Origin of the sequence: Streptomyces sp. NPDC001922, from assembly GCF_042891165.1 — a bacterium.
Lineage (GTDB): Bacteria > Actinomycetota > Actinomycetes > Streptomycetales > Streptomycetaceae > Streptomyces.
This window is the reverse complement of the sequence record NZ_JBIASV010000003.1, coordinates 373,503-429,581: the sequence shown is the minus strand read 5'-3', so window position 1 is coordinate 429,581 and position 56,079 is coordinate 373,503. Positions and strand designations below refer to the sequence as shown.

Here is a 56,079-nt window from a genome sequence, read left to right as displayed (position 1 = left end):
GTCTCCACGTCTCCCGGCCGCGCGAGCCCGAGCGGCACGCCGTCCGGTGACGTTCGTCCGCCGTCCCGTCGGTGACTCCGGCGGGCTCCAGTCAACCGACGGCACCACTCCGTCCCGAGACCGAGGCAACCAGTGACCAATCGAGGAACCCAGTGAACAGCAGTCAGGAATCGGCCACCCCGGCCACCCGTACCTTCGCGAACGACGACGCCCTGCCGCGCGTGCCCCTGCCCACGCTGGAGGAGACCTGCGAACGGTTCCTCGCCTGGTGCGAGCCGCTGCTCACCGAGGAGGAGCGGGAGCGGACCCGCGCGGAGGTGGAGGCGTTCCTCCGGCCGGACGGCCCCGGGCGGACCCTCCACGCGGCTCTGGAGCGGTACGACGCCGAGGCCAGCGTGCACAGCTGGCTCGACACCTTCTGGCCCTACCGCTACCTGGGCCGGCGCGACCGCATCGCGCTCAACGCGAACTTCTTCTTCCTGTTCGAGGACACCGGACAGAGCCAGGTGGAACGGGCCGCCGGGCTGATCACCGCCGCCGTCGCCTACAAGCGGCAGCTGGACGCGGAGCGCGTACCGCCGATCGTCCAGCGGGGCCGTGCGCTGTCGATGGACCAGAACAAGTACCTGTTCTCCACGACCCGGATCCCGGGCCGGGAGCTGGACACGGTGCGCGCCCCGTACTCCGATCAGTGGCCCGGCCCGTCGTCCGCCCGCCACATCGTGGTGTTCCACCGCGGCAACCTGTTCCGCATGGAGGTGCTCGGCGAGGACGGGCTGCCGCACACCCCCGACGACCTCGCGGCAGGGCTCGCCGCCGTGATGAAGGCCGGGGCGGAGCCGGCCCCGCAGGACGCCTCCGTCGGCCATCTCACCACCATGGCGCGGGCCGAGTGGGCCGACCGCCGGGACGCCCTCGTCGCCTGCGACCCCGGGAACGCGGACGCGCTCGACGTGATCGAGACGGCGCTGTTCTGCGTGTGTCTGGAGGACTTCGCCCCCGGGGACACGCAGGAGACCTGCGACCAGCTGCTGTACGGGAACAGCGGCAACCGGTGGTTCGACAAGGCGGTGTCCCTCATCGTCTTCGAGGACGGCCGGGCGGGCATCAACGTGGAGCACTGCGAACTCGACGGGACGACGATCCTCAGCTTCGTCGACGCCCTGCTCGGCACCCCGGTCGAGGAGCACGCCCGGCAGTCGGGAGCGCGGTCCCAGGGCCTGCCCGCCGTCGAGCCCGTCACCTTCGTGCTCGACGCGGCCCTCCGCGCGGACGTACGGTCCGCCGCCGAGGCGTTCGCGGAGTACGGCGCCGCCACGGCGACCACCACGGTCTCCTTCGACGACTTCGGCGGCAACCGGGCCAAGCAACTGCGCATCTCGCCCGACGCGTTCGTGCAGATGGCCTACCAACTCGCCCACCAGCGGGCCAAGGGCACCGTCGGGCCGACCTACGAGTCGATCGCCACCCGGCAGTTCCGGCGCGGGCGGACCGAGGCGATGCGGGTCGTCACGCCCGAGGTGCTGCGGTTCGTGGCCGCGATGGAGGACCCCGGCGCGGACCGGGCGGCCCGCCGGGCGGCGTTCCGGGCCGCCGCCGACCGGCATGTGGAACGGGCGAAGCAGTGCCAGCAGGGCCAGGCACCCGAGCAGCATCTGTGGGAGCTCCAGCTGATCCGGAAGCGGCGCGGCGCGTCGCTGGGCGTGCCGGAGGACCCGGGGCTGTACGGCACGCCGGGCTGGCTCGTCATGCGGGACGACTGCCTGAGCACCAGCTCCGCACCCTCCACCCACATCCGGTACTTCGGCTTCGGGTCGACCAGCAGCCGGTGCATCGGCGTGGCCTACGTCCTGCTGCCCGACCGGTTCAACGTCTACCTGAGCACCCCGCGCCCGGTGGCCGAGGGGATGCACGCCTTCGCCGGCCGGCTCCGCGCGGCGGTGCGAGAACTGCAGGACCTGCTGGCGACGGAGGACGACGAGGACGCGCGGGGGTCGGGAGGCCGCTGACCTCCGGGGCCGTCCCGTTCCGCCCGGCGCTCCGGGCCGGGCGGGCGGGACGGCCCCGGGCCGCACAGCACACCCGAGTACCGAGCCGGGCTGCCTGAACCGCCCTCACCCCTCGGGCACTTCCACAATCACCAGGGTCCCCCGGCTCCCTGCACGAACGGCATGCCGGGCGCCCGCCGGCACGGCGTACATCTCGCCCGGCCCCACGGACACCTCGGCATCTTCCACACTCAATTCCAGCCGGCCATCGAGCACCAGCAGCACCTCGGCGGTGCCATGCGTCTCCTCCTCGACCGGCAGCCCGTCCATGCGCAGCACCTTGACGCAGGCCGTCCCCACCTCGCCCAGCAGACGGGATTTCCATGCGCCCGACAGCGCGGCCGCGGTCCGGAACAGGTCGACCACACTCATGACATGCCTCCCAGCGGGCCCCTCCTGGCATGCCGGGAGAGGTCCGCATCGCGATCAGTGGATGCCTGGAAGCTACGTGACCAGGGGCAACAGGTGATCGACCGTTCGGCAAAACCTCTCACCGCGGGCACAGGAAAACAGAACCTGCCGACAGGCGGTGGCATACCGGTCAGTGGCCGAGGGAGTGCGTCCGGGCGATCAGCAGGGCCACGTCGTCCTCCCGGTTCTCCGGGCGGCGCAGCGTGCGCAGCAGATGGTCGCAGGTCTTCTCCAGCGGGCGGTCCGCGTTGTCGAGGCTGTCCAGCAGGGTGGCCAGCCGGACGTCGATGGCCTCGTCCCGCGTCTCGACCAGCCCGTCGGTGTACAGCACGAGCTGATCGCCCGGCCGCAGACCGAGAACGGTGGTGCGGAAGACGACGCCGCCCACCCCCAGCGGCGCCCCGGTCGGCAGGTCGAGCAGTTCACGGCGGCCGTCGGCGTGCAGCAGGACCGGTGGCAGATGCCCCGCGAGGGCGATGCGGCACTGCCCGTCGTGCGGGTCGTGCACGGCGTAGACGCAGGTGGCGATGGTGTGGTCCAGCCCGTCGGTCAGCCGGTCCAGGTGGTGCAGCACCTGCGCGGGATCCAGGCCGAGGTCGGCGAGGGTGCGGGTGGCGGTGCGGAGCTGCCCCATCATGGCCGCGGCGCTGATGCCGCTGCCCATGACGTCACCGACCACCAGGGCGGTCCGGTCGTCGCTCAGCGGGATGACGTCGAACCAGTCGCCGCCGATCTCGTCCACCGCGCGGGCCGGCTCGTAGCGGGAGGCCAGCGTCAGCCCCGGCCGCCGCGGCGGCGGATGCTGCGGGAGCAGACTCCGCTGGAGGGTGAGGGCGGCTCGCCGCTGCTCCTGGACGGCGAGATGGCGCTCGGTGACGTCGACCACCGACGCCGCCACCCCCAGCACCTCCCCGTTGGACGATTCGAGCCGGTAGAACGACACCGACCAGGCGTGGTCCGTCTCCGGATCCGCCGGGGTGCGGCCGACGACGTACTGGTCGAGGACGGGGATGCCGGTGGTGAGGACCCGGCGCATGGCGCGCTCCAAGGGCGCCGTCTCCAGGTCCGGCAGGACCTCGTCGAGGGTCCGGCCGATGTGCTCGGCGGCCGGCACGCCGTTCAGGCGCTCCAGCGCCGGGTTGGTGGTGACGTACCGCAGGTCGGTGTCCAGCACGGCCAGGCCGATCGGTGACTGCGTCACGAGGCGGGTGGACAGCGCGAGGTCGCGTTCGACCCGCCGGAGCGTGGCCTGGTCCGTGGCCAGTCCCAGGGCGTAGTAGTCGCCCTGCCTGTCCTGGAGCCGCATGTTGCGGAACTCCACCAGCAGCGTGCTGCCGTCCTTGTGCCGCACCGGGAAGACCCCGGCCCAGCCGTCGTCGCCCGCCATGACCTCGGCGAACAGCCCCAGCACCAGTTCCAGGTGCTCTTCGCGCACCAGCAGCCGGCCGGCGTACTCGCCCAGGGCCTCCTCGGCGGTGTAGCCGAAGAGCTGCTCGGCCTGCGGGCTCCACAGCCGGATGCGTCCGTCGGCGTCGAGGACGGCGGCCGCGACGTTCAGCACGTCGAGCAGGCCGCCCGGTGCCGACGGGCCGGTGCCCGCCGCCCCGGGATGGGCTCCGAAGGACTCGGATGCACTCATCCCAGGCACTCCTTCCGCGGCCATCGGCGCGCTGCCTGGTGCCGGTCCGGGCCCCTCATGCCATCGCTGATACCCGGCTGCATCCATGGTCTCCGCTACGCCTCCGGCCTGCCATCGCGGAGCGCCCGTTCCGCGGCACCCGGCCGGGCGGGAAACGGCGAGGTGTGCCGGGGTGGTCGTGGGACGACCTCCCCCCAGGGTGCGGGGGCTCGGCAGGGGCTCCGGGAGCCGGGGTCCCGGGGCCGCGGGTGGGCAGCCGCTCCTGCGCTCCGCGCGGGGCGCTCGATCACCTGCGACCGACGGTGACGGAAGGTGACCCTCCGGGTGCGGCGCCTCAGGCCTCGGTGAGCGGAGCGGCGGCGGAGAGCCGGGACGGGGGAAGGGGCCCTCCGGACGCGGGGACCACCACCGGAGCCCCGTCGGCCGGGGCCCGGAGGATGTCCGCCTCGATCCCGTACAGCCGGCGGACCAGCCCCGCGTCGACGACCTCCCGGGGCGGGCCCTCGGCGACGACCCGGCCGTCCTGCAGGGCGGCGATCCGGTCGGCGTACCGGGCCGCGGCGGCGAGGTCGTGCAGCACCATGACGACCGCGCGCCCCGCGGACGCCACCTCCCGTACGAGCCCCAGGACTTCGACCGCGTGGCCGATGTCGAGGGCGCTGGTCGGTTCGTCCAGCAGGAGCACCGGGGTGTCCTGGGCGAGCGTCATCGCCAGCCAGCAGCGCTGCCGTTGGCCGCCGGAGAGCCGGTCGAGCCGGCGGTCGGCGAGCTCGGAGACGCCGGTGGCGTCCAGGGCGTCCGCCACGGCCCGCTCGCGCTGAATCCTTCGCGGAGCGTCCCGTGCGCCGGATGCCCTCTTGCGGTGCGCACCCCCACACAGCACGGTTTTGTTGAATGCTGCTCGGCACTCCGGTGCCACAAGGGGGAGAGGCGGTAGGCCGTGGGAGCAGTGACACGGTGGGCGCGGGAGACCTTCGGCGACGCGGCCGGCCCGTTGACGGAGCTGATCCCGGCCGGCTTGGTTCGAGCACACGCCAGGGCACGAAGCGGGCACGAGGGAGTGCACACCCAGACACTGGAGGCGTACGGGCACGGGCTCTACGCCGCCCAGTACGAGGAGCTGGCGGTCGGTCTGAGTTCCGTCGCGGACGCCACGCCGGTGCGCTTACAAGGACGGACGCTGATGATCGTTCGTGGCCGGGTGATCTACCCGTACTGCTACGCGAAGAGAAATGTGCCCGTCACGGCCGCGCGTCTCCGCAGCGCCAAGGGCCTCCGCGCGGACCTGATCCGACGGCACGGTCCGGAGCCCATGCAGCAGACCTTCGACCTGGGTCTGGGCGAGCACGACGAGGCGGAGACGCACCCCGACCTCAACCTCCTGCCGGAAGATGTGCGCCTCGTTCTCGTCGCCTACGCGTGCTCCATGGACCAGGGCGTCATGCGCATCGAGTGGGGCTCGGCCGAACTGCAGCGCGAGGACCGGTACCTCCTCTGGCATCGCCACGAGCCCCTGTGCCCTCCTGCCCAGCCGTGACCCGGGACGTTCGCCGGATGCGCAGAGGCGGAACTCCGTGCGGAGACCGCTGCCGATGGATAGCGTCGTGGGGACGGTGAAGGGGGATGCGTGATGATGACAGAGCGTGCGGTTCCGCTTCGCGTGGCGGCCGCGGAGCGTGTCGCCTCCGCAGCGGGCTTCCGGAAGAGTTGCCTTCCCGAGGTGGGCAGGTTGCTCAGGCTGGCCGCTGCCGCCAAACCCCACGGCGTCATCGCGGAGAGCGGCACCGGTTCGGGTGTGGGTACCGCCTGGCTGCACAGCGGACTCGCCGCCGGGGCCCGCCTGGTGACCGTGGAGCGTGACGAGTCGCTGGCCCGGCGAGCGGCCGGTGTCTTCGCGGACGACGACCGCGTCGATGTCCTCACCGGGGACTGGCGGTTGCTGGAGCGGCACGCCCCCTTCGATGTCTTCTTCTGCGACGGCGGAGGCAAACGCGACGACCCCGAGAGGGTCGTCGAACTGCTCGCTCCCGGTGGCCTTCTCATCCTGGACGACTTCACCCCCTCGCCGGACTGGCCGCCTCGTTTCGAGGGCGACGTGGACGAGCTCCGCCTGTTCCACCTCACCCATCCGGCCCTTGATGCCACGGAAATCCTCACCACACCCGCCAGTTCGGCGGTCGTTGCTGCACGCTGCGGCTGAGGGCTGTCCCGTTTGCGTCATTCATGCGGCAGATCGTTTCCGTCGCCGACATGTCTCCCGTAACTGATCCCCGGTATCGGGCAGACCAGGAGGACAGGAGAGGTCGGGATGGGTGCCGCGACGTCGAGGACCGCATGGCACGGTCACCTCTGCCGCGGGTTCACCCGGCAGTTGGTATGGAGGTACTGGGCCGTGCCGTCGGTGAAGTCGTAGAGCGCGACCGTCCGGGTGTCTTCCAGCGGATCCGCCGGTGGCATCAGGAAATGGGTCTCGCTCACCGGGAGCAGCGCGTATCCGATGCGGTCCGGCTTTCCGAGAAATGCCGCCTGCATCGGGTCGAGGACCAGGGTCAGATGCAGCTCCCCGCCTTCGGCTGACACCTCGTACCGTGCGCCGGGGCGCCCGTACACGCCTTCGTACCTGGACAGGTCGAGATCCAGCGTCGTGTCCGGTGCCGGCAGGTCCGGGATGGTGACCATGCCGAGGTCGGTCAGGATCTCGTTGAACACCGCGTGAGCGAAGCTCTCCCGCGGTCCGCCGTTGGTCAGCAGGGCAAGGGCGGTATTCGAGTCCGGCAGAAGCCGTAGCCGGGCGTTCTGGCCCACGGTGCTGCCGTCGGTCACGTAGACGGTTTCGCCGTGCCAGTCACCCACGATGAGGCCGAGTGCCCATGCCGGCCCGAACATGTACGGATCCGGTACGGGCACCCGGGAACACAGCATCTCTCGAATGCTCTCGGCCGAGACGATGCGCTCTCCGTTCGGCGCCGTGCCTTGGTTGAGGAGGACGTGCGCCATGGCAAGTACCTCCCGGGAGGTCGAGGTGATGTTTCCGCCGGGGCCGAATGCGCGCGGCAGGTAGCGCACCGGTGTGACGACGGGGCCTTCCTCCGGGGAGCGGATCAGGTGCCCGGTCGCGGCCCGGGCTTCATCCACCTGCTCGTGCCAACTGTTCGTGCTGGTCAGACCCATGGGGTCGAAGAGGCGGTGCCGCATGATGTCGTCCCAGCGCGCGCCGTCCTGCACCTCCAGGATCCGCGCGAGAAGTGCGTAACCCAGCACCGCGCTGTAACCGTGGGTGCGGCCCGGTGGGAAGACCTGGGGTGCGTCGGCGATGTTCTCGACCATGCGCGCATAGACGTCCTCGTCTTCGCCGGGGTCGCCATAGGCCTCCTCGATACCGTTGGTGTGGTGCAGCAGGTGACGAGGGGTGACCTTCGCGCTTGCCTCGGGATCGGCCACCGCGAAACCGGGCAGACAGGTCCGCAACGGCTCGTCGAGGTCGACTTTCCCCTCGTCGACGAGTTGCATGAAGGCCAGTGCGGTCCACGTCTTGGTCATGGAGCCGCATTGGTAGACGGTGTCCGTCGTTGCGGGTTCGCGCGTTTCCACGTTCTTGACGCCGACCGCGAGTTCGGTGAGCTCTCCGTCGTGGAGCACGCCGATCGCGGCGCTCGGGATGGCGTACTCCGCCAGGAGTTCGGCGACCCGGGCCCGGATCCGTGGTACGTCGATGGTCATCGCGGGAGACCGACCGCGTTCGCGGCGTCCGCTTCGAAGTACTCCGTCGTGGCATAGGCGCCGGCGAATGCCTCGAAGAATTCCCGGACACCATCGACGGAGTCGTGGGTGATGACGTTCACCGCTTTGCCTCCGCCCCGGCTCGCGACCGCCAGCTTCCACGTGGCGCCCTGGGGGAGTTGGGTGTGTGCTTTCTTCAGCCCGCTCCAGAAGTTGCCGTCGTCCGAGACCGTCGACACGACCATCACGTACATCGTGGATCCTCTCTTTTCGGGTGAGGAAAAGCTACGTTGCGTTTTAGGGCGCGTCAACGAAATGAGGTCCCAAATACCCACTGAATCATGGATCGTTGCAACAGAATTGTGAATGAATGCAACTCCCGAAAATGAGTCGTTGCACTGTACTGTTGCTGAATGCAAGGAGAGGAGTCGCGTCGGTGCCAGGAGGCAGGCTGACCTACGAGGACCGTCGGCGCATCGCGGCGTGGCTGGCCGAAGGGCTCGGGTACGCCGAGATCGGCCGACGGCTCGGCCGACCGACGTCGACGATCAGTCGCGAGGTCGCACACAACGGCGCACCCGGTCACTACGGGGCCGACCACGCACAGCAGGTCTCCAGCGACCGTGCCCGCCGGCGGAAGCCGGCCCGGCCCGCGGAGCCGGCGGCCGACGAGCAGCAGGCCGAGCTGGTGCGCGGCTTCGTGGACCGGTTCGCGACGCTACTGGCCGCGACCGGCCTGCCTCGCATGACCTCCCGGGTGTTCGTGTGCCTGCTCACCGCCGACGCCGACGGCCTGACGGCAGCCGACCTGGTGCGCCGGCTGCGCGTCAGCCCCGCGTCGGTGTCCAAGTCCATCGGCTCCCTCGAGGCCATGGAGCTGGTGGTGCGCCGACCGGATCCCGGCAGGCGCCGTGAGCGGTACGTCATCGACGACGACGCCTGGCTCCGGGCATGGCAAGCCGACACCGGCGCACACGCCGACATTGCGACTGCCGCACAGCGGGGTGTCGAGATTTTCGGCGCCGAGACGACTGCCGGCGCCCGACTCGGCACGATGGGCCGGTTCTTCGGCCGTCTCAGCGAGCAGATGAGCGGCCGCACCCTCACGGAGACCGCCGTGTGCGACGCGCTGACCGTGCTCGCCGCCCTCGTGCACGCCGACCGGCCGCTCACCCTGGGCACGCTGGCCACCGCGCTCGACTGGCCCCGGGGCCGCACCACCGCCGCCCTGGATGTGATCCAACGGCAACCGGCCATCGCCGATCCCCTCGCCCTCAAGGCCATCGGGCCCCGGACGTACGGCCTCACCACGAGACCGGACCGCCTCAGCCCGGCGCAACGCGGAGCGCTCGACCGGTAGGCCGCGTCAACGCCTGGAAGCCGGTGAGCGGTAGAGCGGGCAGCCGGTGAGCCACATCTGCCACGGCACCGTCACCGGCACCGTCGTCTCGGTCCGGCTCCGGGCCTGGCCATGCTTTCCGCCGGATCCCATGCGGTCGAAGCGCTAGTCGCCGGTCGTGCCGTCGAGCATCTCGCGCAGGATGTCCGGGTGGCCGTTGTGGCGGGCTGTCTCCTCGATGAGGTGGGGGTCGACGTCGGGACCTGCGATCTGTCCGGCTACCAGGGCACCGATCCGCCCCGGCCTCTGACGCCCCAGCACCCCGCCTGCGTCGACCGTGTCGCCGGGCCCGACGGACACCCGCGCGACGTGCTCGTCCCGCACGCCGTCGTCGACCGGCGGGTGCGCCGGATGCAGGCGGCGTACGAACTCACCGCCGACGACCGGGTGCTGTTCACCGCTCCGACGGCCCTCTCCGCGGTGACGGGGGAGCTGTTCTGGCCGCTGCGCGTCGGCGAGGCCCTCGTCGTCCCCGGGAGCGAGGCCGGAACGGGAACCGCGCGTCTCCTCCGTGCGATTCGCCACCACCGCGTCACACGCCTGCACCTCGGCTCCGCCGACCGGCCCCACCCGGAACTCCGGGCGGCTCTCGACGACCTCGACGGAACCCGGTTCCCCACCCTCCGCCGCGTGACCGCTGCCGGGCCACACGGCCGGGGCGCAGAGCTGGCCGGGAGGACGGCCTTCTCCGACCCGCCTCCCCCCCCGTGCCGTGATGGCCGGGTGCGCAGCGGGTCCGGCCGGCCATCGACCGGTGCGGCACGGCATCAGGAGGGACGCCGAGCTGTGAGCGAGCCACTGTGGTGACGAGGACCGGTGCGGCCGGGCGGCGGGAGGCCGCGCTGCCCGGGTACGGCTCTCCGGCCGGCCCGCCACGCCCAGGGGAAGACCGGCTCCGCGCCGGCGTGCCCAGGGAGAAACCGGCTCCGCGCCGGCCCTCCCCGGGGGGAAAATCCGGCTTCGCGCCGACCTCCCAGGGCGAATCGCTGACGTCTGAACGCTCCCGCCCCGCCCCGGCCTTGGCGGCGTACGAAGCACCGGCCATGGGCTGTCCCTAAGGCTTGTCCCGCAATTCTTTGCGGGCCTTCGCGGGTGCTGACGGTGGGCGGTCAGCGCCTCTCCATCAGTGTCGAGTAGGCCCTCTCAAGGCCCTGGGCGTAGCCGGCCCCCAACTCGACATAGACGTGCCCGCTGGCCGCACAGGCTTCACGCAGGGCAGTGCTTTGTTCCCTGACCCACGCGGCGATCTCCCGATAGGTGGTGTCGTCGGCTCCGTCGAGCCAGTCCGGGGCGGCCCTCAAGTGTTCGGTGGTCAGCTCCGAGTTCCCAAGGAAGACGCAGCTCAGCGGCATCCCGAGACCAGCGGCGGCGGTGGCCGCCGCCGGCGTGACGATGTCGCCCTCGACCACATAGCCGTCCAGGGGATCGGAGTCGTCGAGGCTCTCTGCGGTGGCACGGATGAACTCAACGAGGAAGGGCTGCGCCGGTACGGCCTTGTCCGGGTGCGTGCCGTGGCGCACGCCGTGCTGGGGCGCGGCGCGCTGCAACATCGAAACCAGAACATCGGTCGGGCATCCCGGGATGCCGTCCCGTTCCAGCGCCATCCACGCGAGGGTGCTCTTGCCCACTCGTGGCGGGCCGCCTATCAAGTAGATCACGTGCAGACCGTACCCCGGGCGGCAGTTCGGGTGATCTCGCGGCAGCAGAGTCGTGACCACACCTCCAGATCGGGCAGGTGAAAGTGCTCCGCGCCGGCCCTCCCCGGGGGAATCCGGCTCCGCGCCGGCCTCCCAGAGCGAAACGCTGACGTCTGAACGATCCCGCCCCGCCCCGGCCTTGGCGGCGTACGAAGCACCGGCCATGGGCTGCCCCGCTGCCCCTGGACGACGCATGCCCGGCTGAGGGAGCGGGGCCGAAGCGGGGGCGATGGATGTCCGTCGGCCCCACCGCCGTTCACCGCTGCGCGTTCTGCCGGGGCTATTCGCCGGCGATCGCCGTCAGCACGTCGGTGTCGGCCGCGCGGCGGGCCGGGAACATCGCTGCCAGCACCGCGGCGACGGCGATCCCGGCCACCGCGAGGCCGATCACGGTGAACGGCATCGTGAAGTCCCCCAGCCGTTGTCCGAACATGGCATGCTGCATCACGGCGCCCGCCGGAATCCCCACGACCACCCCCAGGAGCGCGCCGAACAGGGATATCGCGACGGACTCCGCCCTGATCGCCCGGCGCACCAGCAGCCGCTTGGCGCCCACTGCACGCATCACACCGATCTCACGGGTGCGTTCCATGACCGACAGCACCAGTGTGTTGACGACGCCGAACACCGCGATGACGATGGCCACGCCGAACATGGCGTACATCAGGGTGAACGCGAACCGCTGCTGGTCGACGCCTTGCCGGACCAGGCCCTCACGGTCGGTGACGGTCACATCGGGGCGGTTGCGGAACGCCGCCTCGATGCTCTCGCGCGCCGCGTCCGGGTCGGCCCCCGAGGCGTACAGGAGGGTGATCTGCTTGCGCAGGGCCTCCGGTGCCTTCGCCACGTCCAGGAAGATGCTCGCCTGCAGTTCTGTGGCGTCGTAGACGCCCACGACGGACTGCGTGACGGATGTCCCGGCGTCCAGCTTCAGCGTGAGCTCGTCGCCCATGCCCACGTCCAGCATGTCGGCCTGGTTCTGTGAGATGACCAAACCCCGGGTCAGATCGGGGCTGCCCGCAGTGATGCGGGGTGTGAGGACGGTCTTCAGCGCCTCGGGCTCGATCGCGGAGATCCGCCGGGTGGTGGTGCCGCCCTCGTAGGACAGACCCACCAGCACGTCGCGGCTCGCGGCGACGTGGTCGACGCCCGGCAGTCCGCGGACCCGGTCCGCCTCCGTCGGCGTGAGGGTCGACTCGCCACCCGCGGCCGACTGCAGCACGGTGGTCGTGATCGGCACGTTGGCCCGGGTCGTGGAGGCGATCAGCCCGGCGAAGGACGCGCTGAGCGTGGCGAAGGCGCACACCAGCCCGAGGCCGACCGTGATGGCGGTCGCGGTACCCGCCGTACGTCGTGGATCGCCGGCGGCGCTGCGCAGCCCCAGCCGTACGGACGGCGCGGTCCGCACGCCGAGGAATCCGGTGACCGGCTGGAGCACCTTCTCGGCGAGGAACGGAGCGAGCAGAACCACACCGATGACACCGAGCAACGCGCCCACCAGCGCGATGATCCGCAGGGTGTTCGAGGCGCTCGGGTCCGCCGTGGCGACGATCATCACCGTGGAGGCGACCAGGAAGGCAGCCCCCAGCACGTTCCGGCGCCGCTTGGTCTCCCGGGGGACGACGGCGTCGGTGCGCAGCGCGGCCACCGGCGGTACGGCGGCGGCGCGCCGCGCCGAGCTGTACGCCGCCGACACCGTCACCAGGACGGCTACACCGAAGCCGAGCAGGATCGCGCCCGGTCGGACGGTGAACGCGACGTTGTCGTCCGGGCGCAGCACGCTGATCATCAACGGACCGATCGCAACACCGGCCAGCGAACCGATCGCGCCGCCGGCCAGACCCAGCACGGCCGCCTCCAGGACGATCCCGGTCCGTACCTGCCTCTTGCGCGCGCCGACGGCGCGCAGCAGCGCGAACTGCCGGGTGCGCTGACCGACCAGCATCGTGAAGGTGTTGGCGATGACGAACATCCCGACCATCAGTGCGACCGCGGCGAAGGGCAGCATCGTCAGCCTCAGGTCCTGTGCCTCGTCCTCGGACTGGGCGGCCGCGGCGTCGGCCAGAGCCCTGCCCGTCGCCACGGGGTAGGAGTCGGGCACGGCTCCGCGAACGGCGTCCGCGAGCGCGGCGGGGGCGACTCCCGGCGCGGCGGTCAGTTCGAGGCGGTGGAACCGGGGACCGAAGAGCTTCGCGGCGGTGGCGTTGTCGTAGGCAACGACCGGAACGGCGTCGGACGCCTCGTTCGAATCCGTCTCGGCCTGCCGTCCCAGACGGTGGTACGTGAACAGGGCGGTCACCTCGGCCCGGTCCGTACGGCCGCCGGACAGCAGGACACGTACGGTGTCACCCACGGCGACACCGGCCACGTCGGCGTCGGTCCGGTTGAGCGCAACCTGGCCGGGCCTCTCGGGGGCCTCGCCTGCGTCCACCGTGAAGCGCTTGTCGCTGCTCCAGTTGGTGCCGGCCCGGTCGAGTACCGTGCTCGCCCTGACCAGCTTGCCGTCGCGCCCGACGATGCCCGCCCGTCCGACGGTCACCCCTTCGGCCTCGGCGACGCCGGGCAGGCCGGCCAGCCGGTCGCGGTCCGCAGCGCCGAGTACCGGATCCTTGCCCGGGCTCTGCACCGCGACGCCGACGTCCTCCCGCGTCTTGCGCAGGGTGAGCGTCGCCGCGACGGAGTCGCTCACCACCCAGCTGCCGACCGTCGCGGTGACACCCAGGGCGATGGCCACGAGCGTCATCACCGCGCGGCCCTTGTGCGCGAGCAGGTCGCGCAGCATGGTCCTCAGCATCAGGCAACGGCCCTTTCGAAGGACTTCATGCGCTCCAGCACACGGTCCGCGGCCGGTGCGAGGATCTCGTCGACGAGAGCACCGTCCTTGAGGAAGAGCACCCGGTCGGCGAAGGCGGCGGCACCGGGGTCGTGGGTCACCATCACCACGGTCCTGCCGAGGTCGTCGACGCTCCGGCGCAGGAACCGGAGCAGCTCCGCGGAGGCGGCGGAGTCCAGCGAGCCGGTCGGCTCGTCGGCGAACACCACATCCGGCTGGGTGACCAGGGCCCGGGCACAGGCCACGCGCTGCTGCTGGCCGCCGGAGAGCCGGCTGGGCCGGTGGTGCAGCCGGTCCCGGAGGTTCACCGCGGTGATGACCTCGTCCAGTACGGCCCGGTCGGGCTTGCGCCCCGCGAGGTCGAACGGCAGCAGGATGTTCTCCAGGGCCGTGAGGGTGGGTAACAGATTGAATGCCTGGAAGACGAACCCCACGCGGTCCCGGCGCAGATCGGTGAGCGCGTCGTCGGTGAGCCCCGTCAGCTCGGTGTCCCCGATCCACACCGTGCCCTCGTCGGCCTGGTCCAGGCCCGCGACGCAGTGCATCAGCGTCGACTTTCCCGAGCCGGAAGGACCCATGATCGCGGTGAACTCCCGGTGCATGAACTCCACGTTCACGCCCGCGAGGGCGGTCACCCGGGCGTCGCCGGATCCGTAGTACCTGCCCAGTCCCGAGGCCCGGACAGCGGCTGTTGTCTGTGTCATGGCAGCTGTCTGTGTCATGGCAGCGAGTCTCCGCGAACGGGGCCCGGCCCACGTCTCCGGAAAGTCCACGAACGGACCGCACTTGGGTCAGGGAGACACCCCCGACTTTCGTCAGGGGCGGTACAGACCAACGACAGAAGCAGACGCACCGCTGACCCCATACGCTCGGCGTGTGACCCGACGTACACGGACGACCACCGAACCGGCACTGGGAGCACGCGCGTGGCGATGGCTGGACCGCTGGAGGCTGAGGCTGCTGGCGGCCGTGCTCGCCGCCGGTGCGTTCTTCCCCACCGACGCCCGCCTGGTCCGCCACATACAGGCGGAACTGGGCCTGGCCCCCTGGCCGGTCCTGTTCCTGGCCGTGGCCGTCGCAGCCGGCTCCGCGGCCGCCGTACTGGCCCTTCCGCGCAAGCGTCGGCCGGTCGTGCTGGTCGGATGCGTCGCATGGGTTCTGGCATCCGTCTGGACCACGCTGTGCGTAGCGTCGTACGTCGTCGGTTCCACCGCGCGCAGTCCGCTCCGGCAGATGTCCTACGTGGTGGGGGCCGGCGCGATCGCGGTGCTGCCGACGGCTGTGCATCTGGCCATCGGGCTGCCGGGTGTCGTCCGGGGGGACATCCTCGCGTCGTTGGGCGGCGCCGGGCTGTTCGTCTGGCTGCCCTTCGCACTCGGACTGTGGAACAGGGCCCGCCGGGACGTGGTCGAGAGCCTGCGCCTGCGGGCGGAGCAACTCGAGCGGGGACAGGCGGCCCGCGCGCAACAGGCGCGCCTGCAGGAACGCGCCCGCATCGCACGGGACATGCACGACGTCGTCGCCCACCGGGTCTCGCTCATGGTGCTGCACGCCGGTGCCCTGGAGATCAACGCGAAGGACGAGGGGACCGCGGTCGCGGCGGAGCTCATCCGCACCACGGGCCGTGAGGCCCTGGCACAGTTGAGGGGCGTCATCGGCGTGCTGAAGGCCGTGGACGGGGAAGGAATGGCGCTCGGACCGCAGCCCACCCTGGTGGACCTCGAAGGTCTCCTCAATCAGTCGCGCGCTGCCGGCATGCCCGTCAGCAGACGCGACGACGGTACGCCGCAGCGGCTGCCCACCCTGCTCGAACAGGCCGCGTACCGTGTGGTGCAGGAAGCGCTCACCAACGTGCACAAGCACGCCGGAGCGGCGCGCACCGAAGTCCTCGTCCGCTACCACCCCTCCAGCCTGGAGGTGGCCGTACGGAACGACGCCCCCGGCGGCCCCGTCGAGTCGCTGCCGGGCGGCGGCATGGGCCTCGTCGGGCTGCGTGAACGCGTCGAGCTGCTGGACGGCGAATTCACCGCGGAGCAGCGAACGGGCGGAGGCTTCTCGGTCCGTGCACGGCTTCCCATTCCCACGCCCGCCATGGAGGAACACCAGTGATCCGGGTCCTGATCGTCGACGACGAAGCGCTGGTACGGGCCGGGTTACGCATGATCCTGGAGCCGGCCGAGGACATGGAGGTGGTCGCCGAGGCGAGCGACGGCAGTGAGGCCGTGACTGCCGCGGCCGAATACCGCCCGGATGTGGTGCTGATGGATGTACGCATGCCCGGCATGGACGGCCTGACCGCGCTCAAGGAACTCCGCCGCCGGCCCGGCGCCCCCAGCGTGATCATGCTGACCACGTTCGACCTCGACGACTATGTGCACACCGCACTGCGCAACGGAGCGGCCGGTTTCCTCCTGAAGGACACCTCGCCGCGCGACCTTGCCGCCGCCGTGCGTGCCATCGCCGCGGGAAGCGCGATGCTCACTCCCAGGATCACCAAACGGCTGATCGACACGTTCGCCGGACTGGGGTCGGGCGACTCCGCCAAGGCCCGCGAACGGCTGGCGGTGCTGACCGGCCGTGAACAGGATGTGGTCCGTGCCGTGGCCCGGGGTCTGTCGAACGCCGAGATCGGCCGTGAACTGTCCATGAGCGAGGGAACGGTGAAGGCCCATGTCAGCCGTGCCCTCTCCAAACTCGGGCTCTCGAACCGGGTCCAGGTGGCACTCCTCGCGCGCGACGCCGGCATGAGTTGAAACGTGTTCCGCGGCCCAACTGACAACGGGGGGCTGCCGGACGCGAGTCGGACAGGGCCCGTCCGCCCCGGCCGTGTCGGCTCGGGCCCGGTGTGCTGTGCGGGGTGTCCGGATCGTCGGGGTCATTCGGGACGCGTTCTTCGGTGGTGTCACCGCGGACCACCGTCGAATGCTGCGTGTGTGCCATGAAGCGTGAGCCGTAGCGGTCGAACTGTGCCGGGATCAGCCACCCATGGCGGCGCGCCATCAGGCATCCATACCGGCCCCGTAGGACGCCGCCCGCACCCGAACGACGCCCCCCGGGCCCCGGTGAGGGGTGCCCGGGGGGCGGGTGATGCTGCGGGCCGGGGGAATCAAGTCCCGTTCATGCGCGCCCGGTTATGCGAACTGGCCGGGCTGGTAGTCGCCGGCGGGCTGCTGAATGATGACGTTCGCCCGGTTGAAGGCATTGATGAGGGCGATCCCGCACACCAGGGCGGCCAGTTGCTCCTCGTCGTAGTGCTTGGCGGCGTTCGCCCACGCCTCGTCCGTGACGCCACCGGCCGCGTCCGCGATGCGGGTGCCCTGCTCGGCCAGCTCCAGTGCGGCCCGCTCGGCCTCGGTGAAGACCGTGGCCTCCCGCCACGCCGCGACCAGGTGGAGACGTACCGAGGTCTCACCCGCGGCGGCGGCGTCCTTGCTGTGCATGTCGGTGCAGAAACCGCATCCGTTGATCTGACTGGCGCGGAGCTTGACCAGCTCCTGTGTCGCGGCCGGCAGCGTCGAGTCCTCGAGCACCTTGCCTGCCGCGATGATGTGCTTGAAGATCTTGCCCACGGTCGGGCTGCCGAAGGCGTCCAAACGAGCACTCATGGTGATCTCCTCTGCCGTTGTGGGTGCTTGCACCGTTACGACGGCACGGCTCGGCAGGATGTGACATGAACGCCTGTGACCTGCGTCTCCCTGTCCCACGGCTCCCGGCACCTGCCCGGCACCTGCCCAACGGTGCGTACGCCGGTGCCCGGCAGCCGGTCCGCGTTCCGGTGCTCCCCGCCGGGAACTCCGTACGTCCTCCCGCCGACTACCTGCACCGGGTCCACGGACAGCGGGCCCGTACGAGGATTCGAGCGGCAGGGAGAACGCATGCGCCCTCGCATGATGTGCGGTGTCATGGCGGCGGTGGCGGTCCTCGCCACCGGCTGTGGTGGCGGGACCGAGGCCGGAGGCGGCGCGGACGGCGCCGGTGCCGCCGCCCGCGGGTTCCCGGTGAAGGTGGCCGACTGCGACGGGAAGGAGACCACGTTCTCCGCTCCGCCCGAGAAGATCGTCACCAGCAACGCCTCCGGCCTGGAGATGCTGCTGCGCCTCGGCGCCGGCGACCGGGTGGCCGGAACGGGCTTCCCGCCCGGCAAGGGCACCCTGCCCGGCGAGCTCGACCGGCAGGCGCGGAAGGTGCCGGTCCTCGGCAAGGCGGTGATCCCCAAGGAGAAGCTGCTCGGTTCGGGTGCCGACCTCTACCTGGACGCCTTCGCGTCGATGGGCGGCATGGGCGGGATGGGGGGCATGGGCGACGCCCCCACCGACAAGGAGTTCGAGGCCGCCGGGATCAAGCATGTGTTCCTCGCCTCCACCGCCTGCGCCCAGCAGCGGAAGGGCCCCCGCAAGGACCTCTCCGAGGTCACCGGGGACATCGAACGGCTGGGCGCGCTCACCGGAACCGGCAAGCGGGCGGCGGAGCTCGTGGCCGGCATGGACAAGAAGCTGTCCGCCGTGCGCACCGCGGTGGACGGCGTTCCCGAGCGGAAGCGTCCGACGTACTTCTTCTTCGACTACGACGCCGGGACCAAGCAGCCCATGGCCCTCTGCAACAAGCAGGTGGGCCACGCCGTGATCAGCCAGGCAGGCGCCCGCAACGTCTTCGCCGGCTGCGACGGCGACTTCAAGCCGGTCTCCTGGGAGGACGTGGTCGACCGGAACCCGGACTGGATCCAGCTCGCGGTCCGCAACCGGGGCGACAAGGCAGCCAACGAGAAGGCCTTCGACGAGGCCGAGCGCTTCCTGCGCGGCTTCCCAGCCACCCGGGGCCTGAAGGCCGTCAAGGAGCGGAAGTTCCTGCGGCTCGGCTCCGAGGCGACGACCATCGCCGGGGTCGGCAACGCCGACACGGTGCAGCGGATCGCCCGCACGCTGTACCCGGGCAAGGTCGAGGCGGACCGCTAGATGACGCTGCTCTCCTCGTCCCGGAACTCGGGGCATCCTGAGAACCCTGAGAACCCCGAGAACTCGGGAAACTCCCCGCACCCCCCGCACCCCGGGAATTCCCCCGACGCCCCGACCGGCACCGGCCCCCCCGGCCCGCAGGCGGCGGACGCGGACCGGTCCGGCCGCCGTGCCCACCCCGTACGGCCCGGCCCGTTCGCCGCCGTCCTCGGTGCCGCCCTGCTCGCCGCCCTCACAGCCGCCGTCTCCTGGGGGGCGACCGACGTGCCGCCGGCGGAGGTCTGGTCCGCCGTGCTGCGCCGGCTGGCGGGCGAGGCGCCCCGGCCGGGCACCGACGACCTGATCGTCTGGCAGCTCCGCGTGCCGCGCGCCCTGCTGGCCGCGGTCGTCGGCGCCGGGCTCGGCCTGGTCGGCACCGCCACCCAGTCGCTGGTCCGCAACCCGCTCGCCGACCCGTACCTGCTGGGCATCTCCAACGGAGCCTCGCTGGGTGCCGTCGCGGCGATCGTGCTCGGCGCGAGCGCCGGCGGACTGCTCGGGCTCGGCCTGTCCGCCGCCGCCTTCGCCGGAGCCCTGGCGGCCTTCTCCCTGGTATGGCTGCTGGCCCGCCGGGGCGGCGGCTTCTCCCCGCTGCGCCTGGTGCTCGCCGGAGTCGGCATCGGACAGTTCCTCTCCGGCTTCACCAGCTTCCTCGTCCTCCAGACCGGGGACGAACAGCAGACCCACAGCGTGCTGTTCTGGCTCATGGGCAGCCTGAGCGGCGCCACCTGGGACCTGCTGGCCCTGCCCGCCGCGGCGGTCGCCCTCGGGCTGCTCGCCCTCCAGGCCCGGGCCCGCGGGCTCAACGCCCTGCTCATGGGGGACGAGACGGCGGCCGGGGTGGGCGTCGACGTCACCCGGCTGCGCCGGGAACTCTTCGTCGTCACCAGCGTGCTCACCGGCTGTCTGGTCGCCGTGTCGGGCGCCATCGCCTTCGTCGGACTGATGGTCCCGCACGTGTGCCGGCTGCTCGTCGGCGGCGACCACCGGCGGCTCCTGCCGCTCTCCGCCCTCACCGGAGCCCTGCTGCTGGTGGTCGTGGACATCGTGTGCCGCACCGCCATGGACTCCCAGGAGCTGCCGGTCGGTGTCGTCACCTCGCTGATCGGCGCCCCCGCCCTCCTCTATCTGCTGGACCGACGCCTGGAGCGCGACAGGTGAGAATCGACATCGAGGATCTGCAGGTCAGCTACGCCGGCCGCACCGTGGTCAGCGGGGTGCACCTGATGGCCGCCGACGGCGAGACCGTCGGCCTCGTCGGGCCCAACGGCAGCGGCAAGTCCACCGTCCTGCGCACCGTCTACCGCCATCTGCGGCCCACCGCGGGCCGGGTGCTGCTGGCCGGGTCCGACATCCGGGAGCTGGCCCCGGACCGGGCCGCCCGCCACGTCGCCGCCCTGCCCCAGGAGCGCGGCAGCGACTTCGAGCTGACCGTGCGCGAGGTGGTCGCCATGGGCCGCACCCCGTACAAGCGCGCGTTCGCCGGGGACGACCGCACCGACCGGGAGATCGTGCTGCGCTCGCTGGCCCAGGTGGGCATGGACGGGCAGGCCGGCCGGCGGTTCTCCGCACTGTCCGGCGGCGAGCGCCAACGGGTGCTGCTCGCCCGCGCGTTCGCGCAGCAGCCGGACGTGCTCGTCCTCGACGAGCCGACCAACCACCTCGACATCCGGCACCAGGTGGAACTCCTCACCCTGCTCCGGGACGTCCGCCGGACCACCCTCATCGCGCTGCACGACCTGAACGCCGCCGCCTCGCTCTGCGACCGGCTGCACGTCCTGGCCGGCGGCGCGGTGGTCGCCTCCGGGGCGCCGCGCGACGTCCTCACCCCGGAGCTGCTGTCGGAGGTCTTCGGCGTCCGGGCGGCGGTGACCGACCATCCGCTCACCGGCGACCCGCTGATCGCGTTCGACCACCGGGCGCCGGCGGCGGAGGCCGGTGACCGGCGTCAACGGGACGCTGTCGCCTCGAAGTGACTGGGACGGCCGTCCCGCAGCACCAGACGGCCCCGCTGCTCCGCCGCCCTGCGGTGGAGCAGCTCCCACTCCCCGTCCCGGTGCAGCAGCGGGGCGGCGTGCCAGGGCGTGGTCCAGGCGTCCCGGGCCTCCAGCAGCCGGATGCCGAACTTGGCGGCCCCGCGCGGCTGCGGGTGGATGGAGAGCCGGACCGAGCGGGGGTGGTGCTCCGCGATCAGCTCGCCCCAGGCGCGGCTGCGCTGCATCACCCCGTAGGCCCGTCTGCGGCAGTCGCGCTGCAGCGCCGACCGCGAGCCGTCGAAGGACGCGGTGTCCTCGACGAGGAAGCGGGTGATCCCGCGGTACAGGCGCAGCGTTCCCTCGTCGGACTTGGCCCGGGCGCGCAGGGCCTCGACGGTCGGCGCGTAGCGGTCGTGGACCTGGGTCCGTTTCCGCTCGCAGGGCTGGTCGCCGAAGACGTCCCGCAGGTCGAAGGTGTCCAGATGGCTCAGGCCCTCGTCGCGGATCATCGCCCGCAGGCCGTCCCCGTAGGCGTCGATGTGTGCGTCGGAGACCCGGATGAGGTCCCCGAAGACATGGCCGTCGGAGCAGATGAGCATGCGCGCGCCGGGCGGGTGCACCGCGGCGATCCGGGCGCACAGCCGGTCCAGGAAGCGCAGCGACCGCCGTTCGCCCTCGTCCGGCAGATGGCCGAGGACCTTGGCCGGGTTGGGGGACTTGCAGGGAAAGCCGGGGAGGGTGAACAGCACCGGCTCCCCGGCCGCGACGAACGGGGCGAGCTGGCGCGTCTGCTCGGGGAACGCGGCCGGCAGGTCCGGGGGCACCACAGCGGTGTCCACGGTGCGCCGGTGCGGCAGCAGCAGCGACAGGATCGCCGCGCAGGTCCTCCGTTGGGCCGGGGACAGTGACGGGTGGGCAGCGGGGCCGGTGAGTACGGTGCCGGCAGACGCCATCGGGGAACTCCTGGGTGGGACGGGGGCGGTGGGGGACGGCGTCCCCGGTCGGGGCCGGTGACACGGGGACACGCACCGGCTGCTGGACGGACCGGGGACCGGGTGGACGGACCGGGTGGACTGACGGACCGGGGGCGCCGCGTATCGGGGACCTGCGGGCAAACCGGCCCCGCACAGCGGAGCCGGGCGCGCCCTACAAGGCCGGGCGGGAACCGTCCCGCCGCACGCCCTCTCCCGGGGCGTCGGCGTCCGTTTCGGCACGGGCACCCCCGCCGTGTCGGCCGGTGACCGGGCAGCTCCCGGGCGTCCAGGTGACCGGGAGCTCGTTCACCCCGCGCGCCAGGACCGCCGGGATCCAGCGCAGTTCGTCCTCCGGCATGGCGAGCCGCAGCCCCGGCAGCCGCTCGACCAGCGTCCCGATCGCCACCTGGAGCTCGATGCGGGCCAGCGCCGCACCCGGGCAGAAGTGGATGCCGTGCCCGAACGCGAGATGCGGGTTGGGCGACCGGTCGAAGTCCAGCCGGTCGGGGTCGGGGAAGCGCTCGGGGTCACGGTTGGCCGCACAGAGCGAGACGATCACCGAGTCCCCGGCCGGGACCCGGGTGCCGTGCAGATCGGCGTCCTCGGCGAAGAACCGCCAGGTGGTCAGCTCGAAGGCGCTGTCGTAGCGGAGGAGTTCCTCCACCGCCCGCGGGAGGATCTCCGGCTCGGCACGCAGCCGCTCCAGCTCCCCGGGGTGGCGCAGCAGGGCGACGAGGGCGGTGGTGATCTGGTTGGTCACCGGCTCCTGACCGGCCACCAGCAGCTGGAAGATCATGGAGTCCAGCTCCTCCTGGCTCAGCGCCCCGCTGTCCCGGGCCGCGACCAGCCGGCCGAGCAACTCCTCGGAGGGGTGCGCCCGCTGGTGGGCCACGACATCGGCGATGTACGTCTGGAGGGCGCGCAGCCGGGCCTCGTACGCGGGGCGGCCGGGGTCTTCCGGGCCGACCGGCTGGACGACCTTCCCCCAGTCGCGGTCGAACCGCCCGGCCAGCTCCGGCGCCAGCCCGATGACCTCGGACAGCACCTGGAACGGGAACCGGGCGGCGAAACAGGCCACCGCGTCCATGCCGCCGCCCGCGGGCACCGCGTCGAGCAGTGCGTCGGCCATGGCCCGGAAGCGCGGGCGCAGGGCCTCGACCCGCCGCGGGGCGAACGCGTCGAGGACCAGCCGCCGCATCGTGGTGTGCTTCGGCGGGTCCTGGTGCAGCAGATGCACCTGGAGCTGGGAGTGCTGCGGTTCCGGCATGATCGACGCGTGCCGGCGCCAGGCGGCGTTGCCCCGGGAGTGGTGCTTGCCCAGCCGGTCGTCGTTCAGCGCCCGGTGGGCGGCCTCGTAGCCGGTGACCAGCCAGGCGGCCACCCCGCTGGGGAAGCGCACCCGGTGGACCGGGCCCTCGGCGCGGAGGGTTTCGTACAGCGGATAGGGGTCGCGCTTGTAGTCGGCGCCGTGCAGCGGCACGGGGTCGGGCTGTGTCATGGCGGTCGCTCCTGACCTGCGGGGATCGGCGGAACCTGCGGGGATCGGCGGACGGAATCGAGGGACGGGACCGGAGCGCGGTTCGCTGAACCGGACCGGAGGGCGCCGGCGGAAGCCGGCGCGGACGGACGGAAGCGGGGACCGGCGGCGTCAGAGGACGAGCTCGGGCCGGTGGTGGCCCAGCCACAGGGCGAGATCGACGACCCGTTCCAGCCGCAGCCGGTCTCCCCACTCCAGCTGCGCGGGGTCGGTGTCCAGGCAGGGCTTGACGGCGCGTTCGTCGACGAGATCGCGGACCGTCCCGCCGTGCGCCCCCAGGGCGTCGCGCGCCATGTCCTGCAGGCCGCTGTTGTAGTCGGGATGGTGGGTGGCCGGATAGTGGTTCTTCGCCCGGTGCAGCACGGAGTGCGGCGCCAGACCGGTGCCCACCGCCCGCAGCAGGCTCTTCTCCCGGCCGTCGGAGCTCTGCAGCTCCCACGGGGTGGAGAAGGCGTACTCGACGAGGCGGTGGTCGCAGTACGGCACCCGGACCTCCAGCCCCTGCGCCATGCTCAACCGGTCCTTGCGGTGCAGCAGTTGCCGCAGCCAGCGGGTGAGCGAGAGGTGCTGCATCTCCCGCTGCCGGTGCTGCACCGGGGACTCGCCGTCCAGGTGGGGCACGGCGGCCAGTGCGTCCCGGTAGGTGTCCCGCTGGAACGCGCCGATGGCCAGCGTGTCCGCCAGGTCGGGGTGCAGCGGCATGGCGGCCTCGTCGCCGGTGACGAGCAGCCACGGAAAGGTGTCGGCGGCCAGCGCCCGGGGGCTGTGGAACCAGGGGTAGCCGCCGAACACCTCGTCGGCCGCCTCCCCCGAGAGCGCCACCGTCGAATGCCGGGCGATCTCGCCGAACAGCAGGTAGAGGGAGGTGTCCATGTCCCCGACACCGATGGGCGAGTCCCGCGCGGCGACCACGGCCGCGCGGTGCTCGGGATCGAGCAGCGCGCGCGGATCGAGGACGACGGTGCTGTGGTCGGTGCCGATGAACGCCCCGGCCTCGGTGGCGTACGGCGTGTCGTGGCCGGTGCGCAGCACATCGCCGGTGAACCGCTCGGCCTGGTCGCTGTAGTCGACGGCGTAGGAGCGGAGCCGGGCCTCCGGCCCTTCCCGGAGCCGGAGTTCGTCCGCCAGCAGCGCGGTCAGGACGGTGGAGTCGAGCCCGCCGGAGAGCAGCGTGCAGCGGGGGACGTCGGCCGCGAGCTGCGCACGGGCGGCCCGGTCCAGACGGCGCCGCACCTCCTCGACGGTCTCCTCCGGGCCGTCGGTGTGCGGCCGGGCCTCCAGCAGCCAGTAACGCCGCTCGGTCACGCCGCCGCGGTCCAGGACGGTGATGCCGCCCGGCTCCACTTCCCGGACCCCCGACCAGAGCGTGGGGCCGGTGGAGAACAGCAGGCTGTACGCCGCGCGCAGGCCGTCCGCGTCCACCCGCGGCCGGACCGCGGGGTGCGCGAACAGCGCCTTCGGCTCGGAGCCGAAGACCAGGCCACCGGGGGTCCGGGCCCAGTGGAGGGGTTTGACGCCCAGCCGGTCGCGGACCAGCAGCAGCCGCTGCCGTTCGCTGTCCCAGATGGCGAACGCGTACATCCCCTCCAGCCGCTCGGTGAGCGCGTCCCCCCACTCCTGGTAGGCCCGGAGCACCACTTCGGTGTCGCTCCGGGTGCGGAAGTCGTGGCCCCGGCGCCGCAGTTCGGTCCGCAGCTCGTCGTGGTTGTAGACCTCGCCGCTGTAGCTCAGCACCACCTCCGCGCCCTCCGGCCCGGCGGTCATCGGCTGGACCCCGCCCTCGAGGTCGAGCACGGCGAGCCGCCGGTGGCCGAGAGCGGCGTACGGGCCGCACCAGACCCCGGAGGCGTCCGGTCCGCGGAGGGCGAGGGACGCGGTCATCCGCTCGATGACCGGGACCTGACGGCGCGGGTCCTCGTCGAACGAGACCCAGCCTGCGATGCCGCACATGGCGCGGCTCCTTTGCTGTCGGGGAGAGGCTGTCGGGGGAGGGGGAGAAGGGGAATCCGAGGGCGGGGCGGCCGATCGGCACGGGCCGCCGGAGGGCGGCGGGACCGGAGGGCAGGAGGCGGGACAAGCCGGAAGCCGGAGGGGACGCGCCCTCAGCCCTGCCGTACCGCCGCGGCACCGGCTCTCCGCGGACCGGGCCGCAGCGCGAGCAGCGGAACCGCCGCGCACGCCGCGACCGCGGCGGCGGCCAGCGCGGTCCGTGCCCCGGCGGCACCCGGCCCGGACAGTCCCCACACCGCGGTCGCCAGGGCCGGGCCGAGAGTGAAGCCGAGGCTGCGCGCGAGCTGCACCGTGGACCCGGCGGTGGCCAGCTGTGCGGCGGGCACCGCGCTCATCACCAGGAACTGCGCGGGGCCGCCGTAGAGGCCCATCCCCACCCCGGCGATGCCGAGTTGCCAGGCGATCCGCACCGGCTGCCAGTCGTCCCCGGCCGCCAGCAGGACGAAGCCGACGGCCACCAGGACGCCGCCGGCCACCGCGACCGGCCGGGGGCTCCAGCGGTCCGCCAGCCGGCCGCCCACCGGCCCGGCCAGCGCCATGCCCAGCGGGAAGGCGAGCAGGGTGAGGCCGGTGACCGAGGCGCTCAGCCCGTCGTCGCGCTGCAGATGGAGCGCGGTCACGTAGTGCACCGCGGCGAACGCCGCACCGAGCGCCAGAACCGCGCCCTGCGTGCCGTACGTCCGTGCCTCCCGCAGCACCGCCAGGACGGGACGGCCGCCCGGACCGCGCGCCCAGGCCACCACCAGGGGGAGCACCAGCAGGGCCGCCCACGCCCAGCGCGGCGATCCGGGGGCCAGCGTCAGGGCCAGCAGCGCCGCCGCCACCGCGCCCGCGATCAGGGCGGCGTCCACCGCCTCCCGCCGGCCGGGGGCGGCCAGCCGCCCCCCGCGGGGCAGCGCCGCCCGCGCGACGCCCCAGGCGACCAGGCACAGCGGCAGTTTCACCAGCAGCACCGTGCGCCAGCCCCCGTGGTCCAGCAGCAGCCCGCCCAGGGCCGGTCCGCTGACCGCGCCGAGCGGCCCGAGCGTCGCCGGCACGCTCATCGCCCGGCCCCGCACCTCGGGGCGCACCGCCCGGGTGGCCAGCACCGGCATCAGCACGAACAGCAGCGCCCCGAAGGCGCCCTGCAGCAGCCGTGCTCCGATCAGCCACCCCACGGCCGGGGCCAGGGCGGCCGCCGCGGCGGACAGCGCGAACCCGGCGACCGCGGTGAGCAGCGCCGGTCGCATCCCCACCCGGTCGAGCCACCGGCCCGCGGGCAGCAACAGGGCCACCACCGGCAGTTGATAGCCCAGGACGGCCCACTGGGCGGTCTCGGCGGGAACCGCGAAGCTCTCCCCGATGTCGGCCAGCGCCACATTGACGATGCTCATGTCGAGCATGGCGACGAAGGAGAGAATCCCGGCGACCGCGACCAGGCTCCACCGGTCGGACTCAGCGCTCCCCGTGTCCTGCTGCATCACCGCCTCCTTCCTCTGTTCCGCGCGCGGGTGTCGGCGCGTCGGTACAGAGGTCGGGCGAATCCGCACGGGAGTTCCCGTCGATCGGCAGAGATTCCGGGGAAGTTGCCGTCGGGGGCGGCCGGGGCCGGACGAACGGAGGTGCGGGCCGGGGTGACCGGGAGCCGGACGAACGAAGCTGCGGTCAGGCGCGACCGGGGCCGGACGGGCGGACCGTCGGCGCCGCCCCGGCCGCCCCCGGCCTCCCGGCTCCCCCCGGCCTCCCGGCTCCCCCCCCGGCCTCCCGGCTCCCCCCGGCTCCCCGGCATCCGGGGACGCCGGGCGGACCGGACACCGCGGGGCCGGCCCGGTTCCGGATCCCGCGCCGCGGGGAGCAGGCGTACGGCATCCTCACCGCAGCCCGCTCCCCGCGTCCGGCCGTGACGGGCTCAGCGCGCTGCGCCGGCGAGCAGCGCCGGCCGACGCTTCCGCACGGCCGGAGCGGGCCGCGCCACCGGCTCCGCCGCCCGCGGGCCCTCCCGGGTGGCCGAGGTGTCCTCATCCGCCGCGTCGAGCTGGGAGACGAGGGCCTCCCGGGCCCGGGCCACCCGGGAACGCACCGTCCCGATGGGGCAGTCGGCCACCGCGGCCGCCTCCGCGTACGGCAGCCCGAGGAGCTGCGTCAGCACGAACGCCTCACGCCTCTCCGCGGGCAGCACCGACAGCAGCTCCGAGAGGGCCACTCCCTCGTCGAAGCCGGGCAGCCCGCGCGGCTGGGCCCGTTCCGCCGCCGACTGCCAGTCCTCGACCCCCGCCAGCCGCGGGCGCGCGGACGTGGCCCGGATCCGGTCGGCCACCACCCGGCGGGCGATCGTCAGCAGCCAGGTGCGCGCCGACGACCGGCCCTCGAAGCCCGGGAGGCTGCGCAGCGCCCGCAGATAGGTGTCCTGGACCAGATCGTCCGTGGCCTGGGCGTCGCCGCTGAGATGGGTGACGTACCGGCGGACGTCGAGCTGGGTGCTGCGGACGAAGGCGTCCACGGACTCGCGGTCCCCGGAGCGGGCGGCCAGCGCCCAGGCCGTCACCTGTGCGTCGTCACGCATGGGCCGCCTCCTCGCCGGAGTGTCGCCGTCCGTCGTACCCCTCGGAGAGGATGGGGGCATGCAGTGTTCCCGGATCCGCACCGCCCTCTCCGCCCGCGCCGACGGCGAGGCACTGCCGCCGGACGTCGACGGTCCGGCGCTCGACGCGCATCTGGCGGGCTGTCCGGAGTGCCGCCGCTGGGAGCGGCAGGTCCAGCGGCTGCGGGAGTTCACCGGCTCCGCCCAGGAGCCGGAACCCGGAGCCGACGGCCTGCTCGCCGCGTTGCGCGCCGCGCTCGACGGGGACGGGGAGACGGGAGGCGCGGGACAGGGGGATTCGCGCGCCGGCTGAGCGGCCCGGCCGCCCCGCGGGCCGCGGCCCGGTGCGGGCGACGGCCGGAGCCGTGCGCGGCGCCCGTGTCGCCCCTGTCGCCCGTGTCCGGGCAGGTGTGCAGGCAGGTGTCATCGTGCGAGGTCCTTCGCGTGTGCCGGTCACTGCCGAAGGGCGGACCGGTGGAATGGACGGCCGGGGCGGATACGGCGGGTCGCCGCGCCCGTCGGCCGATGGCTCCGTGCTGTCAGCGGACAGCGAGCACGCGCGGCGGTCCACGGGTCGAGATGACGTGGGCGAGCAGCAGCCGGGGGAACGGCGGCCGGGCCTCCCACGCGGCCCGTCGGACCGGGAGCGGGTCCGGCACCGGCGCGGCACCGCCCACGGCGAGGGACAACGGCGCGAACAGCCGGGCGGACACCGCCCGGAGCAGCCGGAACGTCGCCCGCTCCGCGCCGCACAGCCAGACCGCACCGGCGAGCGCGATCAGCACATGGACCGCGACCATGCCCACGGCCCCGCCGCCGGCCGCCATGCCGTCCATCGCCGCGTGCATGCCGTCCATGCCCGCCATGGGATCGGCGGCCCCGTGGGCGAGGTGCTGTGCATGGCCGGCCGGGTGGCCGTGGTCCACCGGGGACATGCCACCGCCGGACCCGTGGGCCAGGGCGTCGGCAACTCCGCCGCTCCGCCCGGCCCGTGCCGCGCCCCCGTTCATGGCGTCGGCCGGGTGCGGGGGAGCGCACAGCAGCTGTGCCACCCACTGTCCGGCGAACGACCGGGAGGGGACGGGGCGGAGGAGAACCTGCGCCAGCGAGAACACCCCGTGGAGCAGGGCCTGGGTCGCCAGGGCGGTCGCACCGACCCGGAGGGAGCCCCGCTCCCGTCCCGTCGGCCACCACACCCCGGCGGCCGTCAGGGCGGCGGCACCGGCCACCACCCACCAGGGCAGCGGGGCGCCCGACATCGACGCGTGCCCCAGCGCGGAGAGCAGCGCGCACACCGACGCGAACACCGCTGTGCGCAGTGCTCGCAGCTCAGTCCCCGTCCTCATGGTCCGGTCATCGTCGCACCCCGCCCCGCTCCGCGGAGCGACGGGGCTGAAACTGATCACCTGCCAGGCCCGCACCGATCGCACGGAGTTGCATACGTCGGACGGTCCGGGAACGCTCAACGGCGCCCGTGATCAGTGCCCCTGCCGGCGCACGCGGGCGCTCGCCGGACCCGGTCCGGTCAAGCGGCGGAACCCTGATCACGGTGGCGGAGTCCGGAATTCCGCGATCTCTCTCGGCCACGGAGACGACTCGCACCGTGAGCAGCGGCAACGACTCACAGGGAACAGGGAACAGGCGAACGGCCCCATGCAGCAACCGGGAGCGGCCCCTGCGGACGCTGGAACGGCTCACACCATCGCGCGCTCCGGCATGGGCTGCTCGACGCCGTCGACCTCCAGGCTGCAGCGGGGGATGAGTGCCCCGAGCCTCGGCTGGTGCACGAGCACCCGGAACGGAACAGGCGGGTCGCCGGGCAGCTCGCCGGTCAGCACGCTGGTCCCCGTGCCCTGCACGCGCTGACGGAAGACTTCCTTGCCGTCGACCAGCAGCTCGAGCCGGCTCGTCCGGCCGGGACGGACGTTCACGGTGATCGAGTGGCCGTGATGATCGAGGTGGAAGTGGTGGCTACGGCCCATGACGCACCTCCGGAATGACGCCGGTACTTCCACCCTAGGTCCGGTACGCCGTCCCTGCCTGCGGGGACGTGCCTGCGGGGACGTGCCTGCGGGGACGTGCCTGCGAGGACCTGTCTGCGAGGACGTGCCCGCGGGTCGTACTCGCAGGCTCCACCGGGAATCCGGGAAGGTCCCCCGGTCCGAGGCCCCGGGACGGCGGGTCACGAAGATCCATCTGGCGTGCGAGCAGGGACGGAAGCCGTTTGTCGTTGGCCCGGTGTACCGGCCGCGGGCTCAGCGCTGGGCGGCGGTGTACCCGAGCAGAGCAACCGCGAACCCCACGATGACCAGCAGCGACCACAGCCAGTTCGGCACGCCGAGCGTGGACGGGTCTGGCGGACTGCAGTCCGGACGGCCGCACTGCGGGCAGGTGTGAGGCGGCTTGGTCATCGCAGAACCTTCCGTAACACCAGGACGGCGACCCCGGCGAGGATGGCCGGGATGGGCGCTAAGACCATACAGCCGGAGCTCGTCCCGTTCCCCTGGTCGCCGCCGGGGGCCGGGCTTCTTGTGCCCCTTGACCTCGGCTCTGTCGCTGTACTCCTTGTAGTCGCTCATGGGTCTCACTCCTTCATGACGAGGGCATGGCCGCGCCGTGGCGGGTGTCGCATGCGGGGTGGAGGTGGGGGCCGCCGGCGGAGGGGGAATGCCGCCGGCGGCCCTGTCTCAGGTGCGGCGGCGTTCGTAGATGGGGCCGCCGCTCGCGGCCGGGGCCAGGGGCCGGAGTCGGTAGATGCTCATGCACTGCGGGCAGGCGTAGAGGATGCCGCCGGGGCCGGAGCCGGTCTCGATGAGGGCGATCAGGGTGGGCCGGTCCGTGAGGCCTTGGTGCCAGTGGCACCACCGTTCGGCGGTCACGCGCGCTCCCGCTGCTGGTGGTGGATCAGGAGCCATTGGCAGTCGCGGGCGAGTGCGTCCACCTGGATATGGGCGGCGAGTGGCCCGTTGCCGAGTCCTTGCTTCACCTGATGGTGGATGCTGTCGAGTCGGGCGCGGGCGGTGTACCACGTGATGCTGCCGCGCCAGAGCCGATCGGCCGCGGCCTCCGCGTCGGGGAGCAGCAGGGCGATGTGCTCGCGCAGGCGGGCTTCCAGACTTCTACCCGCACCCAAGTAGTCGGACCACACAGCACACCCTGATGCCCTCGCTGCTCATCGCAGCGAGGGCATCAGTCGTCAGGCGGCGCGGACTGTGGGTAGCTGCGCGGCCCACTTCGTCACCTCGGTCAGGTGCTCGGGCTGAAGCCCGAGGTGTGGGTCGGGCTGTACGAGGAGGGTTGCCGTTCCGCGGGCGGTGCGCTCTGCGGCCCAGGTGTGGTCGAGGCTGGTGAAGTCGTCGTCGATCCACACGGCAGGGGCGCTGTCGAGCCAGGCCTCGACGTGGTCACGCTTCCACAGGTAGCCGTTGGGGTGGCTGGTGGTGATCTGCGGGCGCGGCAGGTCGATGTACGGCAGCGTCGGGAGGCCCAGGAGGGGCCCGATGAGGGTCGTGGCGTCCTGGCGCCAGCTGGTGCACCAGACCGGGGTGACCAACCCGGTGCGGATGACGTCCATGAGGAGGCAGCCGTGTTCGGGGTGGAGCCAGACGGTGACCGGGTTGTCGGCGCTGCGGCCGGTGGGGACGACGTCGTGGCGGTCGTGCGTGGCCGGGGGCGAGCCGTGCTCGTCGGGGAAGGGGATGAGGACGCCGTCGATGTCGAGGAGCAGGTAGGGCGGGCGCATTGGTCCTCCAGAAGCCGAGGTGAGAAGCGGCTGTCAGAGCTTGCGGGCGCGGATCAGCAGGGTGGTGGGCCAGTGGCCCATGCGGGGGTCGTGGAACTCCTGGGCAGAGGTGAGCCGGAAGCCCGCTCGGCTGAGGTGCTTCTCCCATCGGTCCGGGGAGAACTCCCATCGGGCGATGGGGAGCCGGGTGCGGTCGGGGAGGGGGACGTGGTCGCGGCGGGGTCGGTCGTCGCCCGAGGGGCTTCGGCCGCCACGCTGCGGGTGGGGGACGGAGAAGGCGAGCACTCGCCCGGGTGTGAGGTGCTGGGCGATGGCCGGGAGCAGGAGCTCGGGGGCGACGAGGCCGATGGCTCCGAAGACGGAGTAGATCGCGTCGAACTGTTCGTCGGAGGCGTGCAGGTAGTGCAGGGCGTGGCCGGCGACGAAGGTGAGGTTGTTCAGCCGTCCGTAGTGGGAGCGGGCGCGGCGGACCTGGAGGCCGACCAGGTCGACGCCGGTGACGTGGGCGCCGATTGGGGTCTCCCCTGCTCGAGCGGAGCCGAGAGCTCGGGGAAGGGTAGCGAGGTGGGCAGCGTTGTGACCGGGGCCGCAGCCGAGCTCCAGGAGCCGCTTGCCACGCAGGTCGGGCCCGAGGACGTCGGCGCCGGGCCCTTGGCCGGGCCTCGTGGTCCACTCCATCCGCGCAGGCACGGCCAGGGGTTCGGCGATTCCGGAGGCGGTGCGCTGGAGGGCGTGGGCGTGCCATGGGGATGCCTGGGCGAGCACGTCAGATCTCCAGGAGGTGGAGGACGTCGGTGAGGTGGCGGCGGACGGCCTTGATGTAGGCGGGGTCGGTGGCCGGGTCGTTGATCCAGCGGACGGACTGCTCCATGAACCACTCGACGGCCCACATGCGGTGCCAGCCCAGGGCCCAGTTCTCGGCGGTGAGCCCGCCGCGCGGGGCGAGGGCGTCGGGGGTGCCGCTGGCGGTGACGTACTGCTCCAGGAAGACGCGCAGGCGTACGGGGTGCGGGGGTTCGATGGTGCCGTGCCAGCTGGCGAGGTCGAGCAGGCCGGGGCCGGTGAAGGCGCGGGCGAAGTCGAGCAGTCGCGAGCCGCGCTCGCCGATGTGGAGGCTGGTGGGGTGGAACTCGGAGTGCACCCAGCCGAACGGTTCCAGCGTCGCTCCGGCCGAGCGGGCCTCGGCGGCCTGGGCGATCTGGTCGAGCGCGTCCTCGACGTCGTCGGCGTCCTGCCACCGGTCGCCCTTGCGCAGTCGTTCGAGATGCTCCAGCGCCCGGGCCGGGAGCGCGCGCAGCCGCTCCCGGTCAAAAACGAGCAAGGGCGGAGCCTTGCGGGTGCCGTGCAGGATCACGGCCGCGGCGACGCCGTCGAGGTCGTCGGCCTCGCGGGCGGACGGTCCGAGGTCCTCCATGAGCATGCCGAGCCAGCCGTCCAGGACGGCGGAGGCGTGGACCTGGGGGACGGGTACGCCGAGGGTGTGGGCCAGGCGAAGGGCCTGGTCCTCGCTGTCGAAGGGCTTCCTGGCGTACTTGAAGACGGCCGTGGTGCCGTCGGGGAAGGTGACGCGCTCGACACCGGACATGGACCACACGCGCACCTCCTCCCGTACGGCGGTGGTCTGGCCGGTCGCGGTGAGCAGGTTGTCGAGGAGTTCGGCGCTGGGGTTCGTGGTCACGTGGGGCTCCGGGGAGGGATGGTGGCGTCCGGGACGGGCGGGAGATGCCGGCCCGCCCCGGAGCCTGATCGGTGGGGTTACGCGGCGGGGTCCACGCGGTGGGCGTAGACCTGCTCGATCCAGCCCGCCTTGAACGCAGCAAGGTCATCGCGGAAGTTCGCCATCGAGGCACCGTAGGGCGCGACCACGCCGCCGGACTGGTCCGGCACGGACTGGCAGCCGTGCACCAGCCGCCCGCCGAGCGCGGCGTGGGCCTTGATGGACTCGATCCGGCGGTGCTCGTTGAACCAGCCGCCGTGGTAGACCTCGTCGAGCATCCCGCCCGTCTCGTCGTCCAGGTCGAAGACGACGGAGGTGGCGGCGGGGAAGAACCAGCACGGGCCGACGTTGGAGATGTGCCCGTCCAGCTCGACCTTGTTGAGCGCCATGAGCGTGGCGGCCTCGCGGAGCGTCCGCAGGTGGTCGGCGGTGATCTGCGGCAGGCCGAGGCCGGCCAGGTGCTCCTCGCGGAACAGGTACGCGTACACCTCGTACGCGGTGGCCAGGACGCGGGCCGCGTCGGAGGTGGCCTCACCGTGCTGCTTGATGAAGTCGAGCGCGAGCTGCTCGACCGCGCTCTCGGTCGTCTCGTCCACGTCCAGGAGCTGGGACTTGACCAGCTCCCAGTCGGCGACGAGCCAGGTGCTCGACTCGAAGCGGAAGAAGTACTCGGCCGGGTCGATCGTGATGCGCCGGCCGTCGACCTGGACGCCGGGCAGGCGGCTCCAGCGCGGGTCGAACGCCTCAGGCAGCTCGACCGTGATGGCCGAGGTGTCGATGGTGGTCACCGTGTCTCCGTCTCTGATCGGCCGGGTCCGGGCACAGGAATGCCCGAGCCCGGTGTGGGCGTACGGAACTTTGGGGTGCTGCCCGGACCAGGAGAGAGCCTGGATCACGGTCGCGCCGTTCCGGGCGGCTGCTGATAAGTGAACCGGTGGTCACGCTCAGTGGGTACGGTGGAAGGCAGTTGAAGCGGTATACGCGGTTTACAGCTCCAGAGTGGAGGCGATCGTGGGGGCGCAGAGAAAACCCAACTCCCGTCTGCGCGACGTCATCGCGGCGGTCGACTGCACCTACGAGGGCATCGCCAGAGACGTGCGGCGCATCGCCGCCGAGAACGGCGAGATCCTCCAGACCAACAAGTCGGCCATCTCGCACTGGGTGAACGGCACCCGTGCCCCGTCCGGCCGGGCAGGTCAGTACCTGGCCGAGGCGCTGTCCCGCAGAGTGGGGCGCACGGTCACCCAGACCGAGATCGGCCTCCAGGCCGGTGATGACGAAGAGCCGGGGGAATCCGACCCCGTCCTTGCCGCCACCGACCTGGGCCGGGCCGACGTCGAGCGCCGCCGCTTCCTCGCCATCGCGGCCTTCACCACCGCCGGCGTCGCCATGCCGCTCGGCTACGACCACGAGGCCACCGCCCGCATGCTCCGCGCCCGTACCGGCACGTCCCTGGTCGGCGCGGAGGACGTGGACGTCGTACGGCAGATCACCGCGGCCTTCAGCGCCGCCGACGAGCGCCTCGGCGGCGGACACGGCCTGACCACCGTCACCGCGTACCTCGCCGACACCGCGGCCCCCATGCTGCGCGGACGTTTTCCCAACGAAGCCTTACGCCGGGCCGCCTTCGGCGCCGTCGCCGAACTCGCCTACCTCGCAGGGTGGAAGCACCACGACCTCGGCCACGAAGGCGCCGCTCAGCGCTACTACCAGGTCGGCTACCAACTCGCCTGCGAAGCCGACCCCCACGGCCACGCCGCCTGGATGATGCGCGCCCTCGCCCACCAGGCCCTCAGCCTCAAGCAACCCCACCACTGCGTCGACCTTGTCGAAGGCGCCCTACGCACAGGTCTCGGCCACGTCGACGGCCAGACCGAGGCTCTCCTCCACATCACCCACGCCCGCGCCTACGCAGCCGTCAACGAGCACCCCTTGGCCGCGCGTGCCCTCCTCGCCGCCGAAGACGCCCTCCTACGGGAGAACGACCCCCAGCCCAGCTACTCCCGCGTGAGCGGCCCCGCCGCTGGCACCGTAGCCAGCCACACCGCCCGCACTCTGACGGACCTGGCCGATCACACCGGCACCGAGCAGCAACACCGGGACGCCCTGGTGCGCTGGGATCCTGAGAAGTACAAGCGCGTCCACGCCCTCACGCATGCCGATCTCGGCGACAGCCTCGCCGCCCAGGCCCGCGCCGACGAAGCCGTCGCCGCCTGGACCCAAGCCTTGGTCCTCAGGGAAGGCATGACCTCCGACCGGACCCGGAAGGCGATCACCTCGCTCCGTTCCACGCTCGCGGTCTACCAGCGCCGCCGCGTCCCCGGCGCCGCCGATCTCGCCCGCCGCGCCCGCGAAGCCCTCGCCTAACATGCCCGACAACCCGCCCGACGAAGGGAACACCGTGACCCAGCAGACCGACGACCAGCCGAAGGCCCTCAAGCCGGCGCTCGAATCGATGACCCTGCTGGTCGCCGCCGTCATCGTCCACGACAAGGCCACCAACCGCGTCGTCCTCCTCCAGCGCAGCGAGAACGCCAAGTTTGCCCAGGGCATGTGGGACCTCCCTGTCGGCAAGAGCGAACGGGGCGAACCGATCACCGAGACGGCCGTCCGAGAGCTGTATGAGGAGACCGGCCTCACGGTGAAGCCCGAGTCCCTCAAGGTCGCCCACATCATCCACGGCGCCTGGGGCGTCGAGGCCCCCAACGGCTTCCTCACGGTCGTCTTCGCCGCCCACGAATGGACCGGCGAACCCGAGAACCGCGAACCCAGCAAACATTCCCGCGTCTGCTGGGTCGACGGCGACGCCATTCCCGATGCCTTCGTCGACACCACCGCCAGCGCGCTGAGTCGATACCTCGCTGGCGGTACTGAAGTGTCGCTCGACGGATGGAACTGATCCCGCGCTTCCCGTAAGTCTTGTGCATGGTGAGGAACCTGTTCATGCCTGGTCAAGAGGACTTCGCGGTGAAACACCAAGTGCGCTCGTCTTTGGAGCTGTTGAAGGTCCCTTTCATCTTCACTCAGGACGAGCTTCTTGATACTGGTTCGTTCATCCGAAAGGCGAAAGAGCGCGGCTATAGCCTGAGTCTAGAGACTCTCCAGGCGCTGCATGTCCATGGCCTGCTCATCCCGATTTTCAGGGTTAGTGACACTGCGGTGGAGGGCCGACGGGTCGACGTCGGGGATGTACTGCTTAAGCAGAATGCGCGTGGTTGGGTGATGCATGCCGTTCTAGTGTCCTGAGTCGTTAGTTCGCTTGCGGTACCTCGGCGTCCTGGCTCAACCTCGTCGAGCGCTGGTTCGCCGAGCTGACCTGCCGCAAGCTCCGGCGCTAGGCCCACCGCAGCGTCGTTGAACTCGAACGGGACATCCGCGGCTGGATCAACGAGTGGAACAAGAACCCCAAGCCGTTCGTCTGGACGGAGAGCGCCGACGACATCCTCGACACCCTCGCCGCATACTGCACACGAATTAGCGACTCAGGACACCAGGGGCCTGGGGCCGGTGATTTCACCGCGACCTACAGGCGTCGCCAGCCGTTGGCGAACTCGCACTGGAGGTCCGTCAAGCGGCGCCGCTCGACGGGGGCGTAAGTGGGGTCGTCGCGGAGGTGGGCCAGGGCATTGACCCACTGATCCCAGAGGCCGTCAGGGTGGGTGAAGCGGTCCGCATGGTGGGTGTGCCGGATGGCGCTGACCTGCAAAGAACAGCGCCATCCGGCACGCACGAGCACCCTCGATCAGGGATTCCGTCCCGCTCCCGGGCCCGGCTCAGCCCGAAGCCGTCACCCGTTCGGCCGAGTCCGCCGGCCGGGCCCCGGTGCGTCGCCGGGCGGCGGGGACCACCAGCGGTGTCCCGGTCTCGGGGTCGTCGATCACCTGGCACGGCAGCCGGAAGACCTCCTCCACCAGCTCCGCCGTCACGATCTCCCGCGGCTCGCCCTCCGCGACCACCCGGCCGTCCCGCATCGCGATCAGATGCGTCGCGTACCGGGCCGCCTGGTTCAGGTCGTGCAGCACGGCCACCAGGGTGCGGCCCTGCTCCTCGTGGAGCCGGGCGCACAGGTCGAGCACCTCGATCTGGTGGGCGATGTCGAGGTAGGTCGTCGGCTCGTCCAGCAGCAGCAGCGGCGTCTGCTGGGCGAGCGCCATGGCGATCCACACCCGCTGCCGCTGCCCGCCGGAGAGCTCGTCGACCAGCCGGTCGGCCAGGTCCGCGACCCCGGTCGACGCCATGGACTCGGTGACGATCCGCTCGTCCTCCTTCGACCACTGGCGCAGCAGCCCCTGGTGGGGGTAGCGCCCCCGGGACACCAGGTCGGCGACGGTGATCCCGTCCGGGGCGATGGACGACTGCGGCAGCAGGCCCAGGGTCTGCGCCACCTTGCGCGCCGGGGTCCGGGAGATGTCCTGCCCGTCCAGCAGCACGGTGCCCGAGGCCGGCTTCAGCATCCGCGACAGCGCCCGCAGCAGGGTGGACTTGCCGCAGGCGTTCGGCCCGACGACGACGGTGAAGGAGTCGTCCGGTACCGCGACCGTCAGGTCCTCGGCGATCGTCCGCCGCTCGTAGGCGAGGGTCAGCCCGCTGCCGCTCAGCCGCGTTCCGGCGCCGTCCATGGTCCGTACTCCGTTCTCGCCCGTGCTCGTGTCGCTCGTCCGTGGCTCGCTCATATCCGGCCCGCCCTGCGCTCGGTGGCGAGCAGCCACACCAGGTATCCGCCGCCCAGCACACCGGTCACCACGCCCACCGGAAGCTGGTGCCCGGCGAAGATCCGCTGGGCGATCCAGTCCGCGCCGACCAGCAGCGCGGCCCCCATGCACAGTGAGGGCACCAGGTTCGGGCCCGGTGCCCGGGTCAGCCGGCGGGCCAGCTGGGGTGCGGTGAGGGCGACGAAGGCGACCGGTCCGGCGGCGGAGGCCGCGACAGCCGCCAGCACCACCGCGGCACCCAGCAGGGACAGCCGGACCGCCTCCACCGGGACGCCCAGGGCCGCCGCGGCGTCGTCGCCCATCTCCAGCATCCGCAGCGCCCGTCCGCAGCCGAGGACGACCAGCGGCACCAGGACCGCCATGGTCACCAGGAGGGGCGTGGCGTCGTCCCAGTCGCGGCCGTCGAGGCTCCCGGTGAGCCACAGCACGGCCCGCGCTGCGTCCTCGATCTTCGCCCGGGTCAGCAGATAGCCGTTGACGCCGGTGAGGATGGACGCGACGCCGATCCCGACCAGGATGAGACGGTAGCCGTTCAGGCCCCGCTGCCACGCGAGGGCGTAGATGGCGGCGCCGGTGACCACGCCTCCGGCCACCGCCCCGCCGGCCAGCGCCAGGCTGCCGCCGCCGAAGAGGACGACCGCGGCGAGCGCGCCGGTGGCCGCGCCCTGGGTGAACCCGAGGACGTCGGGGCTGCCCAGCGGATTGCGGACCAGGGACTGGAAGACCGCTCCCGCCAGCGCCAGCGCGCCGCCCACCAGGAGGGCGGTGACCACCCGGGGCAGCCGTACCTCGTTGACGATGAAGTCGTCCGCGGGGGCGCCGTTCCCGGCGAGGGTCTGCAGCACCTGGCCCGGGCCCATCGGGTAGTCGCCGCTGCCGATCGCCAGGACGCCGAGGGCCAGGGCCAGCAGGGCGCACACCGTGCCCATGAGCAGTGCCCGGGGGCGGTAGCGCAGCGAGACGCCGTCCGAGATTCGCAGGACGCTCATGCCCGTGCCACCTTCCGCCGCCGGACGAAGTAGAGGAAGAGCGGGCCGCCCAGCACCGTGGTGACCATGCCCACCTGGAGCTCGCCCGGCCGCGCGGCGACCCGCCCCAGCACGTCCGCGCCGAGCAGCAGCACCGGAGCGAGCACCGCGCAGTAGGGGAGCAGCCAGCGCAGGTCGGGGCCGGTCAGGGCGCGCACCATGTGCGGCACCATCAGCCCGACGAAGACGATCGGCCCGCAGGCCGCGGTGGCCGCTCCGCACAGCACGGTGACGGCGACGATGGCGCCCACCCGGATCCGGGCCGGGCGCGAGCCGAGCGCGCGCGCCGAATCGTCGCCCAGCGCCAGGGCGTTGAGCGGCCGGGCCAGGGCCAGCGACAGCAGCAGACCCGCCAGGACGAACGGCGCCACCTTCATCACGGTGCCGGCCTGGGCGTCGGCGAGCGAGCCCACCGTCCAGAAGCGCATGCGCTCCAGGGACGCCGAGTCGAGCAGCATCACCGCGCTCACATACGAGTAGAGGGTGGCGTTGAGCGCGGCTCCGGCCAGCGCCAGCCGGGCGGGGGTCGCCCCGCGGCCACCGCCGACCGTGTACAGCAGGACGGAGACGACGGCGGCGCCGAGGAAGGCGAACCAGATGTATCCGTCGAAGGTGCCCACGCCCAGCAGGGCGATGGCCGAGGCGACGGCCGCGGAGGAGCCCGCGTTGATGCCCATCAGGCCGGGGTCGGCGAGCGGGTTGCGGGTCAGTGCCTGCATCACCCCGCCGGCCAGGCCGAGCGCGGCCCCGGCCAGCAGGCCCATCGCGGTGCGCGGAAGCCGCATGTCGTGCACGACGGCGTAATCGGCAGAGTGCGGATCGAAGAGGGCATTCCAGACCTCTCCGAGCGACAGTTGCTTGGACCCGACCGCGATGCTCAGGGCCAGGACGGCGAGCAGGATCAACAGGGAACCGAGGAGGCCGGCGGCGCGCACCGACCGGTGTCCGCCGGGCTGGCGGGTGCGGGGCGGCGGCTCGGCCGTCGAATCCCCGGCAGCCGGCGGTGACTTGGTGAAGGACACGTACGGGCTCCGGTACGGGCCGTTCCGGTTGGGGGCCGGTCGGCCTATCGATGTGAACTTAGGCTAGGTTAACCTAACCTGCGTTCGGCCTTCCGGTCCCTACCGCACGAGAGAAAGACTCTGCCATGTCGCACCCCCGTGGAACCACCTCTCTGTCCCGCCGTGGACTGCTCGCAGCGGGCGGCGCCGTCGGGCTCGGCGCGCTGGTCGCCGCCTGCGGCGAGGGCGGTTCGGCCTCGTCCCAGGGCGGAGACAAGGGCGGTGCCTGGTCGTTCACCGACGACCGTAACAAGAAGGTCACCGCCAAGAGCACCCCCAAGCGCATCGTCGCCTTCACCGGAACCGCCGCCGCGCTGCACGACTTCGGGCTCGACGAGGAGCTCGTCGGCGTCTTCGGCGAGACCAAGCTGAAGAACGGCAAGCCCGACCCGCAGGCGGGCGACCTCGATGTCGACCAGGTGAAGATCCTCGGAAACGTCTGGGGCGAGTTCAACATCGAGAAGTACGCCGCGCTGCGCCCCGAGCTGCTCGTCACGCACATGTACGACCCGGGAGCCCTCTGGTACGTCCCGGCGGAGAGCCAGAAGAAGATCCTCAAGCTGGCCCCCAGCGTCGCCATCACCACCGCCCGGGTCCCGCTCCCGGAGCCGATCCGCCGCTACGCGAAGCTCGCCGAGTCCCTGGGCGCCGACCTCAAGGCCAAGAAGGTCACCGACGCCAAGGCCCGGTTCGAGGCGGCGGCCGAGCGGCTGCGCAAGGCGGCCAAGGCGGCCGGCGGCCTCAAGGTCATGGCCGCCTCCGGCAGTGCCGACCTCTTCTACGTCTCGAACCCGAAGCTCAACACCGACCTCATGTACTTCCGCGAGCTCGGCATCGACTTCGTCGTCCCGGACAAGCTCGACAAGGGCGGCTACTTCGAGAGCCTGAGCTGGGAGAACGCCGACAAGTACGACGCGGACCTGATCCTGCTCGACAACCGCACCAGCGCGCTGCAGCCCAAGGCCCTGGAGTCCAAGCCCTCCTGGTCCAAGCTGCCCGCGGTGAAGGCCGACCAGGTCGCCTCCTGGAATGCCGTCCCCCGCTTCTCCTGGGCCGGCTCCGCGCCGCTCCTGGAGGACCTGGCCAAGGCCGTCGAGGGCGCCAAGAAGGTCCGCTGACCCCCACTACTGGGAGGAGTTCCCGCATGACCACCGCCACCGCCGCCCCGTTCCGCTTCTTCGACGCGTATGTGCTGCGGAGCGAACGTCTCGGACCGTCCATGGTCCGGGTCACCTTCGGCGGTGACCAGTTGCGGGACTTCGCCGGAGGCGGCCGGGACCAGAGCTTCTCGCTCTTCCTGCCGCACCCCGGGCAGCTCGCCCCGGTGGTCCCCACCGGGGCGGGCGACGGCTGGTTCGCCGAGTGGCGGGCCATGGACCCCGCGGTCCGGGCCGTCATGCGCTCCTACACCGTGCGGGAGCACCGCCGCGAAACCGGCGAGGTGGACGTCGACTTCGCGCTGCACGGCGACCTCGGGCCGGCCTCCCGCTGGGCGGGCCGTGCCCGGCCCGGTGACCCGGTGGTGCTGCTCGGCCCGGCCGTCGAGGACAACAAGAGCGTCGGGTTCCGGCCGCCCGACGGGACCGACTGGGTGCTGCTGGCGGCCGACGAGACCGCGCTGCCGGCCGTCGCCGGAATCCTCGCCTGGCTGCCCCCGGGTGTCCGGGCCGCGGTGTGGATCGAGGTCCCGCACGCCGAGGACATCCAGCGGCTGTCCACCCTGGCGGACGCGGAGATCACCTGGCTGGTCCGCCGCGGTCCGTCCGGCTCCGGCCGTCCGCTGCTGGACGCGGTGCGGGAGACGGCACTGCCGGACGGTGTCCCGTACGCCTGGATCGCGGGCGAGTCCGGGACCGTCCGGGCGCTCCGCCGCCACCTCGTGGGGGAGCGCGGCTTCGACCGCCGGCAGGTCACCTTCAGCGGCTACTGGCGCCGGGGCACCTCCGAGGAGGCGCTGCTGGCGGAGGTGCTGTCCGGGGCGGTCACCGAACGCTGACACCGGGCCCGGGTGAACCCCGGGCCCGGCGCACGGCCCTCGGGCCTGCCGGCCCGGGGCGGCACGGCCTTCGGCGTCCGCCGCGGCGGACACCAAAGGGGCCGGTTCCGCCGGGAGTCGGGTGGAGTAGCCGGAGAGGAAGGGGACCGGACCCGCAAGGGGCCGGTCCATCGATGTGCGCCACGGCCGGAGTGCCCGGTTCCGGGGGTGGGGCACACGCGCCCGACGGCCGGCACAGGGGCCGTCCGGTCCGCGGTCCGCAGCGTGGGCGCCCCCGATTCGCAGCCGCACTTAGGTTAGGCTAACCTAAGTCATCGCAGGTCGGGCGATCTTTCCGGCCGCGCCCGCAACTGGGAGGACAGACAGTGAGTTTCCACGAGCACCCCGGCGACGCACCCGCGACGGGAAGCGTGTCCGGGACGGCGGACAGCAGGTCCCACCTGCTGAACCACCGCACCGCGGAGCAGTACCGGACCGCGGTGGCCGACGGAGTCGACCGCGTCGCCGCCAAACTCACCGGGGTGCGCGGACCGTTCACCGGGATCTCGCCCGAGCAGCTCGCTCCGACCGTCGACACGATCGACCTCGACCGGCCCCTGGGCGACGCGGCCGCCGCCCTCGACGAGCTGGAGAGCGTCTACCTGCGGGACGCGGTGTACTTCCACCACCCCCGCTACCTGGCCCACCTCAACTGCCCGGTGGTCATCCCGGCCGTCGTCGGCGAAGCCGTCCTCTCGGCCGTCAACTCCTCGCTCGACACCTGGGACCAGAGCGCCGGCGGAACGCTGATGGAGCGCCGCCTGATCGACTGGACCGCCGAGCGCATCGGCCTCGGCCGGGCCGCGGACGGCATCTTCACCAGCGGTGGCAGCCAGTCCAACCTCCAGGCGATGCTGCTCGCCCGCGACGAGGCCTGCCGGATCGTCCAGAAGAACTCCGCAACGGAACTCCGCAAGCCGGAGATCCTCCCCAAGCTGCGCATCCTGGCCTCCGAGGTCAGCCACTTCAGCATCACCAAGTCCGCGACCCTCCTCGGGCTCGACGCGGACGCGGTCGTCTCCGTGCCCTGCGACCGGGACAAGCGGATGAGCGCCGTAGCCCTGGCCCGCGAGCTGGAGCGCTGCCGCCGCGAGGACCTCGTGGTCATGGCCGTCGTCGCCACCGCCGGAACCACCGACTTCGGCAGCATCGACCCGCTCCCCCAGATCGCCGACCTGTGCGAGCGGGAAGGCACCTGGATGCACGTCGACGCGGCGTACGGCTGCGGGCTGCTGGTCTCCAAGCGGCGCCACCTCCTCGACGGCATAGAGCGCGCCGACTCCGTGACCGTCGACTACCACAAGTCGTTCTTCCAGCCGGTCAGTTCCAGCGCCGTCCTCGTGCGCGACGAGCGGACGCTGGGCCACGTCACCTACTACGCCGACTACCTCAACCCGGAGCGGATGGCCAAGAAGCGCATCCCCAACCAGGTCGACAAGTCGATCCAGACCACCCGCCGCTTCGACGCGCTCAAGCTCTGGATGACGCTCCGCATCATGGGCGCCGACGCCCTGGGTGAGCTCTTCGACGAGGTGGTGGACCGGGCCGCCGACGGCTGGAAGCTGCTCGACGACGACCCCCGCTTCGAAGTCGTCACCGAACCGCAGCTCAGCACCCTGGTCTTCCGCTACCTGCCGCCGTCCGGCGCGACCCCCGAACTCACCGACCGGGTCAACCTGCACGCCCGCGAGGCGCTGTTCGCCTCCGGTGACGCGATCGTCGCCGGAACGGTCGTCGACGGCAGCCACTACCTGAAGTTCACCCTGCTCAACCCGGAGACCTCGCTCGACGACATCGCCCACGTCCTGGACCTCATCGCCGAGCACGCCGGCCGGTACCTGGCGGAGCACGCCACCCCGGAACTGAGCCACCGCCGCGCCGGCTGAACCCTCCTTCCCCACCGAATCCCCCCAGCACGGGAGACGCTGTGTCCACCCCGCACGACTTCATCGCCATCGGCCTCGGCCCCTTCAACCTGGGCCTGGCCTGCCTCACCGAGCCCATCGACGAGCTCGACGGACTGTTCCTGGAGAGCAAGCCGGACTTCGACTGGCACTCCGGCATGCTGCTGGAGACCAGCACCCTCCAGACCCCGTTCATGTCCGACCTGGTCACCCTGGCCGACCCCACCTCGCCGTACTCCTTCCTCAACTACCTCAAGGAGTCCGGTCACCTCTACTCGTTCTACATCCGGGAGAACTTCTATCCCCTGCGGAGCGAGTACAACGACTACTGCCGGTGGGCCGCCGCCCGGCTGAGCAGCGTCCGGTTCAGCCACACGGTGACCAGCGTCGAGTACGACGCGGCCGACGAGGTCTACCTCGTCCACGCCGACGACCTCGCCGCCGGTGAGCGCCGCACCTTCCGCGGCAAGCGCCTCGTGCTGGGCACCGGGACCCCGCCCTACGTCCCCGAGTCCTGCCGCGGCCTCGGTGGCGACCTGATCCACAACTCCCGCTACCTGGACAGCAAGGACACCCTGCAGTCCAAGGACAGCATCACCGTCGTGGGCAGCGGCCAGAGCGCGGCCGAGATCTACTACGACCTCCTCCAGGACATCGACGCCCACGGCTACGAGCTGACCTGGGTCACCCGGTCCCCGCGCTTCTTCCCGCTGGAGTACACCAAGCTCACGCTGGAGATGACGTCGCCGGAGTACGTCGACTACTACCACGCGCTGCCCGAGACCACCCGCGACCGGCTGGTGACCTCGCAGAAGAACCTCTACAAGGGCATCAACTCCGAGCTGATCGACGAGATCTTCGACCTGCTCTACATCAAGAACCGCCGCGGCCCCTGCCCCACCCGGCTGCTCACCAACACCGCCCTGACCGGCACCACGTACGACGAGGCCGCCGGCGCCTACACCCTGGGCCTGCGCCAGGAGGAACAGGGCACGGACTTCGCCCTCACCACCCAGGGACTGGTCCTCGCCACCGGCTACCGCTACGAGGTGCCTCAGTTCCTGGCCCCGGTCACCGACCGCATCGCCTGGGACGGCCAGGGCCGCTACGACGTGGCCCGCAACCACAGCATCGATCACGGCGGGAACGGCATCTTCCTGCAGAACGCCGCCGCCCACACGCACAGCATCACCGCGCCCGACCTGGGCATGGGCGCCTACCGCAACTCCGCCATCATCCGCGAGATGCTCGGCCGCGAGGTCTACCCGGTCGAGAAGCGCATCGCCTTCCAGGAGTTCGGCGTGCCCGCCGGCGCGAAGGAGGCCGAGACCGTATGAGCACCCCCGCCACCGTCTTCACCCGCACCGACGCAGGGCTCGGCGCGTTCGCGCTGCGCCCGGTCGACCCGGCCGCCGACGCCGCCCTGCTGCACCGCTGGGTGACTCACCCCAAGTCCGCGTACTGGCTGATGCAGGAGCTCGGACAGGCCGAGGTCGAGCACGAGTACCGGGAGATCGACGCCCACCCGCACCACGAGGCCTTCATCGGGCTGCACAACGGCGTCCCGGCGTTCCTGGTCGAGCGCTACGACCCGGCCCACGTCGAGCTGGTCGGCCTCTACCCGGCGCAGGACGGCGACGTCGGCATGCACTTCCTGTGCGCGCCCACCGACACCCCCGTGCACGGCTTCACCCGGGCGGTCATCACCACCGTCATGGAGCTGCTGTTCGCCGACCCGGCGACCCGCCGCGTCGTGGTCGAGCCCGATGTGCGCAACACCGCGGTCCACGCCCTCAACGCGGTCGTCGGCTTCGAGCCGGTCGAGACCGTCGCGAAGCCGGAGAAGGACGCGCTGCTGAGCATATGCACCCGCGAGCAGTACCTCGCCGCCACCCGCACCCCGGCGTCCGCCGCGCAGTCCAGGAGCAGCAGCATGACCACCACCGCAGCCGACCCCGCCGAGGCCGTCGCCCACCTCACCCCGCGGCACTGGGACCGGGCCAACCGGCTCCTCGTCCGGAAGGGCCTCGCCGAGTTCTCGCACGAGCGCCTCTTCACCCCCGAGCGCCGGTCCGACGGCCGCTACACCGTCAGCAGCGACGACGGGGCCACCACGTACGACTTCGCGGCCCGGCTGCTCTCCCTCGACCACTGGCAGATCGACGCCGACAGCATCACCCGGCGCCGCGGCGACCAGGAACTCCCGCTCGACGCCCTGGAGTTCTTCATTGAGCTGCGGGGCGCGCTCGGCCTGAGCGACCGGATCCTCCCCGTCTACCTGGAGGAGATCAGCTCCACCCTCGCCGGCACCGCGTTCAAACTGGCCGGCCACAAGGCCAGTGCCGCCGAGCTGGCCCGCGCCGACTTCCAGAGCATCGAGACCGGCATGACCGAGGGCCACCCGTGCTTCGTGGCCAACAACGGCCGCCTCGGCTTCGACATCTCCGAATACCGCGCGTACGCCCCCGAGGCCGCCAGCCCCGTCCGGCTGATCTGGCTGGCCGCCCGGCGCGACCGCTCCACGTTCACCGCCTCCCCCGACCTCGACCACGACGGGCTGCTGCGCGACGAGCTCGGCGAGGCCACCCTCGGCCGGTTCGCCGCCACCCTCGCCGACCTCGGACTCGACCGCGCCGACTACCACCTCATCCCGGTGCACCCCTGGCAGTGGTGGAACAAGCTGTCGGTGACCTTCGCCGCCGAACTCGCCCGCCGCAACCTGGTGTGCCTCGGCCACGGAGACGACGACTACCTGGCCCAGCAGTCGATCCGCACCTTCTTCAACACCACCGACCCGACGAAGCACTACGTGAAGACGGCCCTCTCCGTCCTCAACATGGGCTTCATGCGCGGCCTGTCCGCCTCCTACATGGAGGCCACTCCGGCCATCAACGACTGGCTGGCCGACCTCATCGCCCAGGACGAGGTGCTCACCTCGGTGCGCTTCTCGATCATCCGCGAGCGGGCCGCCATCGGCTACCACCACGAGCAGTACGAGGCCGCCGCCCCCAAGGGCTCCCCGTACCTCAAGATGCTCGCCGCCCTCTGGCGGGAGAGCCCCGTGGCCGGGCTGGAGCCGGGCAACCGGCTGGCCACCATGGCCTCCCTGCTGCACACCGACTACGACGGGGCCTCGTTCGCCGGCGCCCTCATCGAGCGGTCCGGCCTCGAGCCCCGCGACTGGCTGCGCCGCTACCTCGACGCGTACCTCACCCCGGTGCTGCACTGCTTCTACGCCTACGACCTGGTGTTCATGCCGCACGGCGAGAACGTCATCCTGGTCCTGGACGAGCAGGGCGTCCCGCAGCGCGCCGTCTTCAAGGACATCGCCGAGGAGATCGCGGTCATGGACCCGGACGCGGCCCTGCCGCCCGCGGTCCAGCGCATCCGCGCCGAGGTGCCCGAGGACCTGAAGCTGCTGTCCGTCTTCACGGACGTCTTCGACTGCTTCCTGCGGTTCCTCAACGGCATCCTCAGCTCGGAGGGGACCCTCGACGAGGACGCGTTCTGGTCGACCGTCGCCGAGTGCATCGCCGACTACCAGAAGACCGTCCCGCACCTGGCGGACCGGTTCCAGCAGTACGACCTGTTCGCCGAGCGGTTCTCGCTCTCCTGCCTGAACCGCCTCCAGCTGCGCAACAACGAGCAGATGGTCGACCTCCAGGACCCCGCCGGAGCCCTCCAGCTCGCCGGCACCCTGGAGAACCCGATCGCCCGCTTCGCCCCGCGCGCCTGACCATCAGGGCCGGCCGGTGTCCCGCGCGGGCACCGGCCGGCCCGGGTTCTCCCGCCCGGACCGGACGGGCCCGTCGGCGGCACCAGGCCGTCCACGGGCCCGCCGGACCCGGACGAGAGAACCCAGCCGCCCCCCACCCCAACCGGAGCCCCCTTTGTCCGTCGTGGCCGCCGACGTCACCACCCCCGGCAGGGACGTGAGGCCCCCGACCCGCTGGCTGATCCTCGCCAGCGTCTGTCTCGCCCAGCTCACCGTGTTGCTCGACAACACCATCCTCAGCGTCGCCATCCCCTCCCTCAGCGGGGAACTCGGCGCGACGACGGCCGACATCCAGTGGATGATCAACGCCTACTCGCTGGTCCAGTCCGGTCTGCTGCTCACCGCCGGCAACGCCGCCGACCGGTACGGCCGCAAGCGCATGCTGATCGCCGGACTCGTCCTCTTCGGACTCGGCTCGGCCGCGGCCTCGTTCGCCCAGAATCCGGGCCAGCTCATCGCCGCGCGGGCCGGGATGGGCATCGGCGGTGCCCTGCTGATGACCACCACCCTCGCCGTCGTCGTGCAGACCTTCGACGACTCCGAGCGCCCCAAGGCCATCGGCATCTGGAGCACTGTCAACTCGCTCGGCTTCGCCGCCGGGCCGCTGATCGGCGGCTCGATCCTCGCCCACTTCTGGTGGGGCGCCATCTTCCTCATCAACGTGCCGGTGGTCCTCATCGGCCTCGTCGCCGCCGTCCGGCTGCTCCCCGAGTCCAAGGGGCCGACCAACGGCCCGCCCGACCTCCTCGGCGCGCTGCTGTCCACCATCGGCATGGTCGGCGTGGTCTTCGCGATCATCTCCGGCCCGGACGAGGGCTGGCTCTCCGGACCGGTGCTGATCTCCGCCGCGATCGGGCTGACCGCCTTCACCGCGTTCGCCGTCTGGGAGCTCCGCGTCCCGCACCCCATGCTGGACATGCACTTCTTCCGCAACCGCCGGTTCATCGGCGCCCTGGCCGGCGGCATCCTCGTCGCCTTCGGCATGGGCGGCTCGCTGTTCCTGCTCACCCAGCACCTCCAGTTCGTGCTCGGGTACGGACCGCTGGACGCCGGCCTGCGGACCTCGCCGCTCGCCCTCACGGTCGTCGCCCTCAACTTCACCGGCCTCGGCCCCCGGGTGCTGGCCCGGCTCGGCACCCCGTTCACCATCGCCGTCGGCATGTCCACCCTGGCCGCGGGCCTGGCCGCGGTCGCCGTCCTCGGCGCCCACGGCCACGGCGGCATGCTCGCCGGGCTGATCCTGATGGGCGTGGGCGTGGCCCTGGCGATGCCCACCATGGCCAACGCGGTCATGTCGGCGATCCCGCCCCGGAAGGCGGGCGTCGGCGCCGGCATCAACGGCACCCTGGCGGAGTTCGGCAACGGCCTGGGCGTCGCGGTGCTCGGCGCCGTCCTCAACTTCCGGTTCGCCGCTCTGCTCCCCGCGGCAGTCGTCGGCGCGGGCTCCCTCCCCGCGGCCCTGGCCGCGGCCGGCTCCGACCCGTCCGACCGAGCCGCCGTGGCGGACGCCTTCGCCTCAGGACTGGAGACCAGCCAGCTCTTCGGCGCGGCCGCGGTGCTGCTCGGCGGCTGGGTCGCGGCCTTCCTCCTGCGCAAGGCGGAACCGGACGGGGCGCCCGCGGCAGCGGAGTGACGGTGGACGGGGACGCCCGTCCACCAGGTGACCCGCATGACGACGGCCGGGGGCAGGGAGCCCCCGGCCGTACCGTTTCGCGGGCAGGCACCGCGCCGACTGCCCGCAGCGACAGGCCGCGCCGCACCCCTTGACAGCGACCTTCCCCTGCTGGATTACTGGCCCCACGCGCACGCTAACCGAATGTTCGGTCGGTTCACTGGGTGGTGGAACAGATGGCAGACGTCCCCGGCAGCGCACCGGGACCCGCGCAGACGATCTTCGCCGAGGACCGGGCCGCCCGCGGCCTGGGCATGGAACTGCTCGAGGGCGGCGCCGGCCGCGCCGCCCTGCGGATGGCCGTCACCGAGCACATGGCGAACGGCCACGGCACCGCCCACGGCGGATACGTCTTCCTGCTGGCGGACACCGCCTTCGCCGTGGCCTGCAACAGCCACGGCCCGGCCACGGTCGCCGCCGGGGCGGACATCACCTTCGTCGCCCCGGCCCGGGTGGGCGACGTCCTGCTGGCGACCGCCGAGGAGCGCACCCGCTACGGCCGCAACGGCCTCTACGACGTCACGGTGCTCCGCGGCGACGAGGTGATCGCGGAGTTCCGGGGGCGCAGCCGGAGTGCCGGAGAGGCGAGTGCCGGAGAGGCGGAGGAGGCGCGATGAGCGGTGCAGGCACGGACCCGGGTACCCAGGACCGGAGACGGGGCGAGGCCCTCCCGGAGGAACTCCTGGACGCCGGGGAGCGGATGACGCCCGCGGAGCTCGCCGCGTACCAACTCGACCGGCTCCGGGCCACCCTGCGCCACGCGTACGGCCATGTCGAGCTCTACCGCAAGAAGTTCGACGCGGCCGGAGTCGGCCCCGACGACTGCCGGTCGCTCGCCGACCTCGCCCGCTTCCCGTTCACCACCAAGGCCGACCTGCGCGACACCTACCCGTTCGGCATGTTCGCCGTCCCGATGCCCGAGGTCCGCCGCATTCACGCCTCCAGCGGTACCACCGGCCGCCCCACCGTCGTCGGCTACACCGAGCGGGACATCGCCATGTGGGCCGACGTCGTGGCCCGTTCGCTGCGTGCGGCCGGTGGCCGGCCGGGCCACAAGGTGCACATCTCCTACGGATACGGCCTGTTCACCGGAGGGCTCGGCGCCCACTACGGCGCCGAGCGGGCCGGCTGCACCGTCATCCCCGCCTCCGGCGGCATGACGGCCCGGCAGGTGCAGATCATCCAGGACTTCCGGCCCGAGATCATCATGGTCACCCCTTCCTACATGCTCACCCTCCTCGACGAGTTCGAACGGCAGGGCATCGACCCGCGGTCCACCTCCCTCCGCGTCGGCATCTTCGGCGCGGAACCCTGGACGGAGGAGATGCGCCGGGAGATCGAGGAGCGCCTGGATCTGCACGCCGTCGACATATACGGCCTCTCCGAGGTCATCGGCCCGGGCGTCGCCCAGGAGTGCGTGGAGACCAAGGACGGTCTGCACGTCTGGGAGGACCACTTCTACCCCGAGGTGGTCGACCCGCTGGCCGACGAGCCGGGGCCGGACGGGGTGCTGGCCCAGGGCGAGAGCGGCGAACTGGTCTTCACCTCGCTGACCAAGGAGGCCATGCCGGTCATCCGCTACCGCACCCGCGACCTCACCCGGCTGCTGCCCGGCACCGCCCGCCCCGCCTTCCGCCGCATCGAGAAGATCACGGGCCGCTGCGACGACATGATCATCCTGCGCGGGGTGAACGTCTTCCCCACCCAGATCGAGGAGATCGTGCTGCGCACCCCCGGCGTCGCCCCGCACTTCCAGCTCCACCTCACCCGCCGGGGCCACCGGGACGAGATGACGGTACGCATCGAGGCCCGCCCGGGCGCCGGCATCGACCAGCGACAGGCCGCCGCCGCGGCGATCACCCAAGCCGTCAAGGCGGGCGTGGGCGTCACCGTGGAGGTCGAGGTCGTGGACCCCGAGACCCTGGAGCGCTCGGTCGGCAAGATCCGCCGCATCGTCGACGCGCGGGGGAAGTGAGGGGCGGCGCCGGCCCGGCGCCCGTGGAGTGACGGCTCACGGTCGTGGGCGGGGCGTCGGTCGGCGGAGTTCCATCCCCCGGATTGATGCCGCACGGCCGTACGCGGCCTCGCTGCCGCTCTGTGGGGAGGCGCCCGTCGGGAGCGGACGCCAAAAAACAAAGGTGACGCCAAAAAACAAAGGCAAGGAGGTCACGCGCTCCTTGCCACTCTCAAGGTATAGCGCACCAGGGGGCTTGCGGCAAGGCCCCGGTGGTGCTGCAGAATCTCCGCTCGAAGCCAGTACCTGCGGAAATCCCGGATTCGCGACGTACATGCGCATGCGCCGGTATGGGGTTCCCGTGGGACGGCGAACCGCCGGTGGGACGCGCGGTGCGTTTGCGGCACCCGGCCTGGAGGCGCGGGTGTGCGCACCGCCGGGTTGCGCGAAGCGGCCGGCAGAACATCGCTCTCGGAACGGGGACATGGATGATTGACGTGATCGTGGTCGGTGGCGGACCGACCGGTTTGATGCTGGCCTGCGAATTGCGGCTGCACGGCGTGCAGGTGGTCGTGCTGGAGAGGCTGGCCGCGCCGACGGGGCAGTCCCGGGGACGCGGTCTGCATGCCCGGAGTGTCGAGCTGATGGACCAGCGCGGCATCCTGGACCGGTTTCTCGCGGTCAGCGAGAAGTTCCAGGTCGGCGGGCTCTTCGGCGGCATCGTCAAGCCGTGGCCGGACCGGCTGGACACCGCTCACCCCTATGGCCTGGCCACCCCGCAGCCGGTCACCGAGCGGCTGCTGACCGAGCGTGCCCTGGAACTCGGCGCCGAGATCCGGCGCGGCTGCGAAGTGGTCCGGCTGAGCCAGGACGAGGACGGGGTGACCGTCGAGCTCGGGGGCGGGGGCACCCCCGCCCCTGAGGGTGCGGCCGGTGGAGGTCCCTCCGGCAGTGGGACCCCGGCCGCCGGGGGAGAGGGAGCGGCCGGCGGCGGCACGCGCCTGCGCTCGCGCTACCTCGTGGGCTGCGACGGCGGCCGCAGCACGGTGCGCAAGCAGCTCGGCGTCGGCTTCCCCGGCGAGCCCGCCACGGTCGAGACGCTGCTGGGCGACATGGAGGTGACCGAGGATCCGGACACCATTGCCGCCGTCGTCGCGGAGGTCCGCACGACCCAGCTGCGGTTCGGAGCCATCCCCGACGTCGACGGGAACGAGGGGCTGTACCGCATCATCGTGCCCGCCGACGGGGTGGCCGAGGACCGGGCGACCGCGCCGAGTCTCGAGGAGTTCAAGCAGCAGCTGCGTGTCGTGAGCGGCACCGACTTCGGCGTCCACTCGCCGCGCTGGCTGTCCCGGTTCGGCGACGCCACCCGGCAGGCCGAGCAGTACCGGGTCGGCCGGGTGCTGCTGGCCGGCGACGCGGCACACATCCACCCGCCGACCGGCGGGCAGGGACTCAACCTCGGCATCCAGGACGCGTTCAACCTCGGCTGGAAACTGGCCGCCACGGTGGACGGCTGGGCACCGGAAGGACTGCTGGACAGCTACCACACCGAACGGCACCCGGTGGGCGCCGCCGTGCTGGACAACACCCGCGCGCAGATCACCCTGCTCGGCACCGATCCGGGGGCGGCGGCGCTGCGGGAGCTGTTCACGCGGCTGATGGACATCGAGGAAGTGAACCGGCAGGTGACCGAAATGATCACCGCCGTCGGGGTCCGCTACGACGTCGGCGAGGGCCACGAAATCCGCGAGGGCCACGAACTGCTCGGCCGCCGGATGCGGGACCTGCACCTGAAGCAGGGCCGCCTCTACGAGCTGCTGCACCAGGGCCGCGGACTGCTCCTCGACCGGACCGGCGGGCTCTCGGTGGCGGGCTGGGCGGACCGGGTCGACCACGTCGTCGACGCCACCGAGGAACTGGACGTGCCCGCGGTGCTGCTGCGGCCGGACGGCCACGTGGCGTGGGTCGGTGAGGACCAGCAGGATCTGCTCCGCCGCATGACCACGTGGTTCGGCGCACCCGTCGACCGAACGTAACAACAACCGTCCGGCGGCTCGTCCTGCACCGGTGCGAGCCGCTCCGAACAGCGGTCCTCGAAGGGCTGGGGTGTGACGGTTCAGGACGACGCCGGTGCCGCCTTCACCGCCATGACCAGCGAGTAGAGCGTGTCGCTCGCCGTGATGAACAGGCGGTTCCGCCTCGGGCCGCCGAAGCGGATGTTGGAGACCGTGTTGGGCACCAGGATGCGGCCGAGCAGAGTGGCGTCCGGGGCGTAGCAGTGCACTCCGTCGTCCATGGCGGCGGCCCAGAGGTGGCCCCGGTCGTCGAAGCGGAGGTTGTCGAAGCGGGCGCCCTCACGGGCCTTGGCGAAGATCCTGCCGTCGGACAGGGTGCCGTCCTCGCGTACGTCGAAGACCCGGATGCAGCCCGCCCGGGTGTCGGAGACGTACAGCTCGTTCTCGTCGTGCGAGAAGACCAGGCCGTTCGGGGCGCCGAAGCCGTCGGCGACGAGCCGCACTTCGCCGTCGGCGGGGTCGATCCGGTAGACGTTGTTGGCACCGATCTCGCTGTCGCCGCGGATGCCTTCGTAGTCGCTGGTGATCCCGAAGTCCGGGTCCGAGAACCAGATCGAGCCGTCGGACTTCACGGCCGCGTCGTTCGGGCTGTTGAGCCGCTTGCCCCGGTAGCGGTCGGCGAGGACGGTGACCGAGCCGTCGTGCTCGGTGCGGGTGACCCGGCGGTTGCCCTGCTCACAGGTGATCAGACGGCCTTGGTGGTCCAGGGTGTTGCCGTTGGAGTGCCCCGCGGGCGAGCGGAAGAGGCCGACCGCCCCGGTCGCCTCGTCCCAGCGCAGCATCCGGTCGTTGGGGATGTCGCTCCAGATGAGCTGGCGCCAGGCCGGTATGTACAGCGGCCCCTCCGCCCAGCGGGAGCCCACGTGGAGCGTCTCCAACTGCAGATCACCCGCGGCGCACATCTCCGTACGGAACCTGTCGTCGAGCACTTCGTACAACGCGGGGCGGCCGGTGGCCATGTCCGTTCTCCTTCGGTCGTTCCCTGTGAACTGCGGTCGCCCCATCAGCCAAGAGCTGAATGAGGTCCTGTGGGGATCGAGTATTGCAGGATGTCGTATGGTCATGGCAAGTATTGGATGGAACTGGTTTGAAGGAGAGCGGCATGGATGATGTGGACCGGAAGCTGCTGAGTCTGCTGCAGGAGGACGCCACCCAGGCGTACGCAGCCTTGGGCAAGGCGGTCGGGCTCTCGGCAGGGGCGGCCCATGAGAGGGTGCGCAAGCTCCGCGAGTCGGGCGTGATCCGCCGTACAACGGTCGAGGTGGACGCCGCCAGGATCGGCAGCGGGGTGCTGGCCTTCGTCATGGTCGACTCATCCGCCTGGATGGGCGACTCCGCCGAGTCCTTCGCGGCGATCCCCGAGATTCAGGAGGCCCACATCATCGCGGGCAGCGCATCGGTCCTGGTCAAGGTCAGGACCGGGACGACCGAGGAACTCCAGCACGTCTTGCGGCGGTTGTACGAGATCGAAGGTGTCAGCGGCACCCAGGCGACGGTGGCCCTGGAGACGTTCTTCGAGAGGCCGGTGCCGATGGGGTGATGCGCGCTCCGCCGCTGTCAGGCCGGCAGGAGTGCGTATGCGGCCCGTGGTGGAGTATCGCCAGGGCCGCGCAGGGGCTCGGAAGTTCCCTCGTCAGCTTGTCGGCGGCGGGGGCTCGGATGGTGTGACGAAGGGGCGAGATGAGAGAGATGACGGACGGGGCGTTCGAGCTCCTGTCGATCGCTGGGCAGATCGCACGCTCCCGCAGTGCGCAGCAGTGCTCGACGACGGACTTGGCACTCGCAGCAGTCGTCTACCGGAGAGTGCTTGTCGAGCGGAGGATCGACATCGAGGACATCGAGCCGGACAGCGGGTCACCGGAGATGCTGCCGATGGCCCCACCGCTGGAGGAACGCCTGGTGGGACGGGACGCGGAAACGCTCGATGTCGGCGAACTCATCGACCTGGCCGCGCGGCACAACCCCGATCTGGCCGACTACCTCAGGTGACGGTTCTACGGCCCGGGGGTTGATGGCCCTCCTCAGGCGTGAGGGCGTCCGCGTCGGCCGCAAGCCGGCCCGGGCGGCTTCACAGCAGGCTGACCCTGGTCGTGATCTCCTGTGGCTCGCGGTCTTCCGCCAGGCACTGGAGGGCTTCTCGCACTGCGAGGGAACCGAGCCGGGAGAAGCCGCGCTCGCTGGAGTCGACCCAGTGCCAGGTGAGGGATCGCACGATGACCAGGGCGCTCACTGCCGTGCTCCGGCGCGCTTGGGGGCCGTCGGTCGGCCCGCCGGCCAGTTCCAGCATCACGCCCTGGACGAGGGCCTCTTCGAGTTCGGCATTCGGTTCCGGCCGCGCCGTACAGGCGAACTCACACGACGGCTCCGTCCCCTCCGGGACCGGTTCGAAGTCCAGCTCCACCCTGCCAAAGGTCGGCAAACAACCACCGTGCATCTGGCGGGAGTACACCTTCACCCCGCGCACCGGGCGAGCGAGTCCGATGGTCCGTGAGTCAGCCATGACAGGCAGCGTACGAGTGCCGACGTCTCAGCGCCCGCGGATTACCGACCCGCCGAAGCCGCCCTTCGTTGTTGGCATCCGCAGGGCCGGTTCAGTTCAGGGCCTG

The 56,079-nt window shown here is 71.9% G+C and carries 54 protein-coding genes and 3 pseudogenes (1 of these 57 cut by a window edge); 27 read left to right on the top strand and 30 right to left on the bottom strand.

The features are described 5' to 3' along the window. Together ACFYYR_RS07440 and ACFYYR_RS07435 are read left to right on the top strand one after the other, a co-directional pair. A protein-coding gene (locus ACFYYR_RS07440) for a class I SAM-dependent methyltransferase (RefSeq protein WP_388847952.1) crosses the window boundary here: on the top strand, positions 1-50 show its 3' portion. Its footprint begins 784 nt before the window's first position; the window shows 50 of its 834 coding nt (coding positions 785-834); its start codon lies beyond the left edge, outside the window; the stop codon is at positions 48-50. Positions 51-152: 102 nt separating this feature from the next. After that, positions 153-2,009 (top strand): choline/carnitine O-acyltransferase, encoded by a 1,857-nt coding sequence (locus tag ACFYYR_RS07435; RefSeq protein WP_388847949.1) that lies wholly within the window; start codon positions 153-155, stop codon positions 2,007-2,009. Between the two features lie 105 nt (positions 2,010-2,114). Here ACFYYR_RS07435 and ACFYYR_RS07430 read toward each other — a convergent pair whose 3' ends face one another. From ACFYYR_RS07430 to ACFYYR_RS07420, 3 genes are all read right to left on the bottom strand, one after another. After that, positions 2,115-2,420 (bottom strand): cupin domain-containing protein, encoded by a 306-nt coding sequence (locus ACFYYR_RS07430; protein ID WP_388847946.1) that lies wholly within the window; start codon positions 2,418-2,420, stop codon positions 2,115-2,117. A gap of 169 nt (positions 2,421-2,589) precedes the next feature. Next, entirely contained in the window at positions 2,590-4,098 is a 1,509-nt protein-coding gene (locus ACFYYR_RS07425) for a SpoIIE family protein phosphatase (protein ID WP_388847943.1), read from the bottom strand. Positions 4,099-4,432: 334 nt separating this feature from the next. Next, positions 4,433-4,921, bottom strand: a complete 489-nt coding sequence (locus tag ACFYYR_RS07420; protein ID WP_388848156.1) for an ABC transporter ATP-binding protein — start codon at positions 4,919-4,921, stop codon at positions 4,433-4,435. A gap of 117 nt (positions 4,922-5,038) precedes the next feature. On the opposite strand from ACFYYR_RS07420, the gene ACFYYR_RS07415 reads away from it, so the two are divergent. Together ACFYYR_RS07415 and ACFYYR_RS07410 are read left to right on the top strand one after the other, a co-directional pair. Then, positions 5,039-5,635 carry a hypothetical protein gene (locus ACFYYR_RS07415; RefSeq protein WP_388847940.1) on the top strand — a complete coding sequence of 199 codons (597 nt, stop codon included), beginning with the start codon at positions 5,039-5,041 and terminating at the stop codon, positions 5,633-5,635. Between the two features lie 90 nt (positions 5,636-5,725). Continuing rightward, entirely contained in the window at positions 5,726-6,298 is a 573-nt protein-coding gene (locus tag ACFYYR_RS07410) for an O-methyltransferase (RefSeq protein ID WP_388847937.1), read from the top strand. Positions 6,299-6,441: 143 nt separating this feature from the next. Here ACFYYR_RS07410 and ACFYYR_RS07405 read toward each other — a convergent pair whose 3' ends face one another. Together ACFYYR_RS07405 and ACFYYR_RS07400 are read right to left on the bottom strand one after the other, a co-directional pair. Next, positions 6,442-7,818: a serine hydrolase domain-containing protein gene (locus ACFYYR_RS07405; RefSeq protein ID WP_388847934.1), complete on the bottom strand. Its 1,377-nt coding sequence runs from the start codon at positions 7,816-7,818 to the stop codon at positions 6,442-6,444. Next, positions 7,815-8,072: a hypothetical protein gene (locus tag ACFYYR_RS07400; protein ID WP_388847931.1), complete on the bottom strand. Its 258-nt coding sequence runs from the start codon at positions 8,070-8,072 to the stop codon at positions 7,815-7,817. Before ACFYYR_RS07400 ends, ACFYYR_RS07405 begins: the two co-directional genes overlap by 4 nt. A 182-nt stretch (positions 8,073-8,254) precedes the next feature. Between ACFYYR_RS07400 and ACFYYR_RS07395 the strand changes: the two genes are divergently transcribed. After that, on the top strand, positions 8,255-9,178 hold the full coding sequence (locus ACFYYR_RS07395) for a MarR family transcriptional regulator (RefSeq protein WP_388847928.1): 924 nt from the start codon (positions 8,255-8,257) through the stop codon (positions 9,176-9,178). 144 nt (positions 9,179-9,322) lie between these two features. On the opposite strand, the pseudogene ACFYYR_RS07390 reads toward ACFYYR_RS07395, so the two are convergent. The 4 genes and pseudogenes from ACFYYR_RS07390 to ACFYYR_RS07375 form a co-directional block, all read right to left on the bottom strand. Continuing rightward, positions 9,323-9,403 (bottom strand): annotated as a pseudogene (locus ACFYYR_RS07390) (DUF664 domain-containing protein); the annotation flags it as partial. A 923-nt stretch (positions 9,404-10,326) separates the two neighbouring features. Beyond that, positions 10,327-10,875 carry a hypothetical protein gene (locus ACFYYR_RS07385; protein ID WP_388847925.1) on the bottom strand — a complete coding sequence of 183 codons (549 nt, stop codon included), beginning with the start codon at positions 10,873-10,875 and terminating at the stop codon, positions 10,327-10,329. A 319-nt stretch (positions 10,876-11,194) separates the two neighbouring features. Next, the gene (locus ACFYYR_RS07380; protein ID WP_388847922.1) at positions 11,195-13,708 is read right to left on the bottom strand and encodes an ABC transporter permease; all 2,514 of its coding nucleotides are present in this window, start codon (positions 13,706-13,708) and stop codon (positions 11,195-11,197) included. Continuing rightward, positions 13,708-14,451 carry an ABC transporter ATP-binding protein gene (locus ACFYYR_RS07375; RefSeq protein WP_388847919.1) on the bottom strand — a complete coding sequence of 248 codons (744 nt, stop codon included), beginning with the start codon at positions 14,449-14,451 and terminating at the stop codon, positions 13,708-13,710. Before ACFYYR_RS07375 ends, ACFYYR_RS07380 begins: the two co-directional genes overlap by 1 nt. Before the next feature lie 172 nt (positions 14,452-14,623). On the opposite strand from ACFYYR_RS07375, the gene ACFYYR_RS07370 reads away from it, so the two are divergent. Both ACFYYR_RS07370 and ACFYYR_RS07365 read left to right on the top strand, forming a co-directional pair. After that, positions 14,624-15,856 (top strand): sensor histidine kinase, encoded by a 1,233-nt coding sequence (locus ACFYYR_RS07370; protein ID WP_388847915.1) that lies wholly within the window; start codon positions 14,624-14,626, stop codon positions 15,854-15,856. Beyond that, entirely contained in the window at positions 15,853-16,500 is a 648-nt protein-coding gene (locus ACFYYR_RS07365; protein WP_388847912.1) for a response regulator, read from the top strand. Before ACFYYR_RS07370 ends, ACFYYR_RS07365 begins: the two co-directional genes overlap by 4 nt. Before the next feature lie 378 nt (positions 16,501-16,878). Here the strand turns inward: ACFYYR_RS07365 and ACFYYR_RS07360 are convergent, their stop codons facing one another. Next, positions 16,879-17,352, bottom strand: coding sequence for a carboxymuconolactone decarboxylase family protein (locus ACFYYR_RS07360; RefSeq protein WP_388847909.1), 474 nt, complete (start codon positions 17,350-17,352; stop codon positions 16,879-16,881). A 270-nt stretch (positions 17,353-17,622) separates the two neighbouring features. Between ACFYYR_RS07360 and ACFYYR_RS07355 the strand changes: the two genes are divergently transcribed. The 3 genes from ACFYYR_RS07355 to ACFYYR_RS07345 are packed head-to-tail and all read left to right on the top strand — an operon-like array spanning position 17,623 to position 20,714. Then, positions 17,623-18,699, top strand: a complete 1,077-nt coding sequence (locus ACFYYR_RS07355) for an ABC transporter substrate-binding protein (protein ID WP_388847906.1) — start codon at positions 17,623-17,625, stop codon at positions 18,697-18,699. Further along, on the top strand, positions 18,700-19,899 hold the full coding sequence (locus ACFYYR_RS07350) for a FecCD family ABC transporter permease (RefSeq protein ID WP_388847903.1): 1,200 nt from the start codon (positions 18,700-18,702) through the stop codon (positions 19,897-19,899). It begins immediately after the preceding gene. Beyond that, positions 19,896-20,714: an ABC transporter ATP-binding protein gene (locus ACFYYR_RS07345; protein WP_388847901.1), complete on the top strand. Its 819-nt coding sequence runs from the start codon at positions 19,896-19,898 to the stop codon at positions 20,712-20,714. Before ACFYYR_RS07350 ends, ACFYYR_RS07345 begins: the two co-directional genes overlap by 4 nt. On the opposite strand, the gene ACFYYR_RS07340 is transcribed toward ACFYYR_RS07345, so the two are convergent. From ACFYYR_RS07340 to ACFYYR_RS07320, 5 genes are all read right to left on the bottom strand, one after another. Continuing rightward, positions 20,687-21,667 (bottom strand): L-tyrosine/L-tryptophan isonitrile synthase family protein, encoded by a 981-nt coding sequence (locus ACFYYR_RS07340; protein WP_388847898.1) that lies wholly within the window; start codon positions 21,665-21,667, stop codon positions 20,687-20,689. The genes ACFYYR_RS07345 and ACFYYR_RS07340 overlap by 28 nt on opposite strands. A gap of 193 nt (positions 21,668-21,860) precedes the next feature. After that, a complete protein-coding gene (locus tag ACFYYR_RS07335; protein ID WP_388847895.1) occupies positions 21,861-23,186 on the bottom strand; it encodes a cytochrome P450 in 1,326 nt (441 codons plus the stop codon). A 150-nt stretch (positions 23,187-23,336) separates the two neighbouring features. Further along, positions 23,337-25,175 (bottom strand): asparagine synthase (glutamine-hydrolyzing), encoded by a 1,839-nt coding sequence (gene asnB, locus ACFYYR_RS07330; RefSeq protein ID WP_388847892.1) that lies wholly within the window; start codon positions 25,173-25,175, stop codon positions 23,337-23,339. 152 nt (positions 25,176-25,327) lie between these two features. Beyond that, a complete protein-coding gene (locus ACFYYR_RS07325; RefSeq protein WP_388847889.1) occupies positions 25,328-26,695 on the bottom strand; it encodes an MFS transporter in 1,368 nt (455 codons plus the stop codon). A 428-nt stretch (positions 26,696-27,123) separates the two neighbouring features. Beyond that, positions 27,124-27,777, bottom strand: coding sequence for a sigma-70 family RNA polymerase sigma factor (locus tag ACFYYR_RS07320; RefSeq protein ID WP_388847886.1), 654 nt, complete (start codon positions 27,775-27,777; stop codon positions 27,124-27,126). 58 nt (positions 27,778-27,835) lie between these two features. Between ACFYYR_RS07320 and ACFYYR_RS07315 the strand changes: the two genes are divergently transcribed. Next, positions 27,836-28,108 (top strand): zf-HC2 domain-containing protein, encoded by a 273-nt coding sequence (locus ACFYYR_RS07315; RefSeq protein WP_388847883.1) that lies wholly within the window; start codon positions 27,836-27,838, stop codon positions 28,106-28,108. A gap of 226 nt (positions 28,109-28,334) precedes the next feature. Here the strand turns inward: ACFYYR_RS07315 and ACFYYR_RS07310 are convergent, their stop codons facing one another. The 9 genes from ACFYYR_RS07310 to ACFYYR_RS07270 form a co-directional block, all read right to left on the bottom strand. After that, the gene (locus ACFYYR_RS07310; RefSeq protein WP_388847880.1) at positions 28,335-29,141 is read right to left on the bottom strand and encodes a PE-PGRS family protein; all 807 of its coding nucleotides are present in this window, start codon (positions 29,139-29,141) and stop codon (positions 28,335-28,337) included. A gap of 348 nt (positions 29,142-29,489) precedes the next feature. Continuing rightward, positions 29,490-29,777 (bottom strand): hypothetical protein, encoded by a 288-nt coding sequence (locus ACFYYR_RS07305; protein ID WP_388847877.1) that lies wholly within the window; start codon positions 29,775-29,777, stop codon positions 29,490-29,492. A gap of 273 nt (positions 29,778-30,050) precedes the next feature. Then, positions 30,051-30,206, bottom strand: a complete 156-nt coding sequence (locus tag ACFYYR_RS07300; protein WP_351503814.1) for a hypothetical protein — start codon at positions 30,204-30,206, stop codon at positions 30,051-30,053. Between the two features lie 276 nt (positions 30,207-30,482). Continuing rightward, the gene (locus ACFYYR_RS07295; RefSeq protein WP_388847874.1) at positions 30,483-30,674 is read right to left on the bottom strand and encodes a hypothetical protein; all 192 of its coding nucleotides are present in this window, start codon (positions 30,672-30,674) and stop codon (positions 30,483-30,485) included. Then, positions 30,671-30,928: a DUF6415 family natural product biosynthesis protein gene (locus ACFYYR_RS07290; RefSeq protein ID WP_388847871.1), complete on the bottom strand. Its 258-nt coding sequence runs from the start codon at positions 30,926-30,928 to the stop codon at positions 30,671-30,673. Before ACFYYR_RS07290 ends, ACFYYR_RS07295 begins: the two co-directional genes overlap by 4 nt. 63 nt (positions 30,929-30,991) lie before the next feature. Continuing rightward, the gene (locus ACFYYR_RS07285; protein WP_388847868.1) at positions 30,992-31,537 is read right to left on the bottom strand and encodes an HAD domain-containing protein; all 546 of its coding nucleotides are present in this window, start codon (positions 31,535-31,537) and stop codon (positions 30,992-30,994) included. 33 nt (positions 31,538-31,570) lie between these two features. Continuing rightward, on the bottom strand, positions 31,571-32,302 hold the full coding sequence (locus ACFYYR_RS07280) for a class I SAM-dependent methyltransferase (RefSeq protein WP_388847866.1): 732 nt from the start codon (positions 32,300-32,302) through the stop codon (positions 31,571-31,573). Between the two features lies 1 nt (position 32,303). Then, a complete protein-coding gene (locus ACFYYR_RS07275; protein WP_388847863.1) occupies positions 32,304-33,215 on the bottom strand; it encodes a phosphotransferase family protein in 912 nt (303 codons plus the stop codon). A 77-nt stretch (positions 33,216-33,292) separates the two neighbouring features. Then, positions 33,293-34,042 carry a hypothetical protein gene (locus ACFYYR_RS07270; RefSeq protein WP_388847860.1) on the bottom strand — a complete coding sequence of 250 codons (750 nt, stop codon included), beginning with the start codon at positions 34,040-34,042 and terminating at the stop codon, positions 33,293-33,295. A 223-nt stretch (positions 34,043-34,265) separates the two neighbouring features. On the opposite strand from ACFYYR_RS07270, the gene ACFYYR_RS07265 reads away from it, so the two are divergent. From ACFYYR_RS07265 to ACFYYR_RS07250, 4 genes and pseudogenes are all read left to right on the top strand, one after another. Beyond that, positions 34,266-35,621: a tetratricopeptide repeat protein gene (locus ACFYYR_RS07265; RefSeq protein WP_388847857.1), complete on the top strand. Its 1,356-nt coding sequence runs from the start codon at positions 34,266-34,268 to the stop codon at positions 35,619-35,621. A gap of 1 nt (position 35,622) precedes the next feature. Then, entirely contained in the window at positions 35,623-36,153 is a 531-nt protein-coding gene (locus ACFYYR_RS07260; protein WP_388847855.1) for an NUDIX domain-containing protein, read from the top strand. Positions 36,154-36,197: 44 nt separating this feature from the next. Then, a complete protein-coding gene (locus ACFYYR_RS07255; protein WP_388847853.1) occupies positions 36,198-36,500 on the top strand; it encodes a hypothetical protein in 303 nt (100 codons plus the stop codon). Positions 36,501-36,520: 20 nt separating this feature from the next. Next, a pseudogene (locus ACFYYR_RS07250) lies at positions 36,521-36,745 on the top strand (IS630 family transposase); the annotation flags it as partial. Between the two features lie 32 nt (positions 36,746-36,777). Here ACFYYR_RS07250 and ACFYYR_RS07245 read toward each other — a convergent pair. The 4 genes from ACFYYR_RS07245 to ACFYYR_RS07230 form a co-directional block, all read right to left on the bottom strand. Then, positions 36,778-36,960, bottom strand: coding sequence for a DUF6000 family protein (locus ACFYYR_RS07245; protein ID WP_388847851.1), 183 nt, complete (start codon positions 36,958-36,960; stop codon positions 36,778-36,780). Between the two features lie 67 nt (positions 36,961-37,027). Then, positions 37,028-37,873 (bottom strand): ABC transporter ATP-binding protein, encoded by an 846-nt coding sequence (locus ACFYYR_RS07240; RefSeq protein ID WP_388848153.1) that lies wholly within the window; start codon positions 37,871-37,873, stop codon positions 37,028-37,030. Between the two features lie 50 nt (positions 37,874-37,923). Beyond that, positions 37,924-38,955 carry a FecCD family ABC transporter permease gene (locus ACFYYR_RS07235; RefSeq protein WP_388847849.1) on the bottom strand — a complete coding sequence of 344 codons (1,032 nt, stop codon included), beginning with the start codon at positions 38,953-38,955 and terminating at the stop codon, positions 37,924-37,926. Then, positions 38,952-40,016: a FecCD family ABC transporter permease gene (locus ACFYYR_RS07230; protein ID WP_388847847.1), complete on the bottom strand. Its 1,065-nt coding sequence runs from the start codon at positions 40,014-40,016 to the stop codon at positions 38,952-38,954. The genes ACFYYR_RS07235 and ACFYYR_RS07230 overlap by 4 nt, the downstream gene beginning before the upstream one ends. Before the next feature lie 125 nt (positions 40,017-40,141). On the opposite strand from ACFYYR_RS07230, the gene ACFYYR_RS07225 reads away from it, so the two are divergent. The 10 genes and pseudogenes from ACFYYR_RS07225 (at position 40,142) to ACFYYR_RS07180 (ending at position 53,434) form a co-directional block, all read left to right on the top strand. Next, positions 40,142-41,173, top strand: a complete 1,032-nt coding sequence (locus tag ACFYYR_RS07225) for an ABC transporter substrate-binding protein (protein WP_351503824.1) — start codon at positions 40,142-40,144, stop codon at positions 41,171-41,173. Positions 41,174-41,199: 26 nt separating this feature from the next. Then, the gene (locus tag ACFYYR_RS07220; protein ID WP_388847845.1) at positions 41,200-42,051 is read left to right on the top strand and encodes a siderophore-interacting protein; all 852 of its coding nucleotides are present in this window, start codon (positions 41,200-41,202) and stop codon (positions 42,049-42,051) included. 365 nt (positions 42,052-42,416) lie between these two features. Beyond that, positions 42,417-43,976, top strand: a complete 1,560-nt coding sequence (locus ACFYYR_RS07215) for a pyridoxal phosphate-dependent decarboxylase family protein (protein WP_388847843.1) — start codon at positions 42,417-42,419, stop codon at positions 43,974-43,976. 41 nt (positions 43,977-44,017) lie between these two features. Continuing rightward, entirely contained in the window at positions 44,018-45,331 is a 1,314-nt protein-coding gene (locus tag ACFYYR_RS07210; protein WP_388847841.1) for a lysine N(6)-hydroxylase/L-ornithine N(5)-oxygenase family protein, read from the top strand. Continuing rightward, positions 45,328-45,813: pseudogene (locus tag ACFYYR_RS07205) on the top strand (GNAT family N-acetyltransferase); the annotation flags it as partial. The gene ACFYYR_RS07210 and the pseudogene ACFYYR_RS07205, both read left to right, overlap by 4 nt. A 114-nt stretch (positions 45,814-45,927) precedes the next feature. Then, complete coding sequence (locus ACFYYR_RS07200) at positions 45,928-47,730, top strand: IucA/IucC family protein (protein WP_388848150.1); 1,803 nt, start codon at positions 45,928-45,930, stop codon at positions 47,728-47,730. 154 nt (positions 47,731-47,884) lie between these two features. Further along, on the top strand, positions 47,885-49,402 hold the full coding sequence (locus ACFYYR_RS07195; RefSeq protein WP_388847839.1) for an MFS transporter: 1,518 nt from the start codon (positions 47,885-47,887) through the stop codon (positions 49,400-49,402). 215 nt (positions 49,403-49,617) lie between these two features. Next, positions 49,618-50,058 carry a hydroxyphenylacetyl-CoA thioesterase PaaI gene (gene paaI, locus ACFYYR_RS07190; protein WP_388847837.1) on the top strand — a complete coding sequence of 147 codons (441 nt, stop codon included), beginning with the start codon at positions 49,618-49,620 and terminating at the stop codon, positions 50,056-50,058. Continuing rightward, positions 50,055-51,416: a phenylacetate--CoA ligase PaaK gene (paaK, locus tag ACFYYR_RS07185; RefSeq protein ID WP_388847835.1), complete on the top strand. Its 1,362-nt coding sequence runs from the start codon at positions 50,055-50,057 to the stop codon at positions 51,414-51,416. The genes paaI and paaK overlap by 4 nt, the downstream gene beginning before the upstream one ends. A 467-nt stretch (positions 51,417-51,883) precedes the next feature. Continuing rightward, a complete protein-coding gene (locus tag ACFYYR_RS07180; protein WP_388847833.1) occupies positions 51,884-53,434 on the top strand; it encodes an FAD-dependent monooxygenase in 1,551 nt (516 codons plus the stop codon). Positions 53,435-53,514: 80 nt separating this feature from the next. On the opposite strand, the gene ACFYYR_RS07175 is transcribed toward ACFYYR_RS07180, so the two are convergent. Continuing rightward, a complete protein-coding gene (locus tag ACFYYR_RS07175; protein ID WP_388847831.1) occupies positions 53,515-54,432 on the bottom strand; it encodes an SMP-30/gluconolactonase/LRE family protein in 918 nt (305 codons plus the stop codon). A 143-nt stretch (positions 54,433-54,575) separates the two neighbouring features. On the opposite strand from ACFYYR_RS07175, the gene ACFYYR_RS07170 reads away from it, so the two are divergent. Together ACFYYR_RS07170 and ACFYYR_RS07165 are read left to right on the top strand one after the other, a co-directional pair. Then, positions 54,576-55,013, top strand: coding sequence for an Lrp/AsnC family transcriptional regulator (locus ACFYYR_RS07170; RefSeq protein ID WP_388847829.1), 438 nt, complete (start codon positions 54,576-54,578; stop codon positions 55,011-55,013). A 140-nt stretch (positions 55,014-55,153) separates the two neighbouring features. Continuing rightward, complete coding sequence (locus tag ACFYYR_RS07165; RefSeq protein ID WP_388847827.1) at positions 55,154-55,462, top strand: hypothetical protein; 309 nt, start codon at positions 55,154-55,156, stop codon at positions 55,460-55,462. Positions 55,463-55,541: 79 nt separating this feature from the next. On the opposite strand, the gene ACFYYR_RS07160 is transcribed toward ACFYYR_RS07165, so the two are convergent. Beyond that, positions 55,542-55,973 (bottom strand): hypothetical protein, encoded by a 432-nt coding sequence (locus tag ACFYYR_RS07160; protein WP_388847825.1) that lies wholly within the window; start codon positions 55,971-55,973, stop codon positions 55,542-55,544. Positions 55,974-56,079: the final 106 nt, after the last annotated feature.

Coding starts and splice junctions, on each gene's coding strand:
- ACFYYR_RS07200 (WP_388848150.1), top strand. CDS start 45,928: ATGACCACCACCGCAGCCGACCCCGCCGAGGCCGTCGCCCACCTCACC.
- ACFYYR_RS07325 (WP_388847889.1), bottom strand. CDS start 26,695: ATGCAGCAGGACACGGGGAGCGCTGAGTCCGACCGGTGGAGCCTGGTC.
- ACFYYR_RS07315 (WP_388847883.1), top strand. CDS start 27,836: ATGCAGTGTTCCCGGATCCGCACCGCCCTCTCCGCCCGCGCCGACGGC.
- asnB (WP_388847892.1), bottom strand. CDS start 25,175: ATGTGCGGCATCGCAGGCTGGGTCTCGTTCGACGAGGACCCGCGCCGT.
- ACFYYR_RS07355 (WP_388847906.1), top strand. CDS start 17,623: ATGCGCCCTCGCATGATGTGCGGTGTCATGGCGGCGGTGGCGGTCCTC.
- ACFYYR_RS07160 (WP_388847825.1), bottom strand. CDS start 55,973: ATGGCTGACTCACGGACCATCGGACTCGCTCGCCCGGTGCGCGGGGTG.
- ACFYYR_RS07380 (WP_388847922.1), bottom strand. CDS start 13,708: ATGCTGAGGACCATGCTGCGCGACCTGCTCGCGCACAAGGGCCGCGCG.
- ACFYYR_RS07170 (WP_388847829.1), top strand. CDS start 54,576: ATGGATGATGTGGACCGGAAGCTGCTGAGTCTGCTGCAGGAGGACGCC.
- ACFYYR_RS07425 (WP_388847943.1), bottom strand. CDS start 4,098: ATGAGTGCATCCGAGTCCTTCGGAGCCCATCCCGGGGCGGCGGGCACC.
- ACFYYR_RS07240 (WP_388848153.1), bottom strand. CDS start 37,873: ATGGACGGCGCCGGAACGCGGCTGAGCGGCAGCGGGCTGACCCTCGCC.
- ACFYYR_RS07375 (WP_388847919.1), bottom strand. CDS start 14,451: ATGACACAGACAACAGCCGCTGTCCGGGCCTCGGGACTGGGCAGGTAC.
- ACFYYR_RS07300 (WP_351503814.1), bottom strand. CDS start 30,206: ATGACCAAGCCGCCTCACACCTGCCCGCAGTGCGGCCGTCCGGACTGC.
- ACFYYR_RS07235 (WP_388847849.1), bottom strand. CDS start 38,955: ATGAGCGTCCTGCGAATCTCGGACGGCGTCTCGCTGCGCTACCGCCCC.
- ACFYYR_RS07225 (WP_351503824.1), top strand. CDS start 40,142: ATGTCGCACCCCCGTGGAACCACCTCTCTGTCCCGCCGTGGACTGCTC.
- ACFYYR_RS07400 (WP_388847931.1), bottom strand. CDS start 8,072: ATGTACGTGATGGTCGTGTCGACGGTCTCGGACGACGGCAACTTCTGG.
- ACFYYR_RS07350 (WP_388847903.1), top strand. CDS start 18,700: ATGACGCTGCTCTCCTCGTCCCGGAACTCGGGGCATCCTGAGAACCCT.
- ACFYYR_RS07175 (WP_388847831.1), bottom strand. CDS start 54,432: ATGGCCACCGGCCGCCCCGCGTTGTACGAAGTGCTCGACGACAGGTTC.
- ACFYYR_RS07260 (WP_388847855.1), top strand. CDS start 35,623: ATGCCCGACAACCCGCCCGACGAAGGGAACACCGTGACCCAGCAGACC.
- ACFYYR_RS07340 (WP_388847898.1), bottom strand. CDS start 21,667: ATGGCGTCTGCCGGCACCGTACTCACCGGCCCCGCTGCCCACCCGTCA.
- ACFYYR_RS07335 (WP_388847895.1), bottom strand. CDS start 23,186: ATGACACAGCCCGACCCCGTGCCGCTGCACGGCGCCGACTACAAGCGC.
- ACFYYR_RS07310 (WP_388847880.1), bottom strand. CDS start 29,141: ATGAGGACGGGGACTGAGCTGCGAGCACTGCGCACAGCGGTGTTCGCG.
- paaI (WP_388847837.1), top strand. CDS start 49,618: ATGGCAGACGTCCCCGGCAGCGCACCGGGACCCGCGCAGACGATCTTC.
- ACFYYR_RS07320 (WP_388847886.1), bottom strand. CDS start 27,777: ATGCGTGACGACGCACAGGTGACGGCCTGGGCGCTGGCCGCCCGCTCC.
- ACFYYR_RS07220 (WP_388847845.1), top strand. CDS start 41,200: ATGACCACCGCCACCGCCGCCCCGTTCCGCTTCTTCGACGCGTATGTG.
- ACFYYR_RS07180 (WP_388847833.1), top strand. CDS start 51,884: ATGATTGACGTGATCGTGGTCGGTGGCGGACCGACCGGTTTGATGCTG.
- ACFYYR_RS07285 (WP_388847868.1), bottom strand. CDS start 31,537: ATGCGCCCGCCCTACCTGCTCCTCGACATCGACGGCGTCCTCATCCCC.
- ACFYYR_RS07360 (WP_388847909.1), bottom strand. CDS start 17,352: ATGAGTGCTCGTTTGGACGCCTTCGGCAGCCCGACCGTGGGCAAGATC.
- ACFYYR_RS07305 (WP_388847877.1), bottom strand. CDS start 29,777: ATGGGCCGTAGCCACCACTTCCACCTCGATCATCACGGCCACTCGATC.
- ACFYYR_RS07255 (WP_388847853.1), top strand. CDS start 36,198: ATGCCTGGTCAAGAGGACTTCGCGGTGAAACACCAAGTGCGCTCGTCT.
- ACFYYR_RS07165 (WP_388847827.1), top strand. CDS start 55,154: ATGAGAGAGATGACGGACGGGGCGTTCGAGCTCCTGTCGATCGCTGGG.
- ACFYYR_RS07430 (WP_388847946.1), bottom strand. CDS start 2,420: ATGAGTGTGGTCGACCTGTTCCGGACCGCGGCCGCGCTGTCGGGCGCA.
- ACFYYR_RS07405 (WP_388847934.1), bottom strand. CDS start 7,818: ATGACCATCGACGTACCACGGATCCGGGCCCGGGTCGCCGAACTCCTG.
- paaK (WP_388847835.1), top strand. CDS start 50,055: ATGAGCGGTGCAGGCACGGACCCGGGTACCCAGGACCGGAGACGGGGC.